Genomic DNA, 57,671 nt, shown 5'->3' with positions numbered 1-57,671 from the left:
TTGGGTGATGAGGTGCGAACTATGCAATTAAAAAACTCCCCCATCAGCTGCTGGGTCTGCTCAGCCGCAACTTGCCGCGCCGCCTGGTGCGGCGCGATACCCTGCTGGAAAGCGTTAGCGGAACGGCGCATGAGTTACCCGCCGGTTTGGCACAACAACGCCTGGAATGCGCGGCGGCCAGCTCAATGCAGCTTTATGAGCGTTTTGGCAGCCACCCGGAAGGGATCACCGAACATGAAGCGGCAACCGCACGTAGCCGGTATGGCGCCAACGTCATTGAAAACCAGCAGACCGAAAGCGGGTGGCTCCACCTGTGGCATTGCTATCGTAACCCATTCAACCTGCTGCTGACCGTATTGGCTTTAATTTCCTATGCCACCGAAGATTTGATTGGTGCGCTGGTGATTGGCCTGATGGTGCTGATTTCCACGTTGCTGCATTTTATCCAGGAAGCCCGTTCCAACAAGGCGGCGGATGCGCTGAAGGCGATGGTCAGTAACACCGCCACGGTGATCCGCAGCGATGCACTGACCGGTAGAAGTGAACATTGCGAACTGCCGATTTCGCAGTTGGTGCCGGGGGACATCATCAAGCTTTCGGCAGGGGATATGATCCCGGCAGATCTGCGCCTACTGTCGGCTAAAGACCTGTTTATCAGCCAGGCGGCGCTGACCGGTGAATCGCTGCCGGTAGAGAAAATGGCGCAACTGCGCAGCACAATCAGCGATCCGCTGGAAGGCCAGAACCTGTGCTTTATGGGCACCAATGTGGTGAGTGGCACCGCGCTGGCGATGGTGATCGGCACTGGCAGTGAAACCTATTTTGGTCAGTTGGCGCAGCGTGTCACCAGCCAGGATGAACAGCCCAATGCTTTTCAGAGTGGCATCAGCAAAGTGAGCTGGCTGCTGATCCGCTTTATGCTGGTGATGACGCCCATCGTGTTGCTGATCAACGGCTACACCAAAGGTGACTGGTGGGAAGCGGCGCTGTTTGCGCTTTCGGTCGCGGTCGGGCTGACCCCGGAAATGCTGCCGATGATCGTGACTTCCACTCTGGCGAAAGGGGCGGTGAAACTGTCGCGTCAGAAAGTGATCGTCAAACGTCTGGATGCTATCCAGAACTTTGGTGCCATGGACATTTTGTGTACCGATAAAACCGGCACATTGACGCAGGACAAGATCGTGCTGGAGCGCCATACCGATGTGTTTGGCACCAACAGCGAGCGCGTGCTGCGCTATGCCTGGCTGAACAGCTTCTACCAGACTGGGCTGAAAAACCTGCTGGATGTGGCGGTGCTTAACTGTGCCGATGAAAGCAAACAGCCAGATGCGTTGCAACATTACCGTAAGGTGGACGAGATCCCGTTCGATTTTGAACGCCGCCGTATGTCGGTGGTGGTAGCCAAAGAAATGGAATATCACGAACTGATATGCAAGGGGGCGCTGGAGGAGATGCTGGCGATCTGCAGCCATGTGCGGCAGGAAGGGGAGGTGATCCCCATCAGCGAAGCGCTGTTGGCGCGTATCCGCCGTATTACCGACGATCTCAATCAGCAGGGATTGCGCGTGGTGGCAGTGGCTAACAAGATCCTGCCAGCCACCGGCCATGAATATGGCGTGGCGGATGAATCGGATCTGATCCTGGAAGGGTATATCGCCTTCCTCGATCCCCCAAAGAAAGCACCGCCCCGGCATTGGCTGCGCTGAAACAGAACGGCGTCACCGTCAAGATCCTCACCGGTGACAACGAACTGGTGGCCGCCAAAGTGTGTAAAGACGTCGGTCTGGCGGCGGATCAAGTGCTGCGGGGCAGTGAGATTGAACTGATGGATGACCAGATGCTGGCGCAGGCTGCGGCACGCACGACGGTATTTGCCAAGCTGACGCCGTTGCATAAGGAACGTATCGTGCAACTGCTGCGTAAGCAGGGCCATGTGGTGGGCTTTATGGGGGATGGCATTAACGATGCCCCGGCGCTGCGTGCGGCAGATATTGGTATTTCGGTGGATTCCGCAGTGGATATCGCTAAAGAGGCTGCCGATATCATTTTGTTGGAAAAAGCCTGATGGTGCTGGAGCAGGGGGTGATCGAGGGCCGCCGTACCTTTGCCAATATGCTGAAGTACATCAAGATGACCGCCAGTTCCAACTTCGGCAACGTTTTCAGCGTGCTGATCGCCAGCGCCTTTTTGCCGTTCCTGCCGATGCTGCCGCTGCATCTGCTGATCCAGAACCTGATGTATGATATTTCGCAGATCGCTATTCCGTTCGATCATGTTGATGACGATCAGATAACCCAGCCACAGCGTTGGAGCTCCGCCGATCTGGGGCGCTTTATGGTGTTCTTTGGCCCGATCAGTTCGATCTTTGACGTATTGACCTTCTGCCTGATGTGGTACGTATTCAAGGCCAATACGCCAGAAATGCAGACGCTATTCCAGTCTGGTTGGTTTGTGGAAGGGTTGCTGTCGCAGACGCTGATCGTGCATATGATCCGCACGCGCAAAATACCGTTTATCCAGAGCCGCCCGTCATGGCCGCTGTGTGTGATGACGCTGGCGGTGATTGCCACCGGTATCGGCCTGACCTTCTCGCCGCTGGCCGGGTTCTTGCAACTGCAGGCATTGCCACTCAGCTATTTCCCTTGGCTGGTGGCGATCCTGGCCGGTTATATGGTGCTGACCCAGTGCGTCAAAGGTTGGTTTGTGCGCCGCTATGGCTGGCAATAACGCCATCATTGCATTGATGTTTCCCCCTCCCTAAGTGAGAGGGGGAACATCTTGACCACACTCCCCAGCCCAAACCAATCTGTGATCTATCGCACTATTTTGCCCTTGCCGTTGGACATCTGTGGCTTGCTCAGTCTTTATCTACCTCATTGGCTTTATTGATTTTTTTCCTCTGAGGAATTTTTAATGCACAGATCCTGCCGTTATACATTACTGGCTTCTTCGCTGTTATTGCCCTTCAGTGCGCTAGCCCAACCGGCTGGCGATCTGCCTTTAATGCCTTGGCCGCAACAGGTTGAGTTGGCGCAGCCACAAGGTAAATTGGTGCTGGATCACCGCCTGGCGATCAACGTTCAAGGTGATGATTTAGGGGACGCGCAAGCTCGTTGGCGTGATCGCCTGGCAATGCAAACCGGTTGGACGCTTTCACCGCAAGGGGAGAAAAACGGGGCGGCAACCATAGATATCATCATCAAGCATCAGGTTGCAGCCCAGCCCCTGCCGGACAGCGATGAAAGTTATCGGATAACGGTGACGCCGCAAGGCGCGACGCTGAACGCCAATACCCGGTTTGGCGCGCTGCGTGGCATGGAAACGCTATTGCAGTTGGTGCAAACTGACGGTGAAAACACGTTTATACCCTTAGTCAGTATCACAGACGTTCCGCGTTTCCCCTGGCGCGGTGTACTGCTGGATTCGGCGCGCCATTTCTTGCCGCTTGAGGATATTCTGCGCCAGCTAGACGGTATGTCGGCGGCCAAACTTAACGTGTTTCACTGGCACCTGACTGACGATCAAGGTTGGCGTTTTGCCTCCGAGCGCTATCCAAAGCTGCAGCAACTGGCCAGCGATGGCCATTTCTATAGCCGTGAGCAGATGCAGCAGGTTGTTGCCTATGCTACGGCGCGCGGCATTCGTGTGGTGCCAGAAATCGATTTGCCGGGCCACGCTTCCACTATCGCTGTCGCTTACCCTGAGCTGTTGAGCGCGCCGGGGCCTTATCAGATGGAACGCCGATGGGGCGTGCACAAGCCCACCCTCGATCCTGCCAATGACCAGGTTTATCAGTTTGTTGATGGCATAATCGGGGAATTGACGGCGATCTTCCCCGATCCCTACTTACATATTGGTGGCGATGAGGTGGATGCTACCCAATGGAAAGAATCGAAAGCCATACAGGCGTTTATGCAGCAGAATCAGTTGGCGGATACCCACGCGCTGCAAGCCTTCTTTAACCAAAAGCTGGAAAAGATCCTCGAAAAGCACCAGCGCCGCATGGTGGGTTGGGACGAGATCTATCACCCGACCCTGCCGCGTACGATCGTCATCCAATCCTGGCAAGGGCCTGATTCTTTGGGGGCAAGTGCGCAGGATGGCTATCAGGGGATCCTCTCAACCGGTTTCTATCTTGATCAGCCCCAAAGTACCGCTTACCACTACCGCAACGAAATTCTGCCGCAGCCGCTGGGGCTAGACACCGGAGTGCAAACCGGGGAACGGGCACAAAGCTGGCAGTTCACCATGCCACGCCTGAAGGGCAGCCCGGTAGAAGGTTCTTTTACGTTGATCGAGGGCAAACAGGGTTGGCGTGGATTTATTGATTTCAACGGGAAATCCCGCCGGGCAGTACAGAATATTGAATGGCGTACACCGCAGCAGGTGACTTTCCGCATCGATACCTGGATGGGGGATACCCGCCCGGTATTCACTCTGCAACAGGATCAACTGAGTGGTTATACCCTGGTGGGGAACGTACGCTACCCGACCACTGGCAACAAGCTGGCGGCTATCCCGGCAGGCAAAATGCCGGTGGTACCGGATGAGCAGCATCAGGCCAATATTCTGGGTGGGGAAGCCGCTTTCTGGGCAGAAAATATTCGCGCACCGATCCTCGATCTCAAATTATGGCCACGTACCTTCGCCGTAGCGGAACGTTTATGGTCAGCGAAAGATGTCACGGATGAAAATAATATGTACCAACGGCTGGCCGCAGTCGATGCCTGGTCGGTGGTTTCGGTCGGGCTGCAGCAACACGCTGAAACGGCGCGTGAGTTTACCCGGTTGGCTAACAGCGTAGATATCACCCCGTTGCAGATCCTCGCTGAAGCCGTGGAGCCCGCGCAGTATTACACACGCCACCATTTGAAATTCAAAGCCGGAAATTACCATCAGTTTGAACCACTCAACCGGTTTGCCGATGCACTGCCTCCAGAAAGCCGTGCGGTGCGCAGCCTTGATAACCAGGTGGCGTTGTTGTTGCAGGACCGAAATCACCAGGCGGCGGCGCAGGCTATCCGTGATCGTCTGCAAAACTGGCAGCGCAATAGTGCCCCAGTGAAGAAAGTGATTGCTGCAAACGTGGTGATGAAAGACCTGGCACCGGTAGCGCAGGATGTCAGTGCGTTGGCGGATTTGGGATTAATGCTGCTGGAGCATTATCAGCAGAATAAACCGTTGACCCAGGCCGAAGCAGAACAGGCGCAGCAACAGTTGGATGCGGCAGCGCAACTGCGTGATGAAGTAGTGATTGCGGCGGTCTATCCGCTGGAAAGGTTATTACGCAGTATCGCAGTGCAGTAACTGGCGTGCCAGTTTCCGCTCCCGGAGTGCTTTCGGGTGCGAGGGTTTTAGCGGGTCACAGGGACGTGTTTCGTGGCCAAATAATGTCCGATAATTTTGCCGTGAAGTTTGGTTTTGTTGAGGCAATAAAAACGGCCAGCAAAAGCTGGCCGCAGGATCAGACATCGCTGCGAATTAACGGCGAACGGCGATGGCTTCGATCTCTATTTTCACGTCTTTGGGCAAACGCGCCACTTCAACGCAGGAACGGGCCGGGAAAGGCGCATTGTGTTCGGTGAAGAAGGTTTCGTAGGTGGCATTAACGGTTGCGAAATCGTTCAGGTCTTTGACGAAAACGGTGGTTTTGACAATGTCGGCCACTTTCAGGCCTGCAGCTTCAACGATCGCTTTAACGTTTTCCAGTGACTGGCGAGCCTGAGCAGAAACGTCATCGGCAACGGTGCCGGTTTTTGGATCGACCGGGATTTGGCCAGAAGTGATGATCATGCTGCCCAGGTCAACGCCCTGCACGTAAGGACCAATGGCGGCTGGTGCGAGTTCAGTGCTGATATTACGTGACATTTTCTCTCCTGATATCCCTTTGGGCTTTAAACAGGCAGTTTGAAACCCATCGAGTAGAATTATTTTCAGAAACTCCATTATAAGGAGTGGCCGCCAGATTAACAGCGGCATACCCGGCAAAACAGGCGATTTTAGTCTGCCTGTAAGACTACCTGATGTTCGAACTCTTTCTCGCAGTAGCGGCATTTCAGGTGAACTTCACCGGCATGGGATTTGACGCTGAAGCTGGAAGCCACCGGCTCGCTGCGGCTGATACAGTTGCTGTTCGGGCAGGTCAGCACGCCGTCGATATGATCCGGCAGGCTGAGGGTCAGTTTACGTACCACTTCATAGTTGTCGATGCGGTTTACCGTTGCTTTCGGCGCGTACATCGCCAATTGGTTGGCCTGCTGTTCGGTCAGGAAGGTGTTTTCGATCTTGATCAGATCTTTACGGCCCAACTCTTTGGAAGGCAGGTTCAGGCCAATGGTGATGCGCTGATCGGTGGCGGTCAGTTTGAACAGCGAAAGCAGTTTGAAACCGATTTGAGCTGGAATGTGGTCTATCACCGTACCGCATTTGATCGCTTCAACCTGGAGTTTATTATCGTGAGTCATGGCGGTTCCCCCTTAAAGAGCAAAATCTGCGTTTAAAACCAGTGCTAACAGCGCCTGACGGGCGAAAATACCGTTGCCCGCCTGCTGGAAATAGTGCGCGTACGGTGTTTTATCCACTTCAGTGGCAATCTCATCAATACGCGGCAGTGGGTGCAACACTTTCATATTGTCGCGGGCACCGGCCAGGTCTGGGGCGCGCAGGACGAACTGTGCCTTCACGTTGGCGTATTCGGAAGGGTCCAGGCGCTCTTTCTGCACGCGGGTCATGTACAGAACATCCAACTCCGGCACCACTTCCTCAATGCTGTTGTGGCGGCTGTAGGAAATGCCTTTTTCGTCCAGCATTTTCAGGATATAGCTTGGCATAGCCAAAGCATCCGGTGCGATAAAGAAGAAGTGGTTGCCTTCGTATTTGGCCAGCGCCTGGGTGAGTGAATGCACGGTGCGGCCATATTTCAGGTCACCGACCATGGCGATGTTGATATTGCTCAGGCGGCCCTGGGTTTCCTGAATGGTGAACAGATCCAGCAGGGTTTGCGTCGGGTGCTGGTTGGAACCGTCACCGGCGTTCAAAACGGGAATACCACCGGCAAATTCTGATGCCAGGCGTGAAGCCCCTTCCTGCGGGTGGCGCATCACAATGGCGTCGACATAGGTGCTGACTACCGAGATGGTATCGGCCAGCGTTTCGCCTTTCTTGCCGAGCGAGGTGTTGCTGCTGTCGGAGAAGCCTACCACCGAAGCCCCCAGGCGCTGAATAGCGGTCTCAAACGAAAGGCGGGTGCGCGTGGATGCTTCAAAGAAGCAACTGGCGATCACCTTGTGCTTGAGCAGCTCTGGCTGCGGGTTAGCTTTCAGACTGGCGGCGGTGCTCAGCACCAGCTCCAGTTCTTCACGGCTGAGATCGTTAATAGAGATGATGTTCTTGCGATACAGCGGATTGGCCATGTTCACTCTCCTCGGATCAACCCCTTGGCTCGGGGTTCTTTCAATGTAAAAGCAATTCTGCGGACAAAAAAAGCCCCTCAACGAGGGGCCTTAAATGATAGGTAATGCAACAGGGGAAATAACGGCAGCTGGCCGCCGATAGGCAGTCGGTTTTGTCGAGTATGGCGAACAAAACAAACGTCGTTTTTCATGCTTTCTCCTGGCAAATTGTCGCGCATTATACTCGCGCTTTTTTCTCTGCAAGCGTTAAAACACCCGTTTTTTACAATTTTCGCAATCGATTGGCTTGTAACCCCTCTCCCGGTGGGAGAGAGCAGGGTAAGGGGCGTTTACCTGTGCCGGGCTAGTCCTGGACATGCTCCCCGGCCTGAAGCGCTGCCCGGTGATAATGGCGCACAATGTGGCCGCTCTGCATCAGGGCGGCACGCTCGGACATATGGGCTACCACATCGCCATCATGGCTGACCAGCAGATAGGTCATGCCGTGTTCGCGCTTGAGGTGGTTGAGCAGGTTGAGGATCTCCGCCTGCACCGACATATCCAGCGCGGAGGTCGGTTCATCCAACAGCAGCAGTTTGGGCCGCAACAGTAGGGCGCGTGCAATAGCCACACGCTGGCGCTGGCCGCCGGAAAGCTGGTGAGGATAGCGCTCCGCCATGGCCGCAGCCAACCCCACCTGCTGCAGGGCCTGGCCGATCCGCTCCGGGATATGTTTCTCGCCATGGATCTTTAGCGGCTCCCCGAGCGTACGCATAATCCTGTGCTGCGGGTGCAGCGAAGCGTAAGGATCCTGAAACACCATCTGCACGTCACGACGCAACTGGCCGGTAAAACGCTGTAACGGCGCAATAGCCTGGCCCAACAGCCGCACTTCACCGCTCCATTCACGTTGCAGACCCGCCAATACCCGCAACACGGTAGATTTACCGCAGCCGGAAGCGCCAATCAGGCTGAAGGTTTCCCCGGCTTCAACGGCAAAACTCACCGACTCCACCGCGATCTTACGCCCGTTATCCTGCGGGAAACTGACCTGCAGGTTTTCAATTTCAATCAGCGCCATCTTCGCTCCGGGTAAAATCGATGCTGCGATCCAGCACCGGCAGATCCTGGCTATAGGTCGCCGCGTTGGGGCGGCAGGCCCACAGTGTGCGGGTGTAGGGGTGAGTCGCCAACGGCAGGTTGGCCGCGATCCCCTGATCCACCAGCTTCCCCTGATACATCACCAACACCCGATCGCAGCGTTCCGCCACCAGCGGCAGATCGTGGCTGATCAGCAACAGCCCCATGTTACGTCGGGTTGTTTGTTCAACGATTAGATCGAGGATCTGATTGCGCAGCCTGGCGTCCAGTGCTGAGGTGGGCTCATCGGCAATCAGCAGTTGCGGGTCGTTAACCAGCGCAATCGCCAGCATGGCGCGCTGGCCCATACCGCCGGAAAGCTGGCCGGGGTAACTGTGATAAGCGCTCTCCGGCAGGCCGACGGCCGCCAGTGAGTTCAGCACCCGTTCAAGGCGATCGGCCCGGGTAAGGGCGTTATGCAGCCACAGGGATTCTTCAATCTGTTTGCCGATGCTGCGCACCGGGTTCAAGGCGTAACGGGGGTCCTGCAACACCATGGCGATTTTTGCGCCGCGTATTGGGTTCCACTGGCGCGGTTTTAACGCCAGCAGATCGGTCTGGCGGTAGCTGAGTCTGTCGGCGGTTACGATGCCCGGTTTGCGCACCAGCCCCATCAGGGCACGGGCGGTCATGGATTTACCGGAGCCGGATTCCCCCACCAACGCCACTTTTTCACGACCGATATGCAGCGAAAGGCTATCCACCACCTTATGGCCGTTAAACTCGATGTTGAGATTGCGTGCGGTTAATAATGGCTCAGTCATGATGCGGATCCAGTAAGTCGCGCAGGCCATCGCCCAGCAGGTTAAACGCCAGGCTGCTGATCAGGATCGCACCCCCGGGATCGCGGCGATCCACCACTGATCGAAGATCACCTGCATACCGTCCGCCACCATAGATCCCCATTCCGCCATCGGAGGGCGAGCCCCCAGGCCAAGGAACCCCAAACCGGCGGCGGCAAGAATAATCCCTGCCAGATCCAGCGCCAGCCTGACCACGGCAGAAGGCAGGCACATGGGCAGGATATGGCCCCACAACAGGCGTGGCCCCTGGATGCCCATCATCTCGGCGGCGGCCAGATAGTCGCTTTTACGTAACAGTTGGATCTCGGCCCTTGCCTGGCGTGCGTAGGCAGGCCAGGTGGTGAGTGCCAATGCCAACGCGCCGTTGACCAATCCAGGCCCGAGCATGGCGACAAAGGCAAAGGCCAGGATCAACCGTGGCATCGACATGACCACATCGGTAAAGCGCATCAGTACGCGCTCCATCCAGCCGCCGTAATAGCCAGAAAGCACGCCAACCAGCAGGCCGAGCGGTAAGGTGATCGCCGTGACCAGCAACACCAGCCCAAGCATCGGGCGGGTACCATAAATCAGGCGGGAAAGCACATCGCGGCCATAGCTGTCGGTGCCAAGCCAGTGACCGGCACTGGGTGGCAGCAGGCGATTGGCGGCGTTTTGCCAGTTGGGATCGACCGGTGCCAGCCAGGGGGCGAACAGCGCAATCAATACCAGCAGCAGCAAGATAAAGGCTCCGCAGGTGGCGGAAGGTGAGCGTTTGAGTCGCGTCATGATCATTTAGCGCGCCCTCGGGTCAAGCAAACGCACCAGCAGATCGGTGAGGTTGTTAATGATAACAAAGCACAGGCCTATCAGCAGCGTGCCGCCCATGATGGCGGTGGTATCACCGGCAAATAGCGCGGTAGTCAGGTAGCGGCCAATGCCTGGCCAGGAGAATACCGTCTCGGTCAGCACCGCGCCTTCCAGCATACTGGTGTAAGCGAGGGCGATCACCGTCAGTAAGGTGCCGCTGATATTCGGCAACACATGGCGGAACATAATCCGCATCTCACTGGCGCCTTTGGCGCGGGCCAGCATAACGTATTCCTTGTTTAACTCGCTTAAGCAGGCGGAGCGCGTCAGGCGTGTGATGCTGGCCAGTGAGTAATAAGCCAGCAGGCAGACCGGCAGCACCAGGTGCGCCAACGCATTGCGTACTGCACCCATATCGCCGGAAAGCCAGGTATCGATCAGGACGAAGCCGGTTTTGGCCTCGACGCTGTATTGGTAGATATCATCCAACCGCCCCGGCCCGGCGCTCCACTGCAGCTTGGCGTAAAACAGCAACAGCATTAACAGACCCAGCCAGAAGATGGGCACCGAATTGCCGAGCAGGGTGATAAAACGCACGGAGATATCCAGCTTGCTGCCTGCAAAACGTGCGCACAGCACGCCGAACAGGACGCCGAGCGTGGCGCCGATCACCAGCGACAGCGTGGCGAGTTCCAGCGTGGCCGGAAAGGCATGCAGCAGATCCTGCAACACCGGTTGGCCGGTGGCGCTGGAGATACCCAGATCGCCGTGGACCAGCCGCTCCAGATAGTGCCAGAACTGCACCGGCAGGGAGCGATCCAGGCCAAGCTGGTGCTTGACCTGTTCATAGGTGGCGGCGCTGGCGTGATCGCCGACGATCTGCAACACGCGATCCACCGGTGAGAGTGCTGACAGCAGGAAAGTGATCAACAACAGGCCGAACAGGGTCAACGCCAGTTGGAGCAGCCCCTGTGCCAATCGCCAAAGAAGACGCCGGGTAGCCCCACCCGGCGTAGATTTTATTGCTACCGACATGACAATCCTGATTATTTGCTAACGCGATCGTAATAGACCATATCTGCATTCAGGCCCTGTTGGTAGCCTTTCACGTTATCGCGCAACACCACCTGCGTTTTGGCCTGATCGATAAACACATACGGCGAACTGCGCTGCAGTTCCTGCTGCATGGCGGTATACAGTGCGGTGCGTTTGGTCGGATCGGCCTGTGCCACCGCCGCCAGCGTCTGCTGGTTCAGTTCAGGGATCTGCCAACCGTTCAGCCCGGCAACCGTGCTGCCTTTACCGTCGTTATAGGCGAAGGCGCTGGCGTTGGAGTGGGCGTCAAAGTAATCCGGGATCCACAGGCGGATCGCCGCCTGATGCTGTTTGGCGCGCACGCGGGCATACACCTGGCTACCGGCGGCAGGCAACAGATCGAGCTTGACGCCACCTTGGGCGAAGCTGGCCTGTAGTGACTGGGCGATAGTGATAAACGGCGGTTTGTTTTCCACGTCCAGCGTCAGGCTGGCGTTGGTGATCCCGGCTTTTTCCAGGATTGCCCTGGCCTTGGCCGGATCGAAGCTGAATGGATTAGCTTCCAGCGCCCCCGGCAGGCCAACCGGCAGGAAGCTTTGATGGATGAAATATTGCCCTTTCAGCAGATCTTTGGTGATGCCCTGATAATCCACCAGATAACGCGCAGCTTCCCAGAAGGCCGGGTTTTTCAGCAGAGGATTGGCAGAATTACCGCTATTGAACACCAGGTAATTCTGTTCGGCGGAAGGGATTTCCAGCACTTTCACACCGGCCTGGCTCTTCAGCGCGGCGGTCTGATCCGGGCCGAGTTCACGCGCCACGTCGGCATCGCCTTGCTGGATCAGCAGGCGGCGCGCGCTTGGGTCCGGCACGTTTTTTATGATGATATTGCTGAGCAGCGGCTTATCACCCGGTGAGGTTGGGTTGGCATCCAGCACGATCGCCTGATGCGGTTGATAAACCCGCATCTTGAACGGGCCGCTACCGGCAGAGTGCATTTTCAGCCAGGCGTTGCCGAAGTCCTCGCCCTTCACATTGGGCTGCACCGTTTTGCTATCGACGATGGAGGCGATTGGCGTGGAGAGAATATTCAGCGCCACCGCCGGGCTGACGTCTGCCGTCCAGCTAAGTTGCACAGTATGATCGTCGATCTTCTTCAACTGTTGTTGGATATTGTCCGGTTGCCAGCCGAGCACGTTGAGAATAAATGCCGGTGACTTGTTCATTTTCACCGCGCGGGTATAAGAGAAAATCACGTCATCGGCGGTCAGTGGGTTGCCGGAAGAGAAGGCCGCCTGTGGGCGCAGTTTCACCGTCAGGGTCTTGGCGGCGGCATCATCCTGCCAGCTTTCCGCCAGCACCGGGATCACCTTGGCCGGGTTGTCCCGATCGGCCTGCACCAGACGCTGATAGAGGCTCGGCACGGTCTGGATACTGGAAAGCTCGTTGGCCTCCGCCGGATCCAGGCTGACGATATCATCCAGTGACTGAACCACCACCAGCGTATTAGGTGGCGTGGCGGCCAGTGCGGCAGTGGAAAGAGCAGCAAGAATTAACAGCGGCAAGACTTTGGCTTTCATAGACGTATCCCTTAAATGTGCCGGTAGACCAGAACGGAGAAGAGGTTGTTATCATTGTTTTTTACGGCTGTTCAGCCGTCAGAATGCCACGGTAGAACGTTCATAAAAAGCTGGCAAAGGCCATTGAGTTATTTGATATAGCGAAATCAACTATACCCGTCGTCTTTCATGCTGCAGCGTTATTGGCTGCAACGCCAGGATCAGGGGAAGGGGTTGGGGAAGGCTCAAAGAACCCTCCCCATTTTTTGCCTGTGCGTGACGCGCCCCGGCAATTTAAGTGAGGCTTACAGGGTGTTGCTCAGCGTGGCGACCATCACCGCTTTAATGGTGTGCAGGCGGTTTTCTGCCTGATCGAACACCACGCTGTGTGCCGATTCGAATACTTCATTCGTCACTTCCATGCCGCCATGCATGCCGTACTGTTCCGCCATCTGCTTACCCAGCGTGGTTTGATCGTCATGGAAGGCGGGCAGGCAGTGCAGGAATTTCACCTGTGGGTTGCCGGTCAGTTTAACCATGGCCATATTCACCTGATAAGGTCGCAGCAACGCAATACGCTCCTGCCACACTTCTTTCGGCTCTCCCATGGAGACCCAAACGTCGGTGTACAGGAAATCGGCCCCTTGCACTCCTTCGGCAATGTCTTCGGTGAGCGTTATTTTGCCACCGGTCTGCTGTGCCAACTCCTGGCACTGGGCGACCAGCTCGGCCTGCGGCCAGCAGGCTTTCGGCGCGACCAGACGCAGATCCATCCCCACCAGCGCCGCTGCCTCCAACAGGGTATTGCCCATATTGTTGTGTGCATCACCAAGGTAGGCGAATTTCACCTCATTCAAGGCTTTGCCCGGCAAGTGCTCACGCACGGTGAGCAAGTCTGCCAGCAACTGGGTCGGGTGGAATTCGTTGGTCAGGCCATTCCATACCGGTACGCCTGCATGTTCTGCCAGCATTTCTACCAGGCACTGGCCAAAACCCCGATACTGAATACCGTCATACATACGGCCCAGGACGCGGGCAGTGTCTTTCATGGATTCTTTATGGCCAATCTGGCTACCGCTTGGGCCAAGGTAGGTAACGTGCGCCCCTTGGTCGAATGCGGCAACTTCGAAAGAGCATCGGGTGCGGGTTGAGTCTTTTTCGAAGATGAGCGCAATGTTTTTACCTTGCAGGTGGCGGGTTTCCTGGCCCTGCTTTTTGGCCTGCTTTAACTCTGCCGCCAGTTGCAGCAAGGACTGGATCTCGCTGGGGGTAAAATCCATTAACCTCAAAAAGTGACGATTGTAGAACGGGTTCATCTGGCTCATCTCCGTATATCCTGATCGTTTAGAATGAATTAAAATTCACTTTATATGTATGAATATTCAATTTCAACCCCGGAAGAGAAATCTTTCACGTTTATCATGGCAGCAGTGGCGGTGGTGTGTGAAAATAGAAGTAATGAAGTCCATTTTATTGAGGATAGAGGAATGGCAAACCGCGAATTGCTGGAAGAACAACGTGAAGAAACCCGCCTGATCATCGAAGAACTGTTGGAAGATGGCAGCGATCCGGATGCGCTCTACACCATCGAGCACCATTTCTCTGCCGAAAAGTTTGAAGTTTTGGAGCAGGCTGCCGTTGAAGCCTTCAAGTTAGGCTACGAAGTGACCGATGCCGAAGAACTGGAAGTGGAAGATGGTTCCCTGGTGATGTGCTGTGACGTGATCAGCGAAGTTGCCCTGAATGCCGAACTGATCGACAGCCAGGTGGAACAACTGGTGGCACTGGCAGAAAAATGCGGTGTCAATTACGACGGTTGGGGCACCTATTATGAAGATCCGAACGGTGAAGAAGGCGACGACGAAGACGGCGACTTTATCGATGAAGACGACGACGGCAAACGTCATTAATTAAATCCTGAAGGCCGGTTCTCACCGGCCTCTGATAAGACCCGATGAAATACCAATCCTTACTATCTCCGATTGTAAACTTCCTGCACTGCGAAACCCCGGACGGCTGGATCGGCGCCCGGAAAACCTGCATCTGTTGCTGACCGACCATCTGGTGTGTGAATTAAAAGCGGCACAGACCGGCATGTGGCTGATCCGCCGCTATGTGGCAGACAAAGAGAGCGGTGACGCCTTGTTGGCGCTGCTCAAACCCTACGAGGCGTTTGTGCACGAGGAGCAGGATGTGCCGGAAGCGCTGTTTCGGCAAAGCGCGTTCACCAGGAAAATCCTGCCGAAAAATGGCTCGGCCTACGGCCAGGATCTGGTGGACAAGATGGTGTTGCTGATAAAAGAAGAACTGCACCATTTCTCGCAGGTTTTGGAGATTATGCAGGCCCGGCAGATCCCATATAGAAAGATCACCGCCAGCCGTTATGCCAAGGGAATGCTCCGTGAAGTTCGCACTCACGATCCGGCAACCCTGATCGACAAACTGATCTGCGGTGCTTATATCGAGGCCCGTTCCTGCGAACGCTTTGCCAAACTGGCCCCTTTTCTGGATGATGAACTGCACCGGTTCTATGTTTCACTGCTGCGATCCGAAGCGCGCCACTATCAGGATTACCTGCAGTTGGCAGAGCAGATTGCCAATGGCGACATCAGTGAACGCGTGGCGTACTTTGGCCGTATTGAGGCGGAGCTAATCCAATCGCCTGATAGCGAATTCCGTTTTCATAGCGGCGTGCCGGTGGCCTGATTTCTTGATGTTCAATCCTCTTTGCGCCTTCTTCTCCGGGCGCGATATTCACGCTAAGGCAGGAAATCGGCATACAACCGCTGGCCACGGTAGCCTATGCGCTGTGAGAGCTCCAAAGCCGTATCGGAGATCAGTTTCCCCAACGCGGCAATTTTTTCCGGTTGGTGGTTAATTTTGGTAAACAGATTGGCAACGCTGATGGCGGCATAGACCTTACCCTGAAGGTTGTAGATCGGCGCGGCAAGGCAGAAAACTTCTGCGTTATGTTCGCGATCGTCAACCGCATAACCTTGCTGGCGTGCCTGATTTAAAATGGCGAAGAACTTCGCTTCATCGGTCACGGTATAGGGCGTGATGGGCTTCAGCCCGCCAGTGCGTGCCAGAATGGCCCTGATTTCATCGTCGGGTAACGTAGCCAGGATAGCTTTACCCAGGCCGGTACAGTACAGCGGGTTATTTGAACCAATTCTGGCGGAGGTTCTGACAGAGTTGGGGCTTTCCACTTTATCGAAATAAACCAGCTCGTCATTATTGAGCAACGCCAGAAACACGGTTTCACCTGCGACTTCTGCGAGCTTTTCCAGCATCGCATGCGCCACATTGTGAAAAGGAGTCTGTTCAAGATAGCAGGCGCCCGTCTGGAACAATTTTACGCCCAGTTTAAACGACTTCTGCTTCTCGTTGGCTTGCTCCAGGTAGCCTTTATCGAGCAGGGTGTAGAGAATATCAAAGGTGGTGCTCTTTGGGATGCCCAGCTGTTTGCTGATTTCGGTAATGGTCAGTTCGTTTTTGCTTGCCGCGACCAGCTCCAGCATATCCAATGCCCGGGCAACCGAACGATTTATCTTTTCAGACACAGGCTTACCTCACTGTCATTTTTATAGCTGGCAGTATAACGAGGTAATGGGAGTGAATACAGCGGCCTGGGGCGTTGTGGATCATCAGCAGGCGACGGCCTTATACCCGTCGCCTTTCAAATTGCAGCGTTGTTACCTGCACTCCCCCCAGTTACTGACTTAAGGGCGCTGGATGCCTCTACAGGAAGCTCCTCATGCCGTGGGTGCAGGGCTGCGCTTGAGCGGCCAACCTGAAATTCATCGGGTATATATCGAGGCCTGCTGGTTTCAGCTCTGTCTGCTTTGTGCAAACGTCTGGATAAAGGCTTGCGCCTGGCTGGTGATAGCCCGCCAATCCCCACTTTCGATCCATTGCTTATTGGTCAGTGCGCTCCCGACACCCACGGCAAACGCACCGGCTTTGGCAAACTCGCGGGTATTTTCAAGCGTAATACCGCCAACCGGGATCATCGACAGGTTATCCAATGGCCCCAGCACCTCTTTCATATAATTTACACCCAGGCTATTGGCCGGGAACAGCTTCAATAAATCCACCCCCAGGCGGCAGGCCTGTAAAATCTCTGAGGTTGTCATTACCGCAGGGATCATCAGGCGTTGTTTTTCATGCACCATCATCACCACCTCGGGGTTGAAGTCGGGGGAGAGGACAAAATCGGCCCCGGCATCCAGAACCAACTGTGCCATCACCGGATTCAATACCGTACCTGCCCCCACCCACATTCTGTCACCCAGTTCCCGTTTAAGCGCGCTGATGCTTTCCAGATGGCGGGTAGAGTTACAAGTGACTTCAATTACCCGAATACCGCCGTCATACAGCGCGTTGGCCAGGGGTAAAATGCCCTCAGGCGCGACGCCGCGGACAATGGCAATTATGCCGGTTTCTTCTATAGCGCGAATCACGCGTTGCTTAATCATGGACAACCTCTTAGGGAAATATCAGGGAGTCGGCTCCCTGATTACATCAATCCGTTACGGTCACAGGTTCTTTGACGATGAACCAGTAACACAGCGCAGCACAGGCTGCGATAATCCCGCCGCTGACGAAGGCCAGGGTATATGACCCGGTGACGTCGGCGATTAACCCGGTTACCAATGGCGATAACGATCCGGCAAAATAGCCACCAAAGTTCTGGATACTGCCAACCGAAGCCACCATGGAGGCCGGAGCGACATCTCCCGGTAATGCCCAGCCGGTTGCTGAAAGCGAGGAAAGCAGGGCCATGGCAATCACCAGTAACACCAGGGTTGCCGCCAGACTGTCCACCATAGGCACGGCGATAACGGCAACGCCCGCTAATAGCGCGGAGACACTGATAGTGACGCGTTTGGCTTTTAAGGATTCGGTGAAGATCTGTTTATCAACCAGCCATTTGGAGATATAGCCACCGGCAATCGCACCGACAATCCCACCGAAATAAGGAATACTGGCGTAGATGCCCAATTCTTTGAACTGTATATTTTGGGTCTTCATTAAATACAAGGGCAGGAAGGTGGTGAAAATATTCATCATCCACACATAACAGAACCAGCCCAGGATCATCCCCCAGATACAGCGGTATTTAAATAAGCCGCCCCAACTGATTTTTTCCGCATCACCCGTTAATTTCTGCGCCGTGCCGCCACCGCCTTCTTTAATATAATCCAGCTCTTCTTTAGTAATATTGGGGTGTTTCTCTGGCTGGTGGTACGCGAAGATAAAGAAGATGACAAAAATAAAGCCTATTGCCCCGGCAATATAAAACAGCGCACGCCAGCCGAAAGGAACAATGATGGCGACCAGGATCGGCGGAGCGATGGCTGGCCCCCATTTGGACGCGGCATCCCAGAACCCGGTGGCCAAAGCACGTTCACTTTTAGGGAACCATGAAGCGGTAATTTTCGCCGCTCCCGGCCAACAGGGGGCCTCGGTAATACCCAACAGCCCCCGGGCAAAAATCAGGCTCATCATGCTGCTGCATGCGCCGGTCAACATAGTGGCGCCGCTCCATAACCCTACTGCCCAACCGTACACTTTTTTCGGGCCGAAGCGGTCAACCAGCCAGCCGGCCGGGAGTTGGCAAAGCGCGTAGATCAGCGCGAAAACCGAACCCAGCAACCCAATATCCGTATTGGATAAATTAAGTTCCTTCATCATATCCGGCGCAGCAATGGAGAGGCTGGCGCGGTCGAGATAGTTGACAATACCGCCAATTAATAACAGGAAAACAACAAACCAACGTTTATTTCCTCGTTTTTTAGTGATTGCTTGTTCTTTAACGATGGTATTCATATATCAGACCTTTTAATTATATGTAGGGTATACCCTTCTTACTTGAAGCTGGCGCGTTGCTGGTAGCGGAAATATCCCCCAGCCACGGGCTGAGTCACTGGGGATTAACGCCCTTCTGTCTGGCTGCAGATTCAATGACTTTAGGCATACAAAGGAATTAAATAATCTGTCGGCAGCGGGCTAAGGCAAATAATCCCGCACTGGAAAGCGAACGATTTACTGATGCCAGGGTTATTTTCCCGGTAAACCAGGGATCGTTTTCAATTAATGTAGCGAAAGCCATTTTAAGCTGATCTTTCCCGCAGACCACAACCTGGGTATCCGGCGTAATACTGAAGGCTTCGCTGTTTTTTACTGCCTGCAGGTCATCTTGCAGCACCGCCCCCAGCAGCACATTGGCTTTCTGATTGAGCGTCAGGTTGCTGAACATATCCAGAACCCGTACCGAGAAACAGGTGCGTGACAGGCCGGTCTGCAGGCATTGATCCGCTCCCTGAAGCAGGGCGGGTGTTTCAATCTCCTGAGCGAATTGCTGGTTAAGGGAGTTGGCCAGAATGGTGTGCCGGGTAATGACATCCAGCAGCTCGCCACCGATGGTCGTGACGCAACCTTCAATACGATTGTCTGCATCAATCTTGACGAACTTGGAGTGTGAACCAGGCAAAACGATCAATGCCGGGCCGTGAAGGCCAAGGCTTTCGAGAACGCCTATGGCTTCAGTCTCTTCGCCGCGCATCATATCCATCTGCTCGGCATTCTCGAGCGTGACCGCAGAATTATGATTACGAATTCCAGGTACAAACCAGATGGGGGCTTCGGCGATCTCTGGCAGGCGGGCGCTGACCATGCCCTGAGCCAGTTCGTTAAGCCCCGCAGGTGCCAGTAAATGGGGGATTTCACATAACCCGACGTTCGACGTGATCATTCCCGATGACAGGTAGACCACGCTTTCGCCTGCCGGTACAGCGGCTTGCTCTCTGGCCTCCTGAACGGCTTCACGCACGCCATTCATCAAGGTTGCCGTACTGCCGGTGATGGCGGTATCACGCACGCCGATGGGGCGCGCCGCCTCGGCAAGCTGTTGTTCACCCCGCCAGGCGCATACCCTGGTGTTGGTGGTGCCGGTATCGATAGTAATAATATACATTTCGTTCTCGCTCTTATTATCTGCCTAGGGTACGGAGCGTATTGGCAATAGCACTGGCGCCAGTAATCGCCAAAAGGTCTATTTGTTCTTCGTCGGAAATAATTTTCAGAGGGCTATCAATATTTAATTGTTTTTGAATAACATGTTGGTAGATCGCACAGCGTTTGGCATGGCCAATCAAGAAAATATCGCCGTGGAAATCAAACCCCTGGTGTTGGGCGCGGGTAAAAACTTTAATATCATCACCGGCCATGGCGCTTTCCAGAAACAGTTTGCGCTGCGGTGCGGTGGTCGGAAATGAAAATTGCAGGAAGCGAGTCATTAAAATAGTACGTAATAAACCGCTTTCCTGGACAGAGTGACAGGCGGCATCAATAATTTCTGGCTCAAAGTTTGCCACCGCATCTTCTTCTGGCGTAGGCGTCACACTGGCTGCGATGAAGGTCTGTTTGAGGATTGCCGCATATACCTGGCCGCTTAAGGAGGTCATGCTGCCGGCAATTTTCCCTTGTTGATCAATCGCAATCAGCTTGGTCGTCGAGCCTAACTCGATCAGGATACAGGGTAGCCTGGGCTGGTATCCCAGCAGCAAACCTACCGCCTGAGTCTCTTCACCGCGCATCAGATCAAGGCCGCTGAGATTTGCCCAGGAGGGGTCAGTCTGGTTACGGATGCCAGGGATCAGCATCACGGGAATATCCAGCGCCAGGAGTTCATTGGCCGCAAAGGGCAGGGTATGGCGCGCCAGGCTGTCAATTCCAGCCGGTGCAACCAGGTGGGGCACTTCATGCAGGCCCAGGTTTGAGGTGATCATCCCCGAGGCGATAATGAAGCTGATATCCTGTTGCCGTTTACCGTTTCTGGCCAATAACTCGGTGACGCCACGGGCCATCTCCTGACGTAATACATTATTATTGCCATTGGTAACCGTGGAGTTTACCCCTTCGGTAATCATTATCTTGTCAATAACGTTATTACTGGCGAACGCCAGTAAATATATACGTGTCGCAGACGAACCTGAATCAATGACAATAAACATATTCACTCCTTTAAATTTATGCGGATTAAAGGCTGCGCTGTAAAATGTCACGAAGGGTTTGGGCATCCGGCACGCGTGGGTTATTTTCCAACACCACTTTCATGGTGGTTTGCACGTTATTGATGATCCAATCGAAATGCTCTTCTTTAACGCCCAGCTCAGTCAAAGAAGGCAACATATTGACTGATGACAAGAAGGCGGTGACTGCCTGAACGCTGCTGTAAGCGGCTTCTTCAGTGGTCATATCACGAGTATCTACTCCCATCGCGCAAGCAATGGCGGCAAATTTCTCCGGCGCTGCCGACCAGGTGTATTCCATAAAGGCCGGGTAAACTGCGGCGATACCTTCAGAATGAACCACATCCAGCAGCCCGCCCATTGGGTGTTGCAGCGCATGTGGCAAAGCTGTACCGGCACAATCGATGGCCATGCCGGCCAGGGTGCTGGCAACGGTAACCTGCTCCCAGGCAGCCAGGTTGGTCACGTCGGTATAAACCAGCGGCAGGTTCTTGGCCAGCAGCTTAATGGCCCGCAGTGACAGCATTTCGCTGATTGGGTGAGCGTTACGGGAGATATAAGATTCCAGGGCGTGGAACAGAACGTCGGCACCTGGCCCGGCAATCACGCGTTTTGGCAACGTGAGCATCAGCTCGGGATCAACAATCGAGGCGACCGGATAGATTAATGGGTTAACCAGGCCTTTTTTGTCGTGGGTTTCGGGGTTGGTAAACACCGCAGTACGGTTCGCTTCGCTGCCAGTGCCTGCGGTGGTTGGCACCAGAATATTCGGCAGCGCATGCAGCGCCTGTTTTCTGCCAAACACATAATCCCAGATGCTGCCTGGGTTACAGGCGCAAAACGCGATACCTTTTGCCATATCCATCGCGCTGCCGCCCCCAATGCCAATCACCAGATCGCATTGCTCCAGGCGTGCCAGCTCAGCCCCTTCTTCCACCAATGTGGAGAGCGGGTTTTGCATAAATTTATCGTACACGGCAAACGTCATCCCGGCGGCGGTCAGGGTTTCTTGTGCCCGGGCGAGCTGGCCTGTGGACTTGGTGCTATCAGAAACGACTAACAGAGCCTTCTTGCCATATTGCTGTGCGATGGTGCCCAGCAGGGCAAATTTTCCAGGGCCGACGTGAAGTTTTACTGGGTTAGAGAAGCTAAAGCTGGTCATAATTCATTCCCATTGTTCGTATATTCGGACTGTGTTCGTATTTGTGATTATATTGGCCGTGTTTTATCCAAGATTCAACCTGTTTTGCCTGATTAATGAGCGCAGTCACATTTTTTCTGTGCGACGACCCGTTTGGTTGACCGGTGAAAAAGGCATGGGGGGAAAATCTGAGGCTGCAGGTGGCAGAAATAGGTTCCAGGTTTGGCCGTTCAGAGACCGTATAACCCAGGGGCAGGTGGAATATCAGCCCCTCGCCTTAGAGGAAATGCAACGGAGAGGGGGATGGGATTATTCTCTGGTGCCCAATAGCAAATCTACCGCCTTCTCTGCCAGCATAATGGTCGGGGCGTTGGTATTGCCGCTGGTCACCTGTGGCATTACCGAGCAGTCGATCACTCGCAGCCGTTCAATACCATGCACCCGCAGCTCGGGATCGGTGACAGAGTCCACGGGTGACTGGCCCATACGGCAACTCCCTACCGGGTGATACACCGTCTTGCAGAAGTTACGCACAAACTCCTCCAACTGCGCTTCATCGTTCAGCCATGCAGGTTGCGGCATCAGAAGATCTTTTATCAGCGGCTTGAGGGCGGCGGTTTGCAGGAATTGCAGGCCAAACTTTACCGCCCGAATGCTGCCAGCCAGGTCATCCGGGTGGCCAAGATAGTTGGCCTGCAGTTTGACCGGATCGGCGGGATTGCGGCTACGTAATTGCACCTGGCCGCGCGCCTTGGGTTGCAGATAACCCACTTTCAGCGACATACCGTGGATCGCCGGTAGCGGTTCGCCGGGGACGTCATCCCAACTGTCCAGGATCGGCAGAAAATGCACCTGCACATCCGGCCTGCCGCTGCCCTGGGAATCGGCGAAGGCAGCCCCTTCCAGCACGTTAGAAGCCAGAACGCCGCTGCGGAATGCCAGCCACTCGGCACCGTGGCGCAGCGCCTGCAACCCACGATCGGCACCGAACAGGCTGACAGGTTCGCGAGTGCTGACGTTGATCGACATATGCAGGTGATCGTGGAAGTTTTTGCCCACCGGCAGATCGGCCAGTAGCGTAATGCCGAGTTGTTCAAGATGCTCACGCGGGCCGATACCGGACAGCATCAGGATCTTGGGCGAGCCGACTGCACCCGCACTGAGGATCACTTCCTGATTGGCATGGGCAGCCACCTCGCTACCGCCATTGAGGCTATAGACCACACCAGTGGCCACATTATTTTCAAAGGTGACGCGATGCACCAACGCATTGAGTTTCACGACCAGACGTGAATTATCGCGCACGGCTTTCAGATAGGTGCGCGCGGTACTGGCACGTGCGCCATTGTGGGTCGTGGTTTGATAGAAACCCACGCCATGTTGGCTTTCTCCGTTAAAGTCGTTGCGGTAGGGCAGGCTCAGTTCTTGGCCTGCGCGGATAAACGCCATGCTGAGCGGGTGGCGATAGCGGTTTTCGCTGACCGGCAGCAACCCGTCGCTGCCATGATAATCCCCTGACAGACTTTCGTTGGCCTCGGCGCGTTTAAAGTAAGGCAGCACGTCCTGATAACTCCAGCCGGTGCAGCCATAGCGTTCGGCCCAGTCGTCGTAATCCTGTTTTTGGCCACGGATATATATCATGCCGTTGACCGAACTGCTGCCGCCCAGCACTTTACCTTGGGCGATCTGCATGCGGCGGTTATTGGCATGGGGTTCCGGTTCGGTTTCATACGGCCAACTTTTCTTGGCGATGATCTTCGCCACCCCGGCGGGCATCTGGATAAACAGATTTTTATCGTCGCCACCGGCTTCCAGCAGCAGGATGCGGCCCTGCGTGCGGCGGATTAACTGTGCCGCCAACACGCAGCCTGCCGAGCCTGCGCCAACTATGATGTAATCGAAGGTGTTTTCTGACATGACCGTTCCCTGTGCGTGATGGTTAGAGCCTGTTATGGCAGAGTACCCCAGGGGAGTGGGCGGTCAATTTCAGATCGTTAATTTGTTAATGAATGTCACAATAATTTTACATCATGCATTTGATAATCAATTTATCTGGTTTAAATACATAAGTTTGAAATGATTATTTGAATGATGTTGATGTTAATAATCTGGGGTTCGAAGTGATGTTTAGCGCGGCGGCTGGTCTTTCTCCCTGCAGGCGAGCGGGCTTGAGGGTTGGGATATCGCTGGTGCAGTTATATTTTCTGAAAAAGAGGGCGTTATTGCGGTGGGGGCAGGAGGGCACATTCAGCCCCCTCTCCTTTTGGCTGAGGGGGAGGGGCTGCGCAGCCTGCCGAGGTTATAGCGTTTTCAGCATGGTGACTTCGCAGTCGCCGTGGCCGGTACTGCCCATGGCATGGCCGATATGCTCAAAGCCGAGGTGTTCATACAGGCCAATCGCCTGTTGCAACGTGGCGGTGGTTTCCAGATAACAACGGCGGAACCCTTGCTGGCGAGCAAAATCAAGTGCCTGCAGCGCCAGTTGCTTTGCCAGGCCTTTGCCACGTAACTCCGGCAGGAAATACATTTTCTGTAATTCACATACGTCCACATCACCGCCTTGCAGCGGGGCTACGCCACCGCCGCCAGCAATCTGGCCATCCATTTCCACCACCCAGTAAGCGCTGCGCGGCTGGCTGTAGAGAAGGTATAAAGCATCCAGATTGGGGTCGGACACGGTATAGCCTTTATCCGCCGTCAGGCCATGCTCGGCGGAGACTTCGCGAATGACGTGAGCAATAGCGGCATTATCGTCAGCCGTTATTGGGCGCACCAGAAGACGCACTGGGGTTGCTGTTGTCATGTTTTTACTCGCCATTTGCCATTAAATGGAGCCTGCGGGGCTCCTCAATGAGGTTGTTATTACCAAACGTGTCGAATTGGTCAAGCTTTGTAATAACACCAAAGGCCGTCACTTGGCAATGCTGATATACCCGTCGTCTTTCAAGCGGTAGCGTGGTTACCTGCACTATTTCACCCCGGTACTTACTAAACGTTAGCTCCTGGGGATGAAATTAGTTTGGCGCCTGGCTACAACTCGAAATCCATAAGGCATAAAAAAACAGCGGGGAAAAAATCACCCGCTGTTGTTGATCGGCTTACCGCAGTGATTACAGCGCGGCGATAGTCGCCTGCTGCTCCTGCAATTTCACCTTGCCTTCTTTGCAGGCTGCCAGGCGCTCACGCTCTTTGGCCACTACCGCTTCCGGTGCGCGAGCTACAAAGCCTTCGTTGGACAGCTTGCCTTCGATAGAGGCGATTTCTGTATCCAGTTTGCCCATCTCTTTCGCCAGGCGCGCGATTTCTGCGTCCTTGTCGATAAAGCCAGCCATCGGGATCAGCAGTTCGGCACCGTCCACCAGTTTGGTGACGGAAACCGGGCCTTTCTCGCCAGCAGGCAACAGGGTGAGCGAGGACAGGCGTGCCAGCCTCTCGATAAAGTTCTGGTTTTCCTGCACGCGGCGCTGAGCATCACCGTTGGCGTTACGCAGCATCACTTCCAACTGCTTGCTTGGCGCAATGTTCATCTCGGCACGGATGTTACGCACCGCGGTGATTGCCTGCTTAATCCATTCCAAATCATCCAGCGCCTGCTGGTCTTCCCGCGCGCTGTCGTAGGCCGGGAATGGCTGTAACATGATGGTGTCGGCCGTTTCGCCGGTCAGCGTCTTAACGCGCTGCCAGATGGTTTCGGTGATAAATGGAATGATCGGGTGCGCCAAGCGCAGCAACGCTTCCAGCACGGTGATCAGCGTGTTGCGCGTACCGCGTTGTTCCGCTTCGCTACCGTTGCCCACGATTGGCTTGGCCAATTCCAGATACCAGTCGCAGAACTGGTTCCAGGTGAATTCATACAGGATGCCTGCCGCGATATCGAAGCGATAGGTGTCCAGCGCCTCGCGGTAGGCTTTCACCGTGCGGTTGAATTCGGCCAGGATCCAGCGATCGGCCAGCGAAAGCTGCATCTCGCCGCCATTGAAGCCACAATCGTGCTCTTCGGTGTTCATCAGCACAAAGCGGCTGGCATTCCACAGCTTGTTACAGAAGTTGCGGTAGCCTTCCAGGCGTTTCATATCCCAGTTGATGTCACGGCCCGTCGAAGCCAGTGCCGCCAGGGTGAAGCGCAGGGCATCGGTGCCGTGCGGCTCAATGCCGTTCGGGAACTGTTTCTCGGTGCGTTTGCGGATCTTCTCTGCCAACTGCGGCTGCATCATGTTACCGGTGCGTTTTTCCAGCAGATCTTCCAGCGAGATACCGTCAACCATATCCAGCGGATCGATGACGTTACCCTTCGACTTGGACATCTTCTGCCCTTCGTCGTCACGGATCAGGCCGGTCATATACACGGTCTTGAATGGCACCTGCGGTTTGCCCTCTTCATCTTTGATAAAGTGCATGGTCAGCATGATCATGCGGGCGATCCAGAAGAAGATAATATCGAAGCCACTGACCAGCACGCTGGTTGGATGGAAGGTTTTCAGCGCTTCGGTCTGCTCTGGCCAGCCCAGGGTGGAGAAGGTCCACAGACCGGAAGAGAACCAGGTATCCAGCACGTCTTCGTCCTGGTTCAGCGCAACGTCGGCACCCAGGTTGTTTTCGCGGCGCACTTCTTCTTCGGTGCGGCCAACGTACACTTTGCCTTCTGCGTCGTACCAGGCAGGAATGCGGTGGCCCCACCACAACTGACGGGAAATACACCAGTCCTGAATATCACGCATCCAACTGAAATACATGTTTTCGTACTGCTTGGGGACGAACTGGATTTCACCTTGTTCAACCGCTTCTACCGCCACTTTGGCCAGTGGTGCGGTGCGCACATACCATTGGTCGGTCAGCATCGGCTCGATAACGACGCCGCCACGGTCACCGTAAGGCACGGTCAGGTCATGCGGTTTAACGTCTTCCAGTAGGCCGAGTTCGTCAAAGGCGGCAACGACGGCTTTACGGGCGGCAAAGCGCTCCAGGCCACGGAACTGCGCTGGGAGTTCGCCGCTGTAGGCCGTGCTGGCTTCACCCAGAGTATCGAACACCTCGGCTTCTTCAAGGATGTCACCGTCGAAGCTGAGGATGTTGATCATCGGCAGACCGTGCCGTTTACCCACTTCGTAGTCATTGAAATCGTGCGCCGGGGTGATCTTCACGCAGCCGGTGCCTTTTTCCATATCGGCGTGTTCGTCACCGACGATGCGGATACGGCGGCCAACCAGCGGCAGGATAATTTCTTTGCCAATTAAATCTTTGTAGCGCGGATCTTCCGGGTTCACCGCCACGCCGGTATCACCCAGCACGGTTTCCGGACGGGTGGTGGCCACAACCAGGTAGTCTTTACCTTCCGCAGTTGTTGCTCCATCGGCCAGCGGATAACGCAGGTGCCACATGGAGCCTTTGGATTCGCGGTTTTCGACTTCCAGATCGGAGATGGCGGTGCGCAGTTTCGGATCCCAGTTAACCAGGCGTTTGCCACGATAGATCAGATCTTCTTTGTACAGGCGGACAAACACTTCTTTCACCGCGTTGGACAGGCCTTCGTCCATGGTGAAGCGCTCGCGCTCCCAGTCCACGGAGTTGCCAAGGCGGCGCATCTGGCGGGTGATGGTGCCACCGGATTCGGCTTTCCACTGCCAGATCTTCTCGATAAACGCATCACGGCCATAATCATGGCGGGTTTTACCCTCTTCTGCGGCGATCTTGCGCTCTACCACCATCTGGGTTGCGATACCGGCATGGTCGGTACCGGCCTGCCACAGGGTGTTTTTACCCTGCATGCGCTGGTAACGGGTCATGGTATCCATGATGGTTTGCTGGAACGCGTGGCCCATATGCAGGCTGCCGGTGACGTTCGGCGGCGGGATCATGATGCAGAAACTTTCCTGGCTGGTATCGCCATTCGGTTTGAAGTAACCCTGGCTCTCCCAATGATCGTACAGCTTCTGTTCGATCTGTGTTGGGTCGTAGGCGGTATCGAGATGACTGTTTGTCTTTTCCATTTTATATCGTTGTTCAGTTAGTTGGCGGCGTAGCCGTGGTCAAATGGAAGCCGACGCTGCGATAGGTTTTATAACGTTCGCGCGCCAACTGTTTCAGGGTGTCTTCATAGGGGACGAAGTCTACCACTTCATGGAAAGCAGTAGCAAAATCGGCAAACTGTGGCAGTAGGGCGATCAGCAGATCGCGTGGAGCATTGCCGCGTTTACCAGGCCAGCACAGTTCGACCGGCGCGCCGAAGTTTGGCCCTTCGCCCGCCAGATTGTGTGGCACAAATTGGTGTGGTTCGCGTTGCCACAGCGCTTCGTCCAGCCGCTGGGCCTGTTCCTGGCTTTCACAGGCAATCAATACCCGCTTGCCTGCACGCCACTGTTCTGCGGCAACGGCACAGGCCACAGCCTCGTGAGCACTGAGTCGGCCTACGGGTTCTGCGTGTTCAAGGAGGTAGAACGTTGCCTGTTTCATGATGAATTCGTTGCCGCTAAGAAAAAGTAGGGGCGCAACCAGTGCGCCCGTTTTGCATGATTATATACCCAATAGATTTCAAGTTGCAGCCAACAACGCGGCTACTTGAAAGATGAAGGGTATGTTAATCGTCGCCGTTTAAACCCGCACGGTTAAGCAGGAACTGCGCCAGCAGCGCCACCGGGCGGCCGGTAGCCCCCTTGTTTTTGCCGGAACGCCAGGCGGTGCCGGCGATATCCAGGTGCGCCCAGCTGTACTTGCGGGTGAAGCGGGAAAGGAAGCACCCGGCGGTGATCGCGCCACCTGGGCGGCCACCGATGTTGGCCATATCCGCAAAGTTGGAGTCCAACTGCTCAAAATATTCGTCGGCCAGCGGTAGGCGCCACGCACGGTCACCAGACTGTTCGGAAGCGCCGATCAGTTCGTGTGCCAGCGGGTTGTGGTTTGACATCAGGCCGGTGAGGTGGTGGCCCAGTGCGATGACACAAGCACCGGTCAGGGTGGCGATATCAATCACCAGCTCTGGCTCGAAACGCTCTACGTAGGTCAGGGTATCGCACAGCACCAGGCGGCCTTCGGCGTCGGTATTCAGCACTTCAACCGTCTGGCCTGACATGGTGGTCAGCACGTCACCTGGGCGATAGGCACGGCCACCCGGCATGTTTTCACAACCGGCCAGAACGCCGATCACGTTAAGCGGCAGGTTCAGCTCTGCCACCACACGCATCACGCCGTACACGGTGGCGGCACCGCACATGTCGTATTTCATCTCGTCCATGCCGTCTGCCGGTTTGATCGAGATACCGCCGGAATCGAAGGTCAGGCCTTTCCCGACCAGCACGATTGGCTTGGCGTCCGGGTTAGGATTGCCCTTATATTCCATTACTGACATCAAGGATTCGTTTTGCGAACCGGCACCGACCGCCAGATAGGCGTTCATCCCCAATTCTTTCATCTGCTGTTCGCCGATGACGCGGGTGGTGATGTTGGTACTGAAGGCATCTGCCAACTGGCGCGCCTGCGAAGCCAGATAACCGGCGTTACAGATGTTCGGCGGCATATTGCCAAGATCTTTGGCGGCCTTGATACCGGAAGCGACGGCCAGACCGTGCTGGATGGCACGCTCACCGCTGGTCAGCTCACGGCGAGTCGGCACGTTGAACACCATTTTACGCAGTGGGCGGCGAGGCTCCACTTTGTTGCTTTTCAGCTGATCGAAGGTATAAAGCGTTTCTTTGGCGGTTTCTACCGCCTGACGCACCTTCCAGTAAGTATTGCGGCCTTTGACGTGCAGTTCGGTCAGGAAGCAGACGGCTTCCATTGAACCGGTATCATTAAGGGTATTGATGGTTTTCTGGATCACCTGTTTATACTGGCGTTCATCAAGCTCGCGCTCTTTGCCACAACCAATTAACAGGATGCGTTCGGAGAGAATGTTCGGCACATGGTGCAGCAGTAATGTCTGCCCGACTTTGCCTTCCAGTTCGCCCCGGCGCAGCAATGCGCTGATATAACCATCACTGATTTTGTCGAGTTGTTCTGCGATAGGTGACAGGCGGCGCGGCTCGAAAACACCAACTACAATACAGGCGCTGCGCTGTTTTTCCGGGCTACCGCTTTTTACACTGAACTCCATGCACTCTCCTGAATCTTAAAGACAACAGCGAAAGCTACGGCTAGAATGATCGACTCCGCCATGAGCTTCCGTCATTGAGTTAACTAACAAGGTTAACCTGAACGGCGTAAATTGTTCTGTTTTGGCGACTATAGGTTTGTTCCTATAGGGCAGCCAAACAGCTTGATGTTCTAATGCTATTTTAGCTGTGAAGGTTGCCACATGATGAGAAAAAATGGCGGATTAGCGATGAAACTATCGATTTTCCTGCAAAAAGACAAGTTTTCACAGGCGTAATAAGCGTGATCATCATTAGATATCTGGTACGGGAAACGCTGAAGAGCCAAATTGCCATCCTGTTTATCCTGCTTCTGATCTTCCTTTGTCAGAGCCTGGTTAAGGTGTTAGGTGATGCGGTCGACGGCAATATCCCGACAAATTTAGTATTAATATATCTGGTATTGGGTGTGCCGAAGATGGCGCAGCTAATCCTGCCATTAAGCCTGTTTCTTGGCCTGTTGATGACGCTTGGGCGGTTATACACCGAAAGTGAAATCACCGTAATGCATGCCTGCGGTTTGGGGAAGCGAGCCCTGATCGCTGCCGCGATGGTGCTGGCAATCTTTACCTCGATAGTTGCTGCGATGAACGTGTTTTGGGCCGGACCTCTGTCCTCCAGCTATCAGAATGAAGTGCTTGCCGAAGCGAAAGCCAACCCAAGTATCGCCGGGCTGGCGGAAGGGCAGTTCAAGTCGTCCAATGACGGCAATGCCGTGCTGTTTATCGGCAATGTGAAGGGCAATACCTTCAATGATGTGTTCCTGGCGCAGTTGCGTCCGAGCGGCAATCAGCGTCCTTCGGTGGTGGTCGCCGAACACGGGATCATTAATCAGAAGCGCGATGGTTCACAGGTGATCACCCTGGATAAGGGCACCCGTTTTGAGGGGACCGCGCTGCTGCGTGATTTCCGTATTACCGATTTTACCGACTATAAAGCGGTGATTGGCCATCAACCGGTGACGATTGATAACACCCAGACCGAGCAGATGTCGATGAGTACGCTGTGGCACTCTGACGAACCGGATGCCCGCGCCGAATTCCACTGGCGCTTGACGCTGGTGTTTTCGGTGGTACTGATGGCGCTGCTGGTGGTGCCGCTCAGCGTGGTCAACCCACGCCAGGGCCGAGTGCTGAGTATGCTGCCAGCCGTGCTGTTGTATCTGATTTTCTTCCTGTTACAGACTTCGCTGCGTTCCAATGCCGGTAAAGGTAAACTGGATCCGATGCTGTGGATCTGGCTGGTGAACCTGGTGTACTTCGCTATCGCGCTGGCACTCAACCTGTGGGATACCGTGCCGATGCGCAAAGTGCGTGCACGCCTGAAAGGAGCGGCCTGATGTTTGGTGTTTTAGACCGTTATATCGGCAAGACGATTTTCAACACCATCATGATGACGCTGTTCATGCTGGTTTCGCTTTCCGGCATCATCAAGTTTGTCGAGCAGTTGCGTAGAGTCGGCCAGGGGGATTACTCAGCATTTGGTGCGGGGATCTATACCCTGCTCAGCGTGCCAAAAGATATCGAGATCTTCTTCCCGATGGCGGCGCTGCTGGGGGCTTTGCTTGGCCTTGGCACCTTGGCTACTCGCAGTGAGCTGGTGGTGATGCAGGCTTCGGGTTTTACCCGCCTGCAGATCGCCGGTTCGGTGATGAAAACCGCGATCCCGCTGGTATTACTGACGATGGCAATTGGCGAATGGGTGGCACCTGCGGGCGAGCAGATGGCGCGTAACTACCGTGCGCAGCAGATGTATGGCGGCTCGCTGCTTTCCACCAAAAGCGGCCTGTGGGCGAAGGACGGCAACGACTTTATCTACATCGAGCGGGTGGCTGGCGAGACCGAACTTTCCGGTGTGAACATCTACCACTTCAACGATCAGCGCAGATTAGAGACGGTGCGCTATGCCGCCAGCGCCAACTTTGAAGACGGTGTATGGCAGCTTTCGCAGGTGGATACCTCAGATCTGACCAACCAGAAACAGGTTACCGGCACTCAGACGCTAACCGGTGTGTGGAAAACCAACCTGACGCCGGATAAGCTTGGCGTGGTGGCGTTGGATCCGGATTCGCTCTCTATCAGCGGGTTGCACAACTATGTGAAGTACCTCAAGCAGAGTGGCCAGGAGCCCAGCCGTTACCTACTGAATATGTGGAGCAAGATCTTTGCGCCGCTTTCCGTGGCGGTAATGATGCTGATGGCGCTGTCGTTTATTTTTGGCCCGCTGCGTAGCGTGCCGATGGGGATGCGCGTGGTGACGGGTATCAGCTTCGGCTTCCTGTTCTACGTGCTGGACCAGATCTTCGGCCCGTTGAGCCTGGTGTATAACATGCCGCCGATCCTGGGTGCATTGCTGCCAAGCATCCTGTTCCTGCTGATCAGCCTGTATATGCTGCTCAAGCGTAAGTAACAAACAAACCAGCGCAACGTTGCCGCTGCGCTGGTTTGTCGTGTTCCAAGCGCTTACATCTGCGAGAAGGTATTCATAATAATCCCGCCGCCGATAATCAACGCCATAGCGAAAATGGCAGGCAGATCAGGTTTTTGTTTGTAGAGCAGCATTGAAACAAAGGTCACACCGACAATACCAAACCCGCACCACAGCGAGTAGGCCACGCCTACCGGCACATAACTCATCGCCCGGGTCAGGGCAAAATAGCACAGGCAGTAAGCGGCAATCACCAGCACCGAAGGCCCCAGCTTTTTAAAGTTGTTGGTTTTCTTGATCATCGATGTCCCGGTAATTTCTGAACCGATAGACAGTGCCAGCCACAGGAAGCCAATATTAAACATGAATTACACCTTATTCGGAGGAGCCCATTTTTGAGAAGAGGTTCATAATTACGATGCCGCTGGCGATAATCACCATGCCGATAATGGCGGGCGTATCAGGATGCTGGCCATAAAAGACCATACCCAGGGTTGAGACCATCAGGATCCCGGTACCCGACCAGGTGGCGTAAGCCAGGCCGACGGGGATATATTTCACCGCATTGGATAATGAGTAATAACAGACGCAATACAGCACCACGATTAAACCTAATAATAGCGTCTTGGTCGTTCCTTCGCTGTTATCAAACATTTTTAAGGTCGATGTGGCCGAGGTTTCAGAAAATATCACTAATAACATCCATAGCCATGCTTTTGCCTTGGTAGACATAGTTTTCACTCCTGATAAAGATGAATTTATTTTGTAAAAACCTGAGAACCTGTTTTATTCCCCTCACCCGTTGGAACCGGGTGAGAGGAATATCACTGGGGTGTAAATCCGCACCCGGCGTTATTAACAGTTTTTCTCGTGGCGTATATTAATTAACCGCCTGAGCTTCTCGGGTTACTTTTCCCCCGGCTGTATTCCAGCGCCAGGTCGGTCAGTTTGGCCCCTGGTGGTGCCTGGCCATTGCGCCGTTTTAGTTCACTGAGGGTCATGTAAGATTGTGCTGCAGCCCCGCTGGCTATAGGCTCGGCAGATAACATCTGGTCAAGCGTGCAGAGCTGAATACCCCGTGCCGCCAACTTTGACAGGGCCGGATTTGCCCCGCCACGGCTCAACCCTTTAAGCTGATTTAATTCGCTCGCCGGGTTACAGTTATAATCCAGGGCCATTACAGGTTTGCCGCTCATCAGCGCCAGATTAATTAATTTGGCGCTATCAGATTGTAATAACCCATTAGCCACCTCAGCCGCCGTGGAAAAATCGAGAAAAGGGATCAATATCCGCTCGATATTATCCAATGCCCCGGTGCCGGTTATTTCCGCCAGAGTAGTGAGTGGCCCTAAATGGCACCACGCCTCTTCGGCATGAAATTTATGCGCGTTATCGGCAAACAGGGCTGTCAGCGATAGCGTCTTGCAGTGCCGTAAACGAGACTGGATTATCTCTTGATAACCATCCGCCGCAGTGAGTAGCACCAACGCCCTTGGCCGCACCCGCAAGAGCACTTCATTTACCAGCCTGTCGATGATTTCCAACTGCATCATGTTGCCGCCTCAGGGAACGATAACCACGTTGTCGCCGGAAGAGAGCCCGGCGGCGTTGGCTTCGTCAGTATCAATGTGGAGCTCTAGTGCAAAACTGCCTTTGATCCGGACGATCACCTCATCAAAAATCAAAGCACGCAGCCCGCTGGCCTTAACCCGCACCGTTTGCCCGTTCTTCACGCCCAGCCGTGCCGCATCCTGAGGGTTCATATGGATATGGCGCTGAGCGCAGATCACCTGTGAGCGCAAAGAAACATAGCCCGCAGGGCCTGCCAGCATTGCATCGCCACTGGCTATCAGATTGCCGGATTCACGGACTGGCGCTTTCAGGCCCAGGGCGAAACAATCCGCCTTGGAGATTTCCAACTGGGTGCATTCACGCGCTGGCCCCAGCACCCGCACTTTAGAGAGTGAGCCTTTGGGGCCGACGATCATCACGCACTCTTTGGCGGCAAATTGCCCGGGCTGGCGCAGCTCTTTCAACGGTGTCAGCCGATAGCCCACGCCAAACAGCGCCTCAATATCCTGCTGCGAAAGGTGGACATGCCGGTTAGATACCCCAACCGGAATGGCAATGCCGGTTGGGGAGTGGTGGGTTTCCGCCAGGTTATGGCGGATCCTTTCCAGTAACGTCTCGTTAAACATACTGTTGTTCCTACCTGCGATTACTTATGTTGTTTCTTGCCGGAGCGCCCTTCGCCGCGCGAGGGCTTGCTTTCCACCACTATCGGTTGGCTTTCCGCCGGCGGGCTGGATATCGCCACTTCGGGCAGCGCAGGTTCCGCCATCTCAACCTTGGCGGGGGTACCTCCTGTGGCGGCGTAAAGCCGTTGCCTTTCAAGCCGGTTAACAGCGCCACCACCTGTTTTTCCGGGCGGGCAATCACCAACTGGCCTTTGATAAATTCCTGCTTTTTAACCACCGCCACGCCGCTGTCGATAGCGGTTTTTACCGCGCTGATTTCGCCCGTAAAGAACACGCTAACCAGGCCGGAACCGATTTTCTTGTACCCCAAGACCGTCACCGCGGCGGATTTACAGGCTGCGTCCGCTACCTGGATCGCCGCCGTCAGACCGTGGGTTTCAATCACTCCAAGGCTTAAGTTCATCTCAATCTCCTTATTCCCTGTCTGGAAATAATTAATGCCTTACCAATCTGATATCGAAATCAAAGCGCTGGAAAAACGCCGCCAGTTGATCCAGCTCTGCATCGCTGTAGCTGGGGTCATTTTTTACCGGATAGATCATTTCGAGTTTTTCGTATTTATTTTTGCCCAACTGGTGATAAGGCAAAATATCGATACGGCTGATATTGCCGTGGTGTGCCAACCCGGTGACGTAGTCAATGGCGCCGGTAATGGCATCGTAGGAATCGTTGTAGCCGCGCACCAAAGGCATACGCACCACAATATGGGCGCCAAGCTCCACTAAACGTTCCAGGTTTCTTTTGACCCCTTCGTTGCCGATGCCAAATAACTCCTTATGGCGCAGGCTGTCGATGTGCTTGATATCGAACAGGAACATGTCGGTGCATTGCGCCAGCTTTTCATAATTGGCCAACTGCGTAGTGCCGTTGGTTTCAATGGCGGTGTTAATCATCATTTTTTTGCATTCGGTCAGCAGCGCAGCGGCAAAATCCGTTTGCAGGCTCAGTTCACCGCCACCCAGAGTCACGCCGCCACCGGAGGCATGATAAAAATCGACGTCCTGCATAATGATGTCCATCAGTTCCTGCACAGTGACGTCTTTCCCGATGATATCCAGCGCCCCGGCAATGCAGGCCTCTTCACATTTGCGGCAACCGATGCAATCTATTTCACGGTTGATCTGGTGGCGGAGGTCGCCCTGCGCATCCTGGGTCTGGTAATGGATATCCACCGGGCAGACCGCAACGCACTGGCCGCAGTCGACGCATTTATCTCGTGAGAACATCACCTGAAAATTGCTGGTAAGCCCCTCGGGGTTGGCGCACCAATCGCAGAGGATGTTGCAACCTTTGAAAAAAATCAGGGTGCGAATACCGTCTCCGTCATAGATCGAGTATTTCTGGATATTGAATATCCGGCCCTTTTTCTCCAGCGTGTTACCCATGATTGCTGCTTCCTCAATAATTTAGGGGGTATAGGATTCATACCCTCTGGATTTCAAGTCGCAGCCTGGTGCCTGGCTGCGGCTTGAAAGACGACGGGTATCCCGGGTTAACGTCAGAATTTCTCGATAACCGTGCGGCTGATAATTTCATCCTGAACTTCTTTGCAGAGCTCAACGAAGTAGGCGCTATACCCGGCCACGCGGACGATCAGGTCACGGTATTTTTCCGGCTCGAGCTGGGCCTGCTTCAGCACTTCGTTATCCACATAGCTGAACTGCATCTGGCCGTTGCCCAGAATGGAGGCGGTGCGCAGCAGGGTGATCAGCCCATTCTTGCCTTCCGGGGTGTCGAGCAGCCCTTTGAGGAACTTGAAATTGTGCACCATGCCGATATTCATGGTTTCCACGTTCATCTTACTGACTGACTTGATAATGGCGGTCGGGCCCTGTTTGTCTGCCCCCTGAGTCGGGCTGATACCGTCAGAAAGCGGCATCCAGGCCAGGCGACCATTTGGCGTAGCCGCCGTCAGTTCACCGATCGGCGTGTTGTTGGAGATTGACAGGGTGCCGTGGCTCAGCGTGGAGTAGAGCATCTTGTATTTACGGCATTCGCGTTCGGTCCACTCGGTGATGTCCAGCGCGTACTGATCCACGGTGTCGTCGTCGTTGCCGTACTTCGGCGCGTTCAGGCAATCGCGCCGCAGTTGTTCAAAGCCTTCAAAGTTGGCCAGCAGCGCATCACGGATCTGCTCAAGGGTGTATTTGCCGTCCTGATACACCAGCTTGCGGATGGCCGCCATCGAGTCAACGTAGGTCGCCAGACCCGAGAAGATAAGCCCAGGGCCGTGATTGATCACTGCCCCTCCGGCGGCCACATCTTTGCCTTGCTCCATGCAGCCTTCTACCAGCAGCGACATCAGCGGTTTTGGGGCCACGTCGCGGTGTACCCGCTGGCTGATCACGGTGCCGATGGCCGACAATTTGACGATATGCGCAATCTGCGCCTTTACCGCATTATCGAAGTCTTCATAGGTTTTCAGGCTGCTCAGCTCGCCGGTATCCAGCCCCTGATGGCTATCGAACAGCACCATGCGGCCACGGTTAAGCACAAATTCGATGGCAATCGGCCATTGGGTGTAGCCGGTGGAGGTCCACTGATAGATGCGGCCAGATTTTTGTGGTTCCACGCAGCCCATCAGGCAATAGTCGCGGGCATCTTCAAAATCAAAGCCCTTGCGCAGCATCATTTTGATGTGCGAATCGTCAAAGTGGCAGGCCGGGAAGCCCATACCGGCTTTCACCACATCGACGATTTTCTCCATGTATTTTTGCGGCGACTGGTTATGGATACGGCAGGCCAGCGAAGGCTGATACACTTTGATAAAGCGCACGGCGTCCATGATCAGATAGGTCAGATCGTTACAGGCATCGCCGCCACTGCGCTTTTGCCCACCGATGGTCAGGTTGATAAATGGCTGATATCCGGCGAAGTATTTGGCGCCCAGCTCGCTGGACATCCACATCAGTTCGGCACACTTGATGATAAAGGCTTCCAGCAGCTCCAGCGCCTGTTCCTGCGTCAGGCGGCCAGAGGCGATATCTGCCTGATACATCGGGTAGCAGTATTGATCCAGACGGCCCAGCGAAAGCCCGGTCTGGTTCTCTTCCACCTCAAACAGCGATTCCACCGTCCAGATACTTTGCAACGCTTCCTGCAAGGTTTTCGGTGGGTTGGCAGGCACGTTCTCGTTGGTTTCTGCAATGGTCAGCAACTCGGCACGGCGCGCTGGATCCTGCTCCTGAGCCGCAAGCTCACGGGCCTTTTCGGCAATGCGTTTAGCGTAAGCAACCACCCCTTCGCAGGTTTCGATGGCGGCCTTGTAGAAGTAAATCCTGTCGATGTCTTCCGGGTTTTCCATGCTCAGCGCCGCGAGGTGCTGCTGGGCATCGGCCTTGATACCGTTCATGCCTTTGGTGAACAGCAGAATGTCGTAACCAGGGCAGGTATCACCACCGCCGTTAATCTGGTGGTAGGAGAGGTCACTGACAAAGGTCTCACCGCTGAACGCCCAGACACCGGCTTCACGGTACTGCGCTTCGCAGATCTCATCCAGCGAGCGGCCTTCCCAGAATGGCACGATCTCTTCGCGGATCACTTTCTTGTCGGCTTCGGAGATAACGAACGGATCCTGTGGGCGGGTGCCCATGGTTTCCAGCTCATCCTGCACCCAACGCCAGGCGATATCCGGTGAGAACGCCCCGGCACGCGGTTTGCCGCAGGGGTGGCCGACGATCAGCTCATCTGTCTGAATAAGGATCGGCGCGGTTTCGCAGGCAGCGCGGAAAGACTTGGCCCGCAGCAGAATAGTTGGCAAGCCAGGGTTGTTTCTGGCCACTTCGGTAAAAGTAATCGCGCGATAAATAGAGACACTTGGGCGTGCATCCAGGTAGTTGTCGCGCAGGCGTTGCAGGCGTGGTGTCAGCCCTTCCATCAGTTTATGCGTGGCAACGTCTTGCGGCGCGGCAGCGGCAAACGGGGCCGAAGGGGCGCTGTATTGCGGGCGGGCAGCGGCTTGGCCGGTAAACAGTTTCACCTGCAAGTTGAGCGCCGCAAGATTGTTACGCGCTGCCAGCAGCAGGGCGGAAAGCTCGTTAATCACCAATGCCGGGTCATCGATGCGGGTACCGTGCAGCAGGGCGTCGAACATCGGGTAACCGTCCAGCTCACAAGGGGCGCGCACTTCAGAAAGTTCACACAGTTTCAGCCACAGGCATTCGACAATCTCGTAAGCCTGCTCCGGCGTCAGTACACCTTGAGTAATATCGCGCTGGTAGACGCTGTACAGTGCCTTGTCGAAGCCGCCCGGACAGACCGCGTAGCTGCCGTTTTCCAGATGCAGCGCCAGTTGGAAGAAGTAGAACGACTGGCAGGCTTCTTTAAAATTGCTGGCACCGTAGGCCGGGACCTTCTTCAGCATCACGGCCGCTTCCTGCAGCTCTGCCTTGCGATACGGGTGGCTTTCCGTTGCCGCCATGTTTTCCGCTTTGCTGGCCAGCTTCTGTGCCAGATGCATCGCGGCGTTGCAGGCATAAATCATGGCGCGGCACTGGTTGACTTCATCCAGTCCGGAACGGCTCACCGCGCTGCCGATGCTGCGGGCGCGGTCTTCCATTTCGGCCTCAATGGCCAGCAGCCCTTTGGTGATCACCGCCAGATAATCCGGCGAGGCCTGGCCCAAAGGCGTGAAGGCAGAAGGACTACGCAGCTCGCTTTCGCTGTGGAAGATAGCGGCGCGCGGGGTGGAGGATTGGCTACCGATAATCAGCTCGTCGGGGCCGATATAACCGGGCAGTTGCTTGACCAGCTCATTGAACAGCTTGGCACTCTTGACCTGCTGCGGCATACCGGCCACATCGTTACCCAGCGTTTCCAGAATGGTGGCACGTTCGGTGCTGATGGTGCTGTTTTGGGATAAGAGTCTTTCTGCCAGCATTTTTACGCGTGGCGTCAGTAAATATTGGGCCATGTTCAAATCTCTCCTGAAATCCTTCGTCCTTCACGCAGCCGCTTGAAAGACGACGGGCATATTAGTTATTGAGCGTTGGGCCGCTGTAAGCTCGGCGCAACAGCCTCTCCAGATCTGCCGCGCTAACTTCACGCGGGTTGGTTGGCGTGCAGCTATCGCGCAGCGCCTGGTTGGCTAACTCGCCCAGGCAAACCTGGAAGCGGTGTTCGTCCACTCCTGCGGCTTGCAGATTGGCTGGCAGCTTCATTTCCTGTTTCAGCGTATCGATGGCTACCAGCAGGCTGTTGACGCCAACGCGTGGTGAATCGCTTGGCAGCCCCAGCAGCCGTGCCAGGGCGCTATATTTGTGAGCGGCCGGGGTGTCGCAGTTGCCATCAACATCGGCATTGAACGCCACCACCTGAGCCATTAGCAGCGCATTGGCCCGGCCGTGGGGCAAACCAAACATGCCGCCGAGGGCGTGGGCCAGGCTGTGGGTGATGCCTAAAGAGGCATTGGTAAACGCCATGCCCGCCATGCACGAAGCGTTGTGCATTTTTTCCCGGGCTGGCAGATTGCCGCCGTGCTGGTAGCAGGTGAGCAGATGGCTGAAGACGAGCTGCACCACTTTTTCTGCCATAGCATCGCTAAAGTCGCTGGCGCTGCGGGAGACATAGGCCTCCAGGGCGTGGCACAACACGTCCATACCGGTGTCGGCGGTGATGCTGGCCGGGACCGATTTCACCAGTTGCGGATCGAGGATGGCGACGTCCGGCAGCATGAACTCGTCTACCAGTACCAGCTTTTCGCTGCGGGATTTGATCACCGAAAAGCTGGTGACTTCGGAACCGGTGCCGCTGGTGGTCGGGATGGCGACAAAGCAGGGTTTGCTGCGGCCACTGTCTTTACGGCAATGCCACAGCGCATACATCACCGCCTTGGCGGCATCAATAACCGAGCCACCGCCCAGGGCAATCACCAGATCCGGGTAGTCGTCATCCATCAGCTTCATACCGCTGACGATGGCGGCGATATCCGGATCGCTGGCCACTTCGTCATACTGACGGCAAGGGATCTGTTGCTGATGGAGCAGGCTGGTCACCTGCCCGGCAAAGCCAAATTTCACCATCGCCTGGTCGGTCACCAGGAACGCCGAGCGCCCGGGCAGACCTTTCAGGGCGAGCAGCGCGTCCTCACCGAAGTAGATTTTTGGCTTAATCAGAAACTCATTCATGCTTAACGCTCCCGGTGAACCTTCTCGACAATGGCAACTATCGACATGGCCTTGTAACGGTCTTTGCTCAGTGCGAAATACTCTTCAACCAGTACCAGATCGTTTTCACCTGCGCCGACGCTGTCGACGGCGACGTAGGTGCGATCCTTGATAGCCTGCAGATCGTCACCCAATGCCGTGACCAGCAGCAGGTTGCTGCCCCGCAGCTCATCACTTTTCTGTGTGGCCACTACATGCCCAGTTACCTTTGCCAAGATCATGGTTATCACCCATTGTTGATGTGTTACCGGGACAGGCGCCCAAGTACTTGTTTAATGATCTGCTCGACGTTCTCTTCGGTGATGTCATTGGCTGCGGCGTTAACCACGGCATGGGTGACGGCAGCGAAGCGATCGTCGCCCTGGGCGTACAGGTTGACCGCAGGGGCAGACGGCGCAGCCGCGAAGCGGTGATCTTCGAAGATGCTGGCACTATGGCTGGGCTGAGCAGTGCATTGCTGTGCCGACTGCGGTTGGCGCAGGTCATCGATACTGCGGACGCCATAGCCGACCTTGCGGATATTCAGCAGGTTCATCGGGCCGACGTTATCGGAGCTGGATCCCCCGCCGACCGCGCCGCAGCCGAGGGTTAACGCAGGAATAAGATTCGTGGTGGCGCCAATGCCACCCAGCGCGGCGGGCGTATTGATCAGGATGCGGTGCACCGGTTTTTGCAGCGCAAACTCGCGGATAACCTGCTGGTTTTGGGTATGAATAACCAGCGTATGGCCCAGGCCTTCATTGGTGAGTAACTCAACCACGCGATCGCAGGCGCTCATCCAGTCTTCTTCGATATACAGGCCCAGCACCGGGCAGAGTTTCTCGCGGGCATAAGGATTTTTGCGTGAGACGCTGTTTTGCAACGAGATCAGCACGCGGGTGGTTGGCGGCACGCTGAACCCGGCGCGTTCGCTAAGGTAAATCGCGGTTTTGCCCACCACTTCGGGATTAATCATGCCGTTAGGCCGCAGCAGGATATTGGCCAGGCGGGCAGACTCATCGTCGTTCATAAAGTAGGTGCCCTGCGCCAGCAGCTCGCGGTGCACTTCCTGGTAGATGCACTTTTCTACGATGATCGACTGTTCAGAAGCACAGATAACCCCGTTATCGAAGGTTTTGCTGGTAATGATGTCGGTGACCGCCTGCTTGATATTGGCGCTGCGTTCGATAAACGCCGGGCCGTTGCCGGGGCCGCCGCTGATGGTTGGCGTGCCGGAGCTGTAGGCCGCACGCACCATGCCTTCGCCACCGGTCGCCAGGATCAGCGCCACGTCTTTGCTGTGCATCAGGGCTTTGGTGGCTTCCAGCGTCAACTCGGTCAACCCATCGACGATACCCGCCGGGGCTCCGGCCTGCAGGGCGGCTTGCCTGACGATGTCAATGGCGCGCTGGCTGCATTGGCGGGCATTAGGGTGCGGGGAGAAAATAATGGCATTCCCGGCCTTCAGCGCAATCAGCGTTTTATAAAAAATAGTGGAGGTGGGGTTGGTGGAAGGTACCAGGGCGGTAATGACCCCCAGAGGGACACCCACATCCATGACTTTATTTTGTTGATCGTCACGAATAATACCGACGGTTTTTAAATCTTTAATATGCTCAAAAACTTTTTCTGAGGCGAAAATATTTTTTAATACCTTGTCTTGCCAATTACCGAAACCAGTTTCTTCATGGGCCAGCTTCGCCAATTCTTCGGCATGCTGCGCCGCTGCGCTGGCAATATGCTTAATAACGCCGTCGATCTTCTCTTGAGAATATCTGGCAAACAGCAATTGCGCCTGTTTGGCATTTTTAATCAACGTGCGAGCTTGCTGAATGGATTGTAAATCCGGATCTAATGTGGTCATTAGTCTATCCCCTGAATAGGAGTGTTATTTTTTTGCTTGCTGCAATAGGGTTTATTGCCAACTACAATATTGGTAACAGGCCGATATTACGCCTTATGCTGTGAGGCGATTTTTTCAATATCATTATGCGGGCGAGCTATTATCCGCGATGAAATAACCTCGCCAATGCGGCTGGCGGCTTCAATACCCGATTCCACCGCTGCGTTAACCGCACCGACGTCACCTTTAACCATCACGGTCACCAGGCCGGAGCCAACGTTTTCATAGCCAATCAGCTCGATATTCGCGGCTTTACACATGGCATCGGCAGCTTCTATCGCAGGAACCAACCCTTTGGTCTCGATTAATCCGAGTGCATCTTTCATTAGTTAATTCCTTGTTATTCAGAGATTTTATACTGAGAGATTATCTTCTGGATATCGTTGTGCGGGCGGGCGATCACCAATGAGGTCACCACTTCACCTACGCGTTTGGCTGATTCCACCCCGGAATCCACCGCAGCCTTGACGGCACCCACGTCGCCCTTCACCATCGCGGTTACCAGGCCAGAACCGACGTTCTCATAGCCGATCAGCTCCACGTTGGCCGCTTTGCACATGGCGTCTGCGGCTTCAATGCAGGCCACCAACCCCTTGGTTTCAATCAATCCTAATGCGTCACCCATGATCTGTTCTCCAGAGAAGCGCCGTTAAGCTTTATGTTTAATCACAATTTTGTTGATGTCGTTGTGCGGGCGCGCGATAACCAGCGAGGTCACCACTTCCCCGACGCGCTGTGCCGATTCCACACCGGAATCAACAGCGGCTTTCACCGCGCCCACGTCACCTTTCACCATCGCGGTGACCAGGCCGGAGCCGACGTTTTCATAGCCAATCAGTTCTACGTTGGCCGCCTTGCACATGGCATCAGCCGCTTCTATACAGGCTACCAACCCTTTGGTTTCGATTAAGCCCAATGCATCACCCATTTTTGTTTCCTCCGCAAAGCCGGTTTATGAGGTAGTTACGCCGTTCGATGTGAAGGTTTCACGGTTTTCGACCGGCTGAAGGCACTATACCGCCCAGGCAAAAAAGCAAAATATAAATTCACTAATATCAATATATTTAGTTTTTTACTCTGGTAATAAGCGTTCATTTATCCGTTATTTATTTCTTTATCCTGATATTTCATCTTATAACAGTTGGGCTTACTGGCAGAAAATTCCCGATTTTGGATTTCACTTATGGGGAAATCATTTTGTTAAAACTATGAGCATGAAATGGTTTTTTTCGGTAGCCAAGGGGGCGAAAGTGTGTGGCGTGGCGCAGATTTTTGCCTGGGTCATGGTGAGAGAAATCTGGGGGGCAGAGGGCGAATGAGAGGCCGATCACAAAGCAGAGTGCGGGGCAGGGCGAGCAGCGCTTACCGGCTTAATGCAACTGGCTGCCAGGTTTAAGCGCACAGATAAACAGCGGGGAGTTGATTGAGCTGAGCAACGCGGTGTTAGGGTCTATTTTTTCCATTGCCAGCAACAGGCCGTCATGGCTGTCGGACATTTCACGCATAAAATAATCAAAAATAACGTCCGGGGATTGGTCAATGGAGGATTTACTGGCAGCCCAGTGGTTGATTTGATAATAACGCGTGCCGGGGGAGACGCGCTTGCTGGTATAGTCAAACGTGACGTAGCGCTGTAAATAAAGCCAACCGGCCGTGGAATTTGAATATCCTTCCACCACGATTGAGCCTTTGCCTTTATCGTTAAAGCTGAAGTGAATATTGACGTTAACTGATTCGGTTACGGTATCTTCAAAATGCATAATGGCTTTGGTTGAACAGTTTAAAATATCGTCACGCCAGAGGGCATTATGCTTGAAGGTAATAAAGAGAGAGAGTAGCAGCAGTATTATAGAGACGGCAAACAGCCCTCTCCCCCAGCCGATGGTTTTCATAATCTAATTCCATGAGTAATAAAAATAATTATCGCAGTAACTGAAGGCATTATCCTGATGTTTGGCGCAGTGCGCGAGAAATGTCCGGCCTAAGCCGTTAGATTGCAGTTTATCGCCATAAAAGAACAGGAATCTTTCATCCTTACCATGCTTTATTTTCTTTTTCTCTTTTACCGCCATAAAGTTATTCAGGTAATTCTCACGCATTCTGGGGTTAATCATGATGTCGGTGGAAAATACTTCGACGGGCGTTTGTGCCAGAGAGGTGAGGGCGATGGGTTTCAGGCTGCCGTTGTTACTCCAGGACCAGGCGAACAGCCCAATTGCCAGCAGGGAGATAACCCCACCGGCGTAACCCCAATAGCGGTCCCGAGAATTACCGGCGGTTGGCGTAATTTCTGGCGGTGTTTCGGTTGGCGGTTCGCTTTCGATGGCATGCACCACGGGGTGCAGCACGCTGTCATCGATCACCTCTATCAGCAGCTCCGGGTTGATTTCCAACCGGCCACGCGCCACGGTGACGATCACGTTCTCGATGTCGTAGCAGCGAAAGGCCTTGCGCAGCATGCTCAGGTACTGGTTGAGGTTGCTGTTGGAAGACATCAGCCCGTTATCGTCCCAGACCCGTTGCATCACCGTATCACGGCTGATCACACCGGGGTTCTGGACCATGAAAAACAGCAAGGCATTGGCGGTAATGGTGAGTTGGGTATCTGACTTACCGCCGTCGTCCAGCTTGAGCGATCCCTCGGTGGCATCATAAATAAGAAAGGCATTAATTTTATATTTCATTATCGCCCCAGGTGTAACAGGCCGCGGACCTGGAAGGTCAGGAACCTATCCAATAGGCTATTTTATTTGTCATTTTGAACCTGGGCGGTGCTCATAACCCTTACATACCTGGTGTACGCTCCGGTTATTGCACGTTGTCCTTGTGCAAACTGACGGCAACAATTACGCCGATTGGGACAGATTCGAAGACTCCTCATAGGTCATTGCCGCCAGCCGTGTCACCAATGCCTGCCGCTCTCGCGGCTCCATGGTGACTCCTTCGGTCAATTCAGACAGCCATAAACCGTCCGCGCCATAACGCACCAGGTTGCCGACATAGCTGCGATCCAGCGCGTCGGCCTGGGCCAGATGCTGCAACACCCAGTCACGCCAGCATTTACGCATCACGGGTTCATCCGGCATGGCCAGGGAAAGCAGGGCTAACTGGCGGCTGGTGTCGGTTTCATTAATGCTGGCCAGATACATCAGGTAGGCTCTGGAGAAACGCCCGCGTGGATTGCTATCGGCAGCCATTAACGCCATGATCCCGCGATCCATCACCGCCAGCAGGCGGATAAACAACGCATGGATCAGCTCCTGCCTGCCAGGGAAATGGTGCAGTAACCCGCCTTTGCTGACCCCGGCCTGCCGGGCTACTGCGTTTAACGACAGCGCGGCGATCCCGTCTTTGGCAGCAATAATCCCGGCCGCTTCCAGCAGTTGCTCCTGCAGTCGTTCCGGGTCTTTTTTCTATGGACGTAGGTGTTCATGCGGCGGATCATACCGACCAGCCGGTATGTTAATTTTGATCAAGGTCAAGCCCGTTCCTGTATAGGTCTGACCAATCCGGAATAATGTCTAGCAGTTCAAACTTTTTAATTTTCAGTTAATTAGGAAAGTATTTACTGGCTTAATTGCGGCTGGGGCGCAGCAGGAGAACCACGATCCGCGCCTTAAAATAACCCTCTATCCTGGTGGAAAGAGGGTTATGTGCAAAACACATTTACAGGAGCCAATCGAGGATTAGCACACCGACCAGGCTGATCGCCCAGGCGAGGGTGGTGGGCACCGACCAGGCCATCATCTGTAGCTTGACGTCCTTGATCCCCATCATGCGGTTCACCACCCAGAACATGCTGTCGTTAAAGTAGCTGAAGAACAGCGCGCCCATGGTGGCCGCCTGCGCGGCGGCGAGCATGTTGACACCGGGCAGTTGGCTGACAATCGGGGCGGAGATCGAGGCCGCAGTGATCATCGCAACCGTGCCCGACCCTTGTATCAACCGCACCAGCGTGGCAATAACAAAGGGGATCAATACCGGGGAAAGTGGCAGATTGGCCACGTGCTGCGCCAGCAGGGTACCGGTGCCGCTCTCACGTAATACCGCCCCCAGTGCGCCCCCGGCACCGGTCACCAGCAGGATGATCCCGGCGGTTTGCAGCCCTTCTTCCAGGCGTTCCAGCGTTTGGTGTTTATCCACCTTCGGCATCAGGGTGTAAACGGCCAGCAGGACGCTGATGGCGAGTGCAATAACCGGCGAACCGAGAAAGGCAAACCCCTGCCCCCACAGGCTTTCCCTAACCAGGCCATCCCTTCGGTCTTGGCCAGCATGTTGTTCACCGCATTGATAAAGATCAGCACAATAGGGGCGACGATAGGCAATAGGGATAACGCCAGGCTGGGCAGCGCCTTACCGGCTTTTTCTGCCAGATAACGTTGGTGGGCGGCGTGCAGATCTTCCGGCTCTTGCTCTACGGGCTCCGGCTCAAAATCAGGGTAACGGCTGCCGAGCCACTGCGCATACAGCACCATGCCGATCACACAGGGAATGGCCAGCACCAACCCGGCCATCATCATGGCACCGATATCCACGCCGAAGATCCCCGCAACCCCCAACGGGCCAGGCGTTGGCGGCACCGCGTGGTGGGTAATGATAAGCCCACCTGCCAGGGCTACCCCCAAGGTAAGCAGATTACGCTGGCCCTTTTTCGCCAGCGCTTTGACCAGCGGGTAAAGGATAACGAAGGCCGAATCGACAAAGATCGGGATACTGACGATATAACCGGTGATGGCCAGAGCCCACTCTTCACGTCTTTTCCCCAGCCATTTGATAAAGCTGTAGGCGATCTGTTCCGCCGCGCCGGAGACTTCCAGCACGCGGCCCATCATCACCCCCAAACCGATGACAATCCCAATGCTGCCTAGCGTGCTGCCAAACCCTTTGGTAATGGTATCAACCGTTTGCACCGCCGTGAGCCCACCGGTAATGCCAGCAATGGACGCGGCTATCAGCATGGCAATCAGCGCATGGACCCGGGTGCGCAGTACCAGAAATACCAACACGAAAACCGCCACCGCCAGGCCAATGATCGGAGTATAAAGCGCCATAATCAGCTCCCGCCCTGCGGCATGTCATCGCGGATAAAGGAGCGAATGATTTGCTGGAAATTTTTATCGGCAGAGAACCCTAAATCCAGCCCCCGCTGAATGTCGAAGTTACCCGGCCAGCTGGCGACAATACGGTTAATGGTTTCATCCGGTTCAAAGCTCACCCGTGCACGGGCCTGCTCACCGGCAACGTCGGCCAGGGCGGCCATCATCTGGCGCACCGTAACGCTGATGCCGGGCAGATTAACGGTGCGCGAGGTGCTGAACTGTGCGGCAGAAAGCCGGGCGGCGTGGATAAAATTACTGACCACGGTGCCGGGGCTTGATAACCACAATGCCAGCTCGGGGGATACCGGGCATACCGAAGGCTGGCCATGCAGCGGTTCGCGGATAATGCCGCTGGCAAAAGACGACGCCGCCTTATTCGGTTTACCGGGCCGCACGCTGATGGTTGGCAGGCGCAATACACGCCCATCGACAAATCCTTTGCGGGCATAGTCGTTGATCAGCAGTTCACACATCGCTTTTTGCGCGCCATAGGAAGATTGCGGCAACACGGCGCAATCATCGGTGACCAGCGGTGGCAGTTTGCCGCCAAACACCGCCAGCGAACTGGTGAAGATAAACTTCATTGCCGGAGCCCGCTGGCGGGCCGTTTCCAGCAACTGGCGGGTGGCTTCGAAGTTAACCTGCATCCCGAGATCAAAATCGCTCTCTGCATGGCTGCTGACAATGGCGGCCAGATGAAACAGCACGCTGCATTCGCTATCGATAAGCCGGTTGCTGGCCCCTGGTTGGGTGAGATCCAGCGCCAGGCAACGCACTCGGGGATCAGCTACTGGCGTGTTGGGCTGTTGAATATCCGCCAGAACCAGCTCATCAAAGGGCAGCGCATTTTCTTGCAACAGTGCGGCTGCCAGGCGCTGGCCCAGAAAACCGGCTCCACCGGTGATAATTATTTTCATGGTTATGCTCCTTGCCTTGTAGGGGGTTATCAGAGGTTGATGCTATGTAACCGCACGCCGCGCTCTTTAAGCTGCTGCAGAACGCCGGGCGGCAGGGCGGTATCGCAGATAATGTCGTCGAGTGCTGCCAGTGGGCAGACCCGAAACATGCCGTACTTGCCGTATTTGCTGCTGTCGGAAACCAGCACTTTGCGCCGGGCGACCTCCAGCAAAGCCTGTTTCACCAGGACTTTCTCTTCGTGAGGGGTGGAAAGGCCGTGTTCCAGATCCCAGGAACTGGTGCTGATAAAGGCCACATCGATATTCAGCGTGCGCAGCAGCATGGCGGCACTGCTACCCACGCAGGAGAAATTGCGCTGATCGACTTGCCCGCCGGTATGAAACAGGTTGAGCTGAGGGCGATTCATCAGGTGCTGGATAATGGAGAAGTCGTTGGTTACCACGGTGAGATTGAAGCGTTCTGCCAGGCTACGGGCGATCTCGAAGCTGGTGGTGCCAGCGTCCAGATAGACCACCTGGCCGTCTTCGACCATGGTGGCGGCATATCTGCCGATAGCCCGCTTTTGCCGGTGATGCAGTTGGGCTTTTTCCTTGTAGGCCAGCTCTTGGCGTAACGTGTCGCTCAGGCGCACACCGCCGTTGACGCCGACCACTTTACCTTCCTCTTCCAGTTGATGGATATCGCGCCGGACGGTCATATGTGAAACGCTCATCAACTCCGCCAGAGCCACGATAGTGACCAACTGATATTCATGGACGTAGCGATAGATAAAATCTCTGCGTTCCGATGGGATCATTTTTTCTCCTGAGCCGCAGCTGGCAGGTGGCGATATAGCTGCTCAATGGCTGTTATTTTTTGTTATGGTGATTAATATTTAATCATCTGATTTAACAAATAAACGATGGGTATCACAGATACGTGAGAGAGGATTGTGGCTGGCTAAGAGGTAAAGTAATTATTTTTCAATAAGTTATTTTATATTCACCCGACAGGGGTAGGTCACAGAAGGCTGTGATGAATAATGTGATGTGTGACAGGAAACCGCAGGGCTGCCAGCACAGCCCGCGTTGGGAGGTTATGGCTCGCCTTGTACGCTCAACAGCGCTATCCCGGCTTCGTGGTAATCCGCTGCGTCTTCCGGCAGGCGATCCAGCACGATGGTATCGATCTGTGCCGGGGTGGCGAACTGCGCCAATGAAGTGTTGCCCAGCTTGGTATGATCGCAGACCACGATCACCTGGTTGGCGTGCTCCACCATGTTGCGCTTGGTTTCTGCCAGCATAATGTCTGCCACGCAGGCGCCTTGTTTGAGCGAAAGGGCATTGACGCCCATAAAGGCTTTATCGATATTCAGCGTATCCAGCAGCGAGCGGCCATTGATCGCCACCGCGCAGTGATAGCCTTTTTTAACGATGCCGCCGAGCAGCACGATCTGGATCGAATCCACATCTTCCAGGCTTTTGGCGATCATAAAGTCGTTGGTGATCACCGTGATATTACGGCGTTGGCGGATATGGTGGGCTATCTGCAAGGTGGTGGTGCCGGTATCCAGCACGATGATGTCGCCGTCCTCCACCAGGCTGGCCGCCAGTTGGCCAATCTGCTCTTTGGAGGCCAGATTCACCTCTTCACGCTGATCGGAACTGATTTCAAAACTGGCGCGTGTGCGCAGAATGGCACCGCCGTGGGTGCGGGTGAGCATTCCGGCGTCTTCCAGAATGCGCAGATCGGTACGGATGGTGGCACCAGAAACGTTGAAACGTTCGCTCATTTCCCCGACGGATAGCTTGCGCTTCTCTTTGAGAATGCTGAGAAGTTTCTCCTGGCGTTCCTCTGCGTACATACTCACTCCCTGCCTGCTGAACGGTGTGCGGCTAATATACCCCGCGCATAGGTTACTGGCAAAAGTGGTGTTCTCAACCTGTGGATCCCAAGCTGTAATCGAAATGCTTGAGGGAGATGCCTTGCTTGAATCCTGGCGCCAGAGCAACGCCCTCTCCCAGCGGGAGAGGGGCAATCGGCTAGCACAATTGATTAAACTCCACCCGCTCCCCATCGGGCCCATCAATCATAAAATAGCGCATGCCATTGCGGCCACTGGGTTGCCGCGTTGGCCCTTCCGTCAGCGGATAACCTAGCTCCTCCACCCATTGCTGAGCCGCCACCAAATCGCTCACCCGCAACGCCAGATGATCGATGCCGAAAGCCGCCGCACTGCGCTGCTGCCCCGCCCAGGGCAACTGATACAGCTCCAGCATCAGATGTTCCCCCAGGGCCAGAAAACGTACCTCAATGCTGCCTTGCGGGTCTTCTATGGATAACGCCTGATGGGCAGTAAACCCCAGCGAACGATAGAAGCGGGTGGCCCGTTCGATATCCGCAGTGCGAAAACCAATATGCGCCAGGCCAGAGAGTAGATTCGCCATGCTAGACCCCCTTCTTCACGCAGTAGAAACCGTAGAACGCCACATACACAAAGCAGACCAACGGTACCGCGAAGGCGATTTGCATATTGCCGCCGTTGGCGTCGGAGATCATGCCCATAATCAACGGCACCACCGCACCGCCGATAATCGACATCACCACAATTGACCCCGCCACCTGTGTTTCTTCCCCCAGCCCCTTGATAGTCAGGCCGAAGTTGGTGGGCCAGCACAGCGCCATGCAGAAGTTGGTGCCCATAATCGCCACCACGGCGAACATGCTGTGAATATTGACCGCCAACAGCAGCAACAGCACGCAAATAGAGCAGAACACGCCGAGCAGCAGCGCCGGGTTAAATTTTTTCATCAGTGCGGTGGTGACGACTTTGCCGACCGAGTAACAAATCAACGTGGCGATCAGCCAATAGGTGGCCGAATGCTCGGTGGTGCCTTGCTCAATCATCTGCACAAAGCGGATGGTGAAGCTCCATAAACCCACCTGTGCACCGACATACAGAAACTGCGAAAGCACCCCGAGGCGAAAACGCGGCAGGGCCAGCAGGATACGCAATGACTGAGAGAGCGGCTTGCCCCCGGCATTCTGTGAATGCTGGGTTTTACAGGCGGGGAATTTAACTGCCACAAAAATCAGCGCCAGCACCACCAGCACCGAACCGATGATCAGATACGGCGTAACCACCTGCGACACCATCTGGGTGCGGGCCGCCTCTGCCAGCTCGGCGGGCATTTGCAGTAGCTGTTCGTGGGTAGGATCGTTTTTACCAAACACCAGCTGTTGGCCGATCAATACGCCAAAGATCACCCCAAGCGAGTTAAAAATTTGCGAGAAGTTGATGCGTTGGGTGGAGGTTTCCAATGGGCCTAACAGGCTGGAATAGGTGTTGGCAGAGGTTTCCAGGAACGACAGCCCGGCGGCGATCACCCCCAGGCAGGCCAGGAAAGCGCCATAGGTCATGATCTGCGCTGCGGGGATAAACAAAAAGCAGCCGAGCGCATACAGGCACAGGCCAATAATAATGGCGACTTTGTAAGAGTAACGTTTGATCACCGCCGCAGCGGGCAGCGCCACCAGGAAATAGCCGAGGAAGAAGATCGACTGCACCAGCGCGGTCTGGGTATCGGTAAGGTCAAAGCCCTTTTTAAACTGGGCGATAAGGATATCGTTAAGGTTGCCCGCCATACCCCATAGGGCAAACAGGCAACAGACCAGCATCAGCTGTAGCCAGGGCGTGGCGGGGAGATAGGCACTGCGATCGATGCTTTGCGCTGCGGCCTGTTGCGCCGCAGTAGGTTGGTTAACCAGAGATTCGCTCATTGTGGTGTTCCTTTATCCGTAGAAAAAGAGAACGAGCTAATAACATCAAGCTGTTCGTAGAGGGGTTGGGCCTGACGATAGAGCTGCTCAAACAGCTCAAAGCAACGCAGGTAGTGTTGGTGCAACCGGGGGTCCGGCAAAAATTCCCGTTCGACGCTGACGGTGCGGCGGACGCCTTGGGCAAAGCTGCCAAACAGGCCAACGCCGACGCCTGCGATAATCGCGCAGCCGGTGGTGCCGTTTTCCTGATTACGGGTTTGCAGGATCGGCAGGTTGTAGGCAGAGGCTTTGATTTGCAGCCACAACGCACTGCGCGCGCCGCCGCCGGAAGCGATCATCGCCTCGGGTTCTTGCGCACCACGCCGCAACTGTTGCAGGTTGCGCAAAGCGGCCAGAGCGACGCCTTCCAGCACCGCACGGTAGAGATGTTGCTGCCGATGTTTGCGCTGCAAACCAAAAACTGCGCCCGGGAGTTGGTGTGCTCCGCCAGACGTTCGCCGGTGAGATAAGGCAGGAACAGCAACCCTTCGGCACCCGGCGGCACCTCCGCCGCCAGGCTGAGCATTTGCTGGTGGCTGAGGCGGCTGTCGTTCAGCGCCATCCGCGCCCAGCGCATGGCATCGCCACCGGCATCCAGAATGGTAAAACCGCCCCAAGCCGGGTTGGCCAGATGCAGGTTATTGATCCAGGGATCGAGCAGCGGTTGCCTGGCAACCACGGTTAATAATGTGGAGGTGCCGGTGCTGTCCGATGCGGTGCCGGGCTGATAAACCCCGGAACCCAACAGCGTGGCGGCCATATCTGCCGCACCGGCCACCACTGGGATGCCCAGCGGTAAACCCGTCGCAGCAGCAGCAGCCCGATCGATCTGGCCAATCACATCGCTGGAAAGATGCAGGTCAGGCAACTGATCGCGACGCAATTGAAACTGCTTGAGCGCCGTTTCTGACCAGGATTGGCGGGTGCTGTCCATCAGGTAATAGCAGGAGGCTTCGCTGTAATCGGTGGCGCGCCCCGCAGAGCCGGAAGTTGATATAGTCTTTCGGCATCAGCACCGTGGCGACCCTGGCCCACAGATCGGGGTGATTCTCCCGCAGCCAGCACAACTTGAAGGCGGGCCAGGCGGCGGTGGGCGGATTGTTCAACAGCGCCAGCCAAGGTTCTGGCGCCTGTTGTTGCTTAAAGCGCTCCACCTGCGGCTGCGAACGTTTGTCGTTCCACAGCAGTGCGCGATCGACCACCAGCTCGCCATCGGCATCCAGCAGCACGGTGCCATGCATTTGGCCACAAACCCCCACGGCAGCAATGCGTGGGCGATATTCGGCGAAGCGTGCCAGCAACTCTTGCACGCACTCACAGGCGCTTTGCCACCAGAGCGACGGTGGTTGTTCCGCCCATCCCGCCTGCGGCGTGATTTGATCGTATTCGCGCTGGGCGAAGCCGAGGATCTCTCCGGTGCACATAACCAGCCCGGCGCGGGTGCTGCCGGTGCCGACATCAAGGGTAAGAAGTAGGTCTTTCATTATTATCACTCCTGGTGGGGGCGACAGGGCCGCCCCGAGAAGCGTTACGCTGGTGCGCCAACGGCACCGCGTATCAGTTTTTAGTTATCGTTCAGTTCCGGGAACAGGCTTGGATCTTGCTCTAACTGCTCCAACACCTTTTGGGTGGCGGCAGCGCTCATACCAAAACGGCGCACGCCCAGGCGATACAGCGCCCGCACCGTATCCAGGTCGCGGATGCCACCGGCCCCTTTGATCTGGATGCGGCCACGCAACTGATCGGCAATGATCGCTACTTTTTCTGGGGTGGCACCGGTCGGTGCCCAGCCGGTGGAGGTTTTCACCCAGGCCATGCCGACCTCTACCGCGATATCGCATACTTTGCGGATCTGCTCTTCATTCAGGTAGTGGGTTTCCAGGATCACTTTGGTCGGAACCGGTGCCGCCGCTTGTACTACGCGGCGCAGATCTTCGCGCACATAGTCGTAATCGCCAGACAGCACCTTGCCGATGTTGACCACCATATCCACTTCACGAGCGCCATCGGCAATCAACTGGCGAACCTCTTGCACTTTGGTGTCTGTGGCATGGCCACCGCCGGGGAAGCCCACCGGGCCGCCGATCATCACGTCGGCACGGCCCTGTTCCGGCAGCAGGGTGCTGAGAAAGCGCGCCCAGCAAGGCAGGACGTGGACAGAGATAATGCGATAGCGGCTAGCCAGTTCGGCACAGTGACGGACATCCGCTTCATTGCTGGTGGCCTGCACAGCGCTGAGATCGATAAGCCTGGCCATGCGTTTTGTAGTTTCATTCATTGTTAATTTCTCTCTTTTACTTTCATTTAATTTTATATTTGCACCATATACGGTTTCATATGCGTTTAAAAATGTGAATGCTTGCAAATGTGATCTGTTTTGCAGTTTTTATGTTCACTTTGGCGGGGGAGGGGGCGGTTTGTGGGTGAGAAACAAGCGGTGATAGCCGGGAAAATAGACGGGTGACGTTTTTTTCGACATTCAACTCATTGAATGCTTGATAAGTGTTGCGCGAGGAGAGCGGGAAGGTATAATGCCCACGTTTTCCGCATACTACTTCAGTGCCGAAGTGGCGAAATCGGTAGACGCAGTTGATTCAAAATCAACCGTAGAGATACGTGCCGGTTCGAGTCCGGCCTTCGGCACCAAAAGCATGTAAATGGACCTCAACTGAGGTCTTTTTTTATGTCTGAAATCCGCGCTCCACAAGGCTTTACCCGCTTTCCTCCTCAACTAAAGTCAACCTAACTCAACCCACATCAACAAGCTTGTGAGTATACTAATGAGTATATTTTCCGATTCGATATTGCTTGTATACTCACGAGATACCAATGGAAGGAGGACCATTATGGCCCTAACGGATACTAAAGTTCGTTCTGCGAAACCTGAGGATAAAGAGTATTCACTTGTTGACGGCGACGGCATGTCCTTACTTGTAAAACCTAGCGGTTCAAAGTATTGGCGATTTCGTTTCCGTTTTGGTGGTAAACAACATTTGATGGCGTTCGGTGTCTATCCTGAAATTTCACTGGCGGATGCCAGGAAGAAAAGGGAAGAAGCCAGAAAGCTGGTAGCTGCTGGTATCGATCCTCGTGAGCATAAACGTGCTGTGAAAGAAGAGCAGGCGAAAGAGATTATTACTTTCGAGAAGGTTGCCAGAGAGTGGCTCGTGGCCAACCAAAAATGGTCGGAAGATCATGCTAATCGCGTAAAAAAGAGCCTGGAGGACAATATCTTCCCGGCAATTGGTGCTCGCAATATTGCTGAACTGGGTACCCGCGATCTGTTAATTCCCATCAAAGCCGTCGAGACATCTGGCCGTCTAGAAGTGGCTTCCCGTCTTCAACAGCGCACCACGGCCATCATGCGTTATGCGGTGCAAAGCGGGTTGATTGATTACAACCCGGCGCAGGAGATGGCTGGAGCCGTCGCATCTGGCAATCGACAACATCGCCCGGCGCTGGAATTAAAGCGTATCCCTGAGTTACTCGAGAAAATAGACGGCTATACCGGCAGGCCGCTAACCCGTTGGGCAACGGAACTAACTTTGCTTATCTTTATTCGATCCAGTGAGCTGCGTTTTGCTCGCTGGTCAGAGATCGATTTTGAAATGTCAATGTGGACCATCCCGCCTGAGCGAGAGCCTATTCCCGGCGTGAAACATTCTCAGCGAGGATCAAAGATGCGTACACCTCATCTGGTGCCGCTTTCAAAGCAGGCGATGGTGATCCTAAAGCAGATAAAACAGTTTTGTGGGGAACACGAGTTGATTTTCATTGGCGATCATGATCCGCGTAAGCCAATGAGTGAAAACACCGTAAACAGTGCACTACGGGTGATGGGATACGATACTAAGGTTGAGGTTTGCGGCCACGGCTTCCGTACAATGGCTTGTAGTTCGTTAATTGAGTCAGGACTATGGTCGAAGGATGCGGTGGAAAGGCAGATGAGCCATATGGAACGCAATTCGGTGAGGGCTGCGTATATCCATAAAGCGGAACATCTTGATGAGCGCAAGCTGATGTTGCAGTGGTGGGCTGATTTTCTGGATGCGAACCGGGAGAAAGGGATTACGCCGTTTGACTATGCGAAGATCAACCGGGGTAATGGTGAGTGAAATGTTTATTAGTGTTGTACCTTTGAGTCTAAACTAAACGCGGCTGACTAAATCAAGTGATGCGTTGGTAGGCAGTGATAAATAGCAGAGTTATCGCCGGGGCAATTCATTCCATTGAGTCTCATCGGAAGAAACAATTCAGCACAAATCAATATATAGCCATCTGGAAGTATGGATGGTTATATGTTTCGTGTTTCATTTTTACTAGCATAAGACCGCCTTAGCGGTCATCTTTAAATGGTGTCAGTTATACAGAGTTACTGACAGGCACGACTGTTTCACCATCAATAAAATAGTTCGATGAATCATTGTATTGGGTCTGTAATACCTTATTTAGCAACTTACATTCTCTAGGCTGTGGTATCATTCTCCCAAAGGCAATAAAGAACAAGAACATAATTACAGCAACTGAATATAATATTAGATGCCCCCAGATAGGAATTTGGTCATGCCTGTAAGTGGATAATATCAAGGATAAAATTGCAAGAGAGATGAATTGCAACGAAAACAAAGCATACATACTGTTCTCGAACCAGAAAGAAAATCCTTTCTTGAATATAAGAGAACCATCTTTAACCAATAAAAACGATCTAAATTTTTTAAAGAATCCTGTGGGTATTAACTCTCTATTTTCTATCAGTAGGCTTAGAATTATTTTCTGACTAGCGACATCAGAAATTCCAGTTATACGATAGCTGACTATTCTCTTAATATCCTCCTTTATGCAGGTGCTAACTTTATTTGATAGTTTATGGCTATCCAGAAGATGTTGCAACTCGTTTAATCTAGAATTCTTGACTTCATTAATAAATTTTATTATTCCCCGTATTTTCCAGATGATAAGAGCCAATGGCCCTGCAATGAAAATAAAGAGAAGAACCTGTTTTATCTGCAATGATCCGCTTGATACAGCAGCAGTGATCCATCCATTTACTATATCTAATATTTTATCCATAGCCTATAACCCAAAAATGAAATTGTCCGTTATGGGGG

Annotated in this window: 49 protein-coding genes, 1 tRNA gene and 5 pseudogenes; 8 read left to right on the top strand and 47 right to left on the bottom strand. The window is 54.6% G+C overall.

Annotated elements, in window-relative coordinates; translation table 11 throughout:
* The first annotated feature begins 26 nt into the window (after nt 1–26).
* Nucleotides 27–2,727 (top strand): annotated as a pseudogene (gene mgtA, locus ACQ86O_RS02125) (magnesium-translocating P-type ATPase).
* Nucleotides 2,728–2,913: 186 nt separating this feature from the next.
* Nucleotides 2,914–5,307 carry a beta-N-acetylhexosaminidase gene (locus ACQ86O_RS02120; RefSeq protein ID WP_431223953.1) on the top strand — a complete coding sequence of 798 codons (2,394 nt, stop codon included), beginning with the start codon at nt 2,914–2,916 and terminating at the stop codon, nt 5,305–5,307.
* Between the two features lie 174 nt (nt 5,308–5,481).
* Here ACQ86O_RS02120 and ridA read toward each other — a convergent pair whose 3' ends face one another.
* From ridA to argF, 9 genes and pseudogenes are all read right to left on the bottom strand, one after another.
* Nucleotides 5,482–5,868 carry a 2-iminobutanoate/2-iminopropanoate deaminase gene (gene ridA, locus ACQ86O_RS02115; protein ID WP_431223952.1) on the bottom strand — a complete coding sequence of 129 codons (387 nt, stop codon included), beginning with the start codon at nt 5,866–5,868 and terminating at the stop codon, nt 5,482–5,484.
* Between the two features lie 131 nt (nt 5,869–5,999).
* Nucleotides 6,000–6,464 carry an aspartate carbamoyltransferase regulatory subunit gene (gene pyrI, locus ACQ86O_RS02110; protein ID WP_431223951.1) on the bottom strand — a complete coding sequence of 155 codons (465 nt, stop codon included), beginning with the start codon at nt 6,462–6,464 and terminating at the stop codon, nt 6,000–6,002.
* Between the two features lie 12 nt (nt 6,465–6,476).
* Complete coding sequence (pyrB, locus tag ACQ86O_RS02105; RefSeq protein WP_431223950.1) at nt 6,477–7,412, bottom strand: aspartate carbamoyltransferase; 936 nt, start codon at nt 7,410–7,412, stop codon at nt 6,477–6,479.
* 343 nt (nt 7,413–7,755) lie between these two features.
* Complete coding sequence (locus tag ACQ86O_RS02100) at nt 7,756–8,472, bottom strand: ABC transporter ATP-binding protein (RefSeq protein WP_431223949.1); 717 nt, start codon at nt 8,470–8,472, stop codon at nt 7,756–7,758.
* Entirely contained in the window at nt 8,459–9,295 is an 837-nt protein-coding gene (locus ACQ86O_RS02095) for an ABC transporter ATP-binding protein (protein ID WP_431223948.1), read from the bottom strand. The genes ACQ86O_RS02100 and ACQ86O_RS02095 overlap by 14 nt, the downstream gene beginning before the upstream one ends.
* Nucleotides 9,288–10,108: pseudogene (locus ACQ86O_RS02090) on the bottom strand (ABC transporter permease). The gene ACQ86O_RS02095 and the pseudogene ACQ86O_RS02090 overlap by 8 nt, the downstream one beginning before the upstream one ends.
* Nucleotides 10,109–11,158 carry an ABC transporter permease gene (locus ACQ86O_RS02085; protein WP_431223947.1) on the bottom strand — a complete coding sequence of 350 codons (1,050 nt, stop codon included), beginning with the start codon at nt 11,156–11,158 and terminating at the stop codon, nt 10,109–10,111.
* 11 nt (nt 11,159–11,169) lie between these two features.
* Complete coding sequence (locus ACQ86O_RS02080) at nt 11,170–12,738, bottom strand: ABC transporter substrate-binding protein (RefSeq protein WP_431223946.1); 1,569 nt, start codon at nt 12,736–12,738, stop codon at nt 11,170–11,172.
* Nucleotides 12,739–13,022: 284 nt separating this feature from the next.
* The gene (gene argF, locus ACQ86O_RS02075; protein ID WP_431223945.1) at nt 13,023–14,042 is read right to left on the bottom strand and encodes an ornithine carbamoyltransferase; all 1,020 of its coding nucleotides are present in this window, start codon (nt 14,040–14,042) and stop codon (nt 13,023–13,025) included.
* Between the two features lie 162 nt (nt 14,043–14,204).
* On the opposite strand from argF, the gene rraB reads away from it, so the two are divergent.
* Nucleotides 14,205–14,627, top strand: a complete 423-nt coding sequence (rraB, locus tag ACQ86O_RS02070; protein ID WP_431223944.1) for a ribonuclease E inhibitor RraB — start codon at nt 14,205–14,207, stop codon at nt 14,625–14,627.
* Nucleotides 14,628–14,799: 172 nt separating this feature from the next.
* Nucleotides 14,800–15,423 (top strand): annotated as a pseudogene (gene miaE / locus ACQ86O_RS02065) (tRNA isopentenyl-2-thiomethyl-A-37 hydroxylase MiaE); the annotation flags it as partial.
* A 53-nt stretch (nt 15,424–15,476) separates the two neighbouring features.
* On the opposite strand, the gene ACQ86O_RS02060 reads toward miaE, so the two are convergent.
* The 11 genes from ACQ86O_RS02060 to pepA all read right to left on the bottom strand — a co-directional run bounded on the left by ACQ86O_RS02060 (nt 15,477) and on the right by pepA (nt 29,980).
* Nucleotides 15,477–16,280, bottom strand: a complete 804-nt coding sequence (locus ACQ86O_RS02060; RefSeq protein WP_431223943.1) for an IclR family transcriptional regulator — start codon at nt 16,278–16,280, stop codon at nt 15,477–15,479.
* A gap of 267 nt (nt 16,281–16,547) precedes the next feature.
* Nucleotides 16,548–17,195, bottom strand: coding sequence for a bifunctional 4-hydroxy-2-oxoglutarate aldolase/2-dehydro-3-deoxy-phosphogluconate aldolase (locus ACQ86O_RS02055; protein WP_431223942.1), 648 nt, complete (start codon nt 17,193–17,195; stop codon nt 16,548–16,550).
* Nucleotides 17,196–17,241: 46 nt separating this feature from the next.
* Nucleotides 17,242–18,549, bottom strand: a complete 1,308-nt coding sequence (locus ACQ86O_RS02050) for an MFS transporter (RefSeq protein ID WP_431223941.1) — start codon at nt 18,547–18,549, stop codon at nt 17,242–17,244.
* Between the two features lie 157 nt (nt 18,550–18,706).
* Nucleotides 18,707–19,696: a 2-dehydro-3-deoxygalactonokinase gene (locus tag ACQ86O_RS02045; protein WP_431223940.1), complete on the bottom strand. Its 990-nt coding sequence runs from the start codon at nt 19,694–19,696 to the stop codon at nt 18,707–18,709.
* A gap of 16 nt (nt 19,697–19,712) precedes the next feature.
* Nucleotides 19,713–20,735 (bottom strand): 2-dehydro-3-deoxygalactonokinase, encoded by a 1,023-nt coding sequence (locus tag ACQ86O_RS02040; RefSeq protein ID WP_431223939.1) that lies wholly within the window; start codon nt 20,733–20,735, stop codon nt 19,713–19,715.
* A 25-nt stretch (nt 20,736–20,760) separates the two neighbouring features.
* Nucleotides 20,761–21,915, bottom strand: a complete 1,155-nt coding sequence (locus tag ACQ86O_RS02035; RefSeq protein WP_431223938.1) for an iron-containing alcohol dehydrogenase — start codon at nt 21,913–21,915, stop codon at nt 20,761–20,763.
* Nucleotides 21,916–22,203: 288 nt separating this feature from the next.
* Nucleotides 22,204–23,811 (bottom strand): GMC family oxidoreductase, encoded by a 1,608-nt coding sequence (locus ACQ86O_RS02030; protein ID WP_431223937.1) that lies wholly within the window; start codon nt 23,809–23,811, stop codon nt 22,204–22,206.
* Between the two features lie 382 nt (nt 23,812–24,193).
* Nucleotides 24,194–24,697 (bottom strand): GNAT family N-acetyltransferase, encoded by a 504-nt coding sequence (locus tag ACQ86O_RS02025; RefSeq protein ID WP_431223936.1) that lies wholly within the window; start codon nt 24,695–24,697, stop codon nt 24,194–24,196.
* A 307-nt stretch (nt 24,698–25,004) separates the two neighbouring features.
* Nucleotides 25,005–27,881, bottom strand: coding sequence for a valine--tRNA ligase (locus ACQ86O_RS02020; RefSeq protein ID WP_431223935.1), 2,877 nt, complete (start codon nt 27,879–27,881; stop codon nt 25,005–25,007).
* A gap of 13 nt (nt 27,882–27,894) precedes the next feature.
* Entirely contained in the window at nt 27,895–28,344 is a 450-nt protein-coding gene (locus ACQ86O_RS02015) for a DNA polymerase III subunit chi (protein ID WP_431223934.1), read from the bottom strand.
* A 124-nt stretch (nt 28,345–28,468) separates the two neighbouring features.
* Nucleotides 28,469–29,980 (bottom strand): leucyl aminopeptidase, encoded by a 1,512-nt coding sequence (gene pepA, locus ACQ86O_RS02010; protein WP_431223933.1) that lies wholly within the window; start codon nt 29,978–29,980, stop codon nt 28,469–28,471.
* A 281-nt stretch (nt 29,981–30,261) separates the two neighbouring features.
* Between pepA and lptF the strand changes: the two genes are divergently transcribed.
* Nucleotides 30,262–31,356 (top strand): LPS export ABC transporter permease LptF, encoded by a 1,095-nt coding sequence (gene lptF, locus ACQ86O_RS02005; RefSeq protein ID WP_431223932.1) that lies wholly within the window; start codon nt 30,262–30,264, stop codon nt 31,354–31,356.
* Nucleotides 31,356–32,426, top strand: coding sequence for an LPS export ABC transporter permease LptG (gene lptG / locus ACQ86O_RS02000; protein ID WP_431223931.1), 1,071 nt, complete (start codon nt 31,356–31,358; stop codon nt 32,424–32,426). The genes lptF and lptG overlap by 1 nt, the downstream gene beginning before the upstream one ends.
* Nucleotides 32,427–32,479: 53 nt before the next feature.
* Here lptG and ACQ86O_RS01995 read toward each other — a convergent pair whose 3' ends face one another.
* From ACQ86O_RS01995 to deoC, 26 genes and pseudogenes are all read right to left on the bottom strand, one after another.
* Nucleotides 32,480–32,809 (bottom strand): DMT family transporter, encoded by a 330-nt coding sequence (locus ACQ86O_RS01995; RefSeq protein WP_142009496.1) that lies wholly within the window; start codon nt 32,807–32,809, stop codon nt 32,480–32,482.
* A gap of 10 nt (nt 32,810–32,819) precedes the next feature.
* The gene (locus tag ACQ86O_RS01990; protein WP_431223930.1) at nt 32,820–33,176 is read right to left on the bottom strand and encodes a DMT family transporter; all 357 of its coding nucleotides are present in this window, start codon (nt 33,174–33,176) and stop codon (nt 32,820–32,822) included.
* Nucleotides 33,177–33,328: 152 nt separating this feature from the next.
* Nucleotides 33,329–33,997 (bottom strand): hypothetical protein, encoded by a 669-nt coding sequence (locus ACQ86O_RS01985; protein WP_431223929.1) that lies wholly within the window; start codon nt 33,995–33,997, stop codon nt 33,329–33,331.
* A gap of 9 nt (nt 33,998–34,006) precedes the next feature.
* On the bottom strand, nt 34,007–34,642 hold the full coding sequence (locus tag ACQ86O_RS01980; protein WP_431223928.1) for a phosphate propanoyltransferase: 636 nt from the start codon (nt 34,640–34,642) through the stop codon (nt 34,007–34,009).
* Nucleotides 34,643–34,721: 79 nt separating this feature from the next.
* The gene (locus ACQ86O_RS01975) at nt 34,722–35,105 is read right to left on the bottom strand and encodes a BMC domain-containing protein (RefSeq protein WP_431223927.1); all 384 of its coding nucleotides are present in this window, start codon (nt 35,103–35,105) and stop codon (nt 34,722–34,724) included.
* Nucleotides 35,106–35,136: 31 nt separating this feature from the next.
* Nucleotides 35,137–36,087, bottom strand: coding sequence for a choline TMA-lyase-activating enzyme (cutD, locus tag ACQ86O_RS01970; RefSeq protein ID WP_431223926.1), 951 nt, complete (start codon nt 36,085–36,087; stop codon nt 35,137–35,139).
* A 113-nt stretch (nt 36,088–36,200) separates the two neighbouring features.
* Nucleotides 36,201–39,614: a choline trimethylamine-lyase gene (gene cutC / locus ACQ86O_RS01965; RefSeq protein WP_431223925.1), complete on the bottom strand. Its 3,414-nt coding sequence runs from the start codon at nt 39,612–39,614 to the stop codon at nt 36,201–36,203.
* Between the two features lie 61 nt (nt 39,615–39,675).
* Nucleotides 39,676–40,827, bottom strand: a complete 1,152-nt coding sequence (locus ACQ86O_RS01960) for a 1-propanol dehydrogenase PduQ (protein WP_431223924.1) — start codon at nt 40,825–40,827, stop codon at nt 39,676–39,678.
* 2 nt (nt 40,828–40,829) lie between these two features.
* The gene (locus ACQ86O_RS01955; protein ID WP_431223923.1) at nt 40,830–41,087 is read right to left on the bottom strand and encodes a EutN/CcmL family microcompartment protein; all 258 of its coding nucleotides are present in this window, start codon (nt 41,085–41,087) and stop codon (nt 40,830–40,832) included.
* A gap of 23 nt (nt 41,088–41,110) precedes the next feature.
* On the bottom strand, nt 41,111–42,709 hold the full coding sequence (locus ACQ86O_RS01950; RefSeq protein WP_431223922.1) for an acetaldehyde dehydrogenase (acetylating): 1,599 nt from the start codon (nt 42,707–42,709) through the stop codon (nt 41,111–41,113).
* A gap of 86 nt (nt 42,710–42,795) precedes the next feature.
* Nucleotides 42,796–43,074 (bottom strand): BMC domain-containing protein, encoded by a 279-nt coding sequence (locus tag ACQ86O_RS01945; protein WP_431223921.1) that lies wholly within the window; start codon nt 43,072–43,074, stop codon nt 42,796–42,798.
* A 14-nt stretch (nt 43,075–43,088) separates the two neighbouring features.
* Nucleotides 43,089–43,373, bottom strand: coding sequence for a BMC domain-containing protein (locus ACQ86O_RS01940; protein WP_431223920.1), 285 nt, complete (start codon nt 43,371–43,373; stop codon nt 43,089–43,091).
* 24 nt (nt 43,374–43,397) lie between these two features.
* Nucleotides 43,398–43,676, bottom strand: a complete 279-nt coding sequence (locus ACQ86O_RS01935) for a BMC domain-containing protein (RefSeq protein WP_004249182.1) — start codon at nt 43,674–43,676, stop codon at nt 43,398–43,400.
* A 442-nt stretch (nt 43,677–44,118) separates the two neighbouring features.
* Nucleotides 44,119–44,640, bottom strand: a complete 522-nt coding sequence (locus tag ACQ86O_RS01930; protein ID WP_431223919.1) for a FidL-like protein — start codon at nt 44,638–44,640, stop codon at nt 44,119–44,121.
* A 3-nt stretch (nt 44,641–44,643) separates the two neighbouring features.
* The gene (locus tag ACQ86O_RS01925) at nt 44,644–45,432 is read right to left on the bottom strand and encodes a winged helix-turn-helix domain-containing protein (RefSeq protein WP_431223918.1); all 789 of its coding nucleotides are present in this window, start codon (nt 45,430–45,432) and stop codon (nt 44,644–44,646) included.
* A gap of 162 nt (nt 45,433–45,594) precedes the next feature.
* Nucleotides 45,595–46,143 carry a TetR/AcrR family transcriptional regulator gene (locus tag ACQ86O_RS01920; protein WP_431225627.1) on the bottom strand — a complete coding sequence of 183 codons (549 nt, stop codon included), beginning with the start codon at nt 46,141–46,143 and terminating at the stop codon, nt 45,595–45,597.
* A 271-nt stretch (nt 46,144–46,414) separates the two neighbouring features.
* A pseudogene (locus ACQ86O_RS01915) lies at nt 46,415–47,802 on the bottom strand (GntP family permease).
* Nucleotides 47,802–48,764 carry a D-erythronate dehydrogenase gene (gene denD / locus ACQ86O_RS01910; RefSeq protein ID WP_431223917.1) on the bottom strand — a complete coding sequence of 321 codons (963 nt, stop codon included), beginning with the start codon at nt 48,762–48,764 and terminating at the stop codon, nt 47,802–47,804. Before denD ends, ACQ86O_RS01915 begins: the two are co-directional and overlap by 1 nt.
* Nucleotides 48,765–48,793: 29 nt before the next feature.
* On the bottom strand, nt 48,794–49,561 hold the full coding sequence (locus ACQ86O_RS01905) for a DeoR/GlpR family DNA-binding transcription regulator (RefSeq protein ID WP_431223916.1): 768 nt from the start codon (nt 49,559–49,561) through the stop codon (nt 48,794–48,796).
* A 279-nt stretch (nt 49,562–49,840) separates the two neighbouring features.
* The gene (locus ACQ86O_RS01900; protein WP_431223915.1) at nt 49,841–50,608 is read right to left on the bottom strand and encodes a DeoR/GlpR family DNA-binding transcription regulator; all 768 of its coding nucleotides are present in this window, start codon (nt 50,606–50,608) and stop codon (nt 49,841–49,843) included.
* Nucleotides 50,609–50,786: 178 nt separating this feature from the next.
* Complete coding sequence (locus ACQ86O_RS01895) at nt 50,787–51,191, bottom strand: VOC family protein (protein ID WP_431223914.1); 405 nt, start codon at nt 51,189–51,191, stop codon at nt 50,787–50,789.
* 1 nt (nt 51,192) lies between these two features.
* Entirely contained in the window at nt 51,193–52,524 is a 1,332-nt protein-coding gene (gene fucP / locus ACQ86O_RS01890; RefSeq protein ID WP_431223913.1) for an L-fucose:H+ symporter permease, read from the bottom strand.
* Nucleotides 52,521–53,180 (bottom strand): FGGY-family carbohydrate kinase, encoded by a 660-nt coding sequence (locus ACQ86O_RS01885; RefSeq protein ID WP_431223912.1) that lies wholly within the window; start codon nt 53,178–53,180, stop codon nt 52,521–52,523. The genes fucP and ACQ86O_RS01885 overlap by 4 nt, the downstream gene beginning before the upstream one ends.
* A 182-nt stretch (nt 53,181–53,362) precedes the next feature.
* Nucleotides 53,363–53,473: pseudogene (locus ACQ86O_RS01880) on the bottom strand (hypothetical protein); the annotation flags it as partial.
* A complete protein-coding gene (locus ACQ86O_RS01875) occupies nt 53,424–54,047 on the bottom strand; it encodes an FGGY family carbohydrate kinase (protein ID WP_431223911.1) in 624 nt (207 codons plus the stop codon). The gene ACQ86O_RS01875 and the pseudogene ACQ86O_RS01880, both read right to left, overlap by 50 nt.
* Nucleotides 54,048–54,127: 80 nt before the next feature.
* The gene (gene deoC / locus ACQ86O_RS01870; RefSeq protein ID WP_431223910.1) at nt 54,128–54,841 is read right to left on the bottom strand and encodes a deoxyribose-phosphate aldolase; all 714 of its coding nucleotides are present in this window, start codon (nt 54,839–54,841) and stop codon (nt 54,128–54,130) included.
* Between the two features lie 283 nt (nt 54,842–55,124).
* Here deoC and ACQ86O_RS01865 point away from each other — a divergent pair.
* Nucleotides 55,125–55,209, top strand: a tRNA-Leu gene (locus ACQ86O_RS01865).
* Between the two features lie 200 nt (nt 55,210–55,409).
* The gene (locus ACQ86O_RS01860) at nt 55,410–56,678 is read left to right on the top strand and encodes a tyrosine-type recombinase/integrase (protein WP_431223909.1); all 1,269 of its coding nucleotides are present in this window, start codon (nt 55,410–55,412) and stop codon (nt 56,676–56,678) included.
* 247 nt (nt 56,679–56,925) lie between these two features.
* Here ACQ86O_RS01860 and ACQ86O_RS01855 read toward each other — a convergent pair whose 3' ends face one another.
* Nucleotides 56,926–57,633, bottom strand: coding sequence for a hypothetical protein (locus ACQ86O_RS01855; RefSeq protein WP_431223908.1), 708 nt, complete (start codon nt 57,631–57,633; stop codon nt 56,926–56,928).
* Nucleotides 57,634–57,671: the final 38 nt, after the last annotated feature.

The organism is Serratia sp. L9 (genome assembly GCF_050632285.1).
Lineage (GTDB): Bacteria > Pseudomonadota > Gammaproteobacteria > Enterobacterales > Enterobacteriaceae > Chania.
The sequence above is the reverse complement of the archived record's forward strand: the minus strand, read 5'-3'. Positions and strand labels throughout refer to the sequence as shown.

Coding starts and splice junctions, on each gene's coding strand:
- ACQ86O_RS02120 (WP_431223953.1), top strand. CDS start 2,914: ATGCACAGATCCTGCCGTTATACATTACTGGCTTCTTCGCTGTTATTG.
- ridA (WP_431223952.1), bottom strand. CDS start 5,868: ATGTCACGTAATATCAGCACTGAACTCGCACCAGCCGCCATTGGTCCT.
- pyrI (WP_431223951.1), bottom strand. CDS start 6,464: ATGACTCACGATAATAAACTCCAGGTTGAAGCGATCAAATGCGGTACG.
- pyrB (WP_431223950.1), bottom strand. CDS start 7,412: ATGGCCAATCCGCTGTATCGCAAGAACATCATCTCTATTAACGATCTC.
- ACQ86O_RS02100 (WP_431223949.1), bottom strand. CDS start 8,472: ATGGCGCTGATTGAAATTGAAAACCTGCAGGTCAGTTTCCCGCAGGAT.
- ACQ86O_RS02095 (WP_431223948.1), bottom strand. CDS start 9,295: ATGACTGAGCCATTATTAACCGCACGCAATCTCAACATCGAGTTTAAC.
- ACQ86O_RS02085 (WP_431223947.1), bottom strand. CDS start 11,158: ATGTCGGTAGCAATAAAATCTACGCCGGGTGGGGCTACCCGGCGTCTT.
- ACQ86O_RS02080 (WP_431223946.1), bottom strand. CDS start 12,738: ATGAAAGCCAAAGTCTTGCCGCTGTTAATTCTTGCTGCTCTTTCCACT.
- argF (WP_431223945.1), bottom strand. CDS start 14,042: ATGAGCCAGATGAACCCGTTCTACAATCGTCACTTTTTGAGGTTAATG.
- rraB (WP_431223944.1), top strand. CDS start 14,205: ATGGCAAACCGCGAATTGCTGGAAGAACAACGTGAAGAAACCCGCCTG.
- ACQ86O_RS02055 (WP_431223942.1), bottom strand. CDS start 17,195: ATGATTAAGCAACGCGTGATTCGCGCTATAGAAGAAACCGGCATAATT.
- ACQ86O_RS02050 (WP_431223941.1), bottom strand. CDS start 18,549: ATGAATACCATCGTTAAAGAACAAGCAATCACTAAAAAACGAGGAAAT.
- ACQ86O_RS02045 (WP_431223940.1), bottom strand. CDS start 19,696: ATGTATATTATTACTATCGATACCGGCACCACCAACACCAGGGTATGC.
- ACQ86O_RS02040 (WP_431223939.1), bottom strand. CDS start 20,735: ATGTTTATTGTCATTGATTCAGGTTCGTCTGCGACACGTATATATTTA.
- ACQ86O_RS02035 (WP_431223938.1), bottom strand. CDS start 21,915: ATGACCAGCTTTAGCTTCTCTAACCCAGTAAAACTTCACGTCGGCCCT.
- ACQ86O_RS02030 (WP_431223937.1), bottom strand. CDS start 23,811: ATGTCAGAAAACACCTTCGATTACATCATAGTTGGCGCAGGCTCGGCA.
- ACQ86O_RS02025 (WP_431223936.1), bottom strand. CDS start 24,697: ATGACAACAGCAACCCCAGTGCGTCTTCTGGTGCGCCCAATAACGGCT.
- ACQ86O_RS02020 (WP_431223935.1), bottom strand. CDS start 27,881: ATGGAAAAGACAAACAGTCATCTCGATACCGCCTACGACCCAACACAG.
- ACQ86O_RS02015 (WP_431223934.1), bottom strand. CDS start 28,344: ATGAAACAGGCAACGTTCTACCTCCTTGAACACGCAGAACCCGTAGGC.
- pepA (WP_431223933.1), bottom strand. CDS start 29,980: ATGGAGTTCAGTGTAAAAAGCGGTAGCCCGGAAAAACAGCGCAGCGCC.
- lptG (WP_431223931.1), top strand. CDS start 31,356: ATGTTTGGTGTTTTAGACCGTTATATCGGCAAGACGATTTTCAACACC.
- ACQ86O_RS01995 (WP_142009496.1), bottom strand. CDS start 32,809: ATGTTTAATATTGGCTTCCTGTGGCTGGCACTGTCTATCGGTTCAGAA.
- ACQ86O_RS01990 (WP_431223930.1), bottom strand. CDS start 33,176: ATGTCTACCAAGGCAAAAGCATGGCTATGGATGTTATTAGTGATATTT.
- ACQ86O_RS01985 (WP_431223929.1), bottom strand. CDS start 33,997: ATGATGCAGTTGGAAATCATCGACAGGCTGGTAAATGAAGTGCTCTTG.
- ACQ86O_RS01980 (WP_431223928.1), bottom strand. CDS start 34,642: ATGTTTAACGAGACGTTACTGGAAAGGATCCGCCATAACCTGGCGGAA.
- ACQ86O_RS01975 (WP_431223927.1), bottom strand. CDS start 35,105: ATGAACTTAAGCCTTGGAGTGATTGAAACCCACGGTCTGACGGCGGCG.
- cutD (WP_431223926.1), bottom strand. CDS start 36,087: ATGGGTAACACGCTGGAGAAAAAGGGCCGGATATTCAATATCCAGAAA.
- cutC (WP_431223925.1), bottom strand. CDS start 39,614: ATGGCCCAATATTTACTGACGCCACGCGTAAAAATGCTGGCAGAAAGA.
- ACQ86O_RS01960 (WP_431223924.1), bottom strand. CDS start 40,827: ATGAATGAGTTTCTGATTAAGCCAAAAATCTACTTCGGTGAGGACGCG.
- ACQ86O_RS01955 (WP_431223923.1), bottom strand. CDS start 41,087: ATGATCTTGGCAAAGGTAACTGGGCATGTAGTGGCCACACAGAAAAGT.
- ACQ86O_RS01950 (WP_431223922.1), bottom strand. CDS start 42,709: ATGACCACATTAGATCCGGATTTACAATCCATTCAGCAAGCTCGCACG.
- ACQ86O_RS01945 (WP_431223921.1), bottom strand. CDS start 43,074: ATGAAAGATGCACTCGGATTAATCGAGACCAAAGGGTTGGTTCCTGCG.
- ACQ86O_RS01940 (WP_431223920.1), bottom strand. CDS start 43,373: ATGGGTGACGCATTAGGATTGATTGAAACCAAGGGGTTGGTGGCCTGC.
- ACQ86O_RS01935 (WP_004249182.1), bottom strand. CDS start 43,676: ATGGGTGATGCATTGGGCTTAATCGAAACCAAAGGGTTGGTAGCCTGT.
- ACQ86O_RS01930 (WP_431223919.1), bottom strand. CDS start 44,640: ATGAAAACCATCGGCTGGGGGAGAGGGCTGTTTGCCGTCTCTATAATA.
- ACQ86O_RS01925 (WP_431223918.1), bottom strand. CDS start 45,432: ATGAAATATAAAATTAATGCCTTTCTTATTTATGATGCCACCGAGGGA.
- denD (WP_431223917.1), bottom strand. CDS start 48,764: ATGAAAATAATTATCACCGGTGGAGCCGGTTTTCTGGGCCAGCGCCTG.
- ACQ86O_RS01905 (WP_431223916.1), bottom strand. CDS start 49,561: ATGATCCCATCGGAACGCAGAGATTTTATCTATCGCTACGTCCATGAA.
- ACQ86O_RS01900 (WP_431223915.1), bottom strand. CDS start 50,608: ATGTACGCAGAGGAACGCCAGGAGAAACTTCTCAGCATTCTCAAAGAG.
- ACQ86O_RS01895 (WP_431223914.1), bottom strand. CDS start 51,191: ATGGCGAATCTACTCTCTGGCCTGGCGCATATTGGTTTTCGCACTGCG.
- fucP (WP_431223913.1), bottom strand. CDS start 52,524: ATGAGCGAATCTCTGGTTAACCAACCTACTGCGGCGCAACAGGCCGCA.
- ACQ86O_RS01875 (WP_431223911.1), bottom strand. CDS start 54,047: ATGAAAGACCTACTTCTTACCCTTGATGTCGGCACCGGCAGCACCCGC.
- deoC (WP_431223910.1), bottom strand. CDS start 54,841: ATGAATGAAACTACAAAACGCATGGCCAGGCTTATCGATCTCAGCGCT.
- ACQ86O_RS01860 (WP_431223909.1), top strand. CDS start 55,410: ATGGCCCTAACGGATACTAAAGTTCGTTCTGCGAAACCTGAGGATAAA.
- ACQ86O_RS01855 (WP_431223908.1), bottom strand. CDS start 57,633: ATGGATAAAATATTAGATATAGTAAATGGATGGATCACTGCTGCTGTA.